This is a genomic window from Lujinxingia litoralis (assembly GCF_003260125.1).
GTDB lineage: Bacteria > Myxococcota_A > Bradymonadia > Bradymonadales > Bradymonadaceae > Lujinxingia > Lujinxingia litoralis.
Map to the genome: position 1 here is coordinate 1 of NZ_QHKO01000012.1, position 57671 is coordinate 57671.

Annotated in this window: 42 protein-coding genes and 1 tRNA gene; 25 read left to right on the top strand and 18 right to left on the bottom strand. The window is 63.9% G+C overall.

Translation table 11 applies throughout. The annotated features are described in order from the left end of the window. Window positions 1-63: 63 nt before the first annotated feature. The 3 genes from DL240_RS17660 to rpmB all read right to left on the bottom strand — a co-directional run bounded on the left by DL240_RS17660 (window position 64) and on the right by rpmB (window position 3462). Complete coding sequence (locus tag DL240_RS17660) at window positions 64-1041, bottom strand: HEAT repeat domain-containing protein (RefSeq protein ID WP_111731229.1); 978 nt, start codon at window positions 1039-1041, stop codon at window positions 64-66. Then, window positions 1041-2993 (bottom strand): GAF domain-containing protein, encoded by a 1953-nt coding sequence (locus tag DL240_RS17665; protein WP_111731230.1) that lies wholly within the window; start codon window positions 2991-2993, stop codon window positions 1041-1043. The genes DL240_RS17660 and DL240_RS17665 overlap by 1 nt, the downstream gene beginning before the upstream one ends. Before the next feature lie 226 nt (window positions 2994-3219). Next, window positions 3220-3462 carry a 50S ribosomal protein L28 gene (gene rpmB / locus DL240_RS17670; RefSeq protein ID WP_111731231.1) on the bottom strand — a complete coding sequence of 81 codons (243 nt, stop codon included), beginning with the start codon at window positions 3460-3462 and terminating at the stop codon, window positions 3220-3222. Window positions 3463-3770: 308 nt separating this feature from the next. On the opposite strand from rpmB, the gene DL240_RS17675 reads away from it, so the two are divergent. Then, window positions 3771-5045: an FHA domain-containing protein gene (locus DL240_RS17675; RefSeq protein ID WP_111731232.1), complete on the top strand. Its 1275-nt coding sequence runs from the start codon at window positions 3771-3773 to the stop codon at window positions 5043-5045. A 239-nt stretch (window positions 5046-5284) separates the two neighbouring features. Beyond that, the gene (locus DL240_RS17680; protein ID WP_111731233.1) at window positions 5285-5569 is read left to right on the top strand and encodes an HU family DNA-binding protein; all 285 of its coding nucleotides are present in this window, start codon (window positions 5285-5287) and stop codon (window positions 5567-5569) included. A 117-nt stretch (window positions 5570-5686) separates the two neighbouring features. On the opposite strand, the gene DL240_RS17685 is transcribed toward DL240_RS17680, so the two are convergent. Further along, complete coding sequence (locus DL240_RS17685; RefSeq protein ID WP_111731234.1) at window positions 5687-6388, bottom strand: radical SAM protein; 702 nt, start codon at window positions 6386-6388, stop codon at window positions 5687-5689. A 137-nt stretch (window positions 6389-6525) separates the two neighbouring features. Next, window positions 6526-9999: a DUF7107 domain-containing protein gene (locus DL240_RS17690; protein ID WP_146618391.1), complete on the bottom strand. Its 3474-nt coding sequence runs from the start codon at window positions 9997-9999 to the stop codon at window positions 6526-6528. Between the two features lie 327 nt (window positions 10000-10326). Here DL240_RS17690 and DL240_RS20340 point away from each other — a divergent pair, with 327 nt between their 5' ends. Further along, window positions 10327-10557, top strand: a complete 231-nt coding sequence (locus DL240_RS20340; RefSeq protein ID WP_199589858.1) for a hypothetical protein — start codon at window positions 10327-10329, stop codon at window positions 10555-10557. Window positions 10558-10593: 36 nt separating this feature from the next. Here the strand turns inward: DL240_RS20340 and DL240_RS17700 are convergent, their stop codons facing one another. Beyond that, window positions 10594-11187, bottom strand: coding sequence for a TetR/AcrR family transcriptional regulator (locus tag DL240_RS17700; RefSeq protein WP_111731236.1), 594 nt, complete (start codon window positions 11185-11187; stop codon window positions 10594-10596). Window positions 11188-11622: 435 nt separating this feature from the next. Between DL240_RS17700 and DL240_RS17705 the strand changes: the two genes are divergently transcribed. Further along, a complete protein-coding gene (locus tag DL240_RS17705; protein ID WP_111731237.1) occupies window positions 11623-14097 on the top strand; it encodes a protein kinase domain-containing protein in 2475 nt (824 codons plus the stop codon). A 69-nt stretch (window positions 14098-14166) separates the two neighbouring features. On the opposite strand, the gene murJ is transcribed toward DL240_RS17705, so the two are convergent. Beyond that, window positions 14167-15771, bottom strand: coding sequence for a murein biosynthesis integral membrane protein MurJ (gene murJ / locus DL240_RS17710; RefSeq protein ID WP_111731238.1), 1605 nt, complete (start codon window positions 15769-15771; stop codon window positions 14167-14169). A 134-nt stretch (window positions 15772-15905) separates the two neighbouring features. Here murJ and thiS point away from each other — a divergent pair, with 134 nt between their 5' ends. From thiS to DL240_RS17725, 3 genes are read left to right on the top strand one after another with little or no spacing between them, the layout of a single operon-like run. Beyond that, the gene (thiS, locus tag DL240_RS17715; protein WP_111731239.1) at window positions 15906-16115 is read left to right on the top strand and encodes a sulfur carrier protein ThiS; all 210 of its coding nucleotides are present in this window, start codon (window positions 15906-15908) and stop codon (window positions 16113-16115) included. Window positions 16116-16144: 29 nt separating this feature from the next. Further along, the gene (gene thiG, locus DL240_RS17720; protein WP_146618407.1) at window positions 16145-16942 is read left to right on the top strand and encodes a thiazole synthase; all 798 of its coding nucleotides are present in this window, start codon (window positions 16145-16147) and stop codon (window positions 16940-16942) included. A gap of 3 nt (window positions 16943-16945) precedes the next feature. Then, entirely contained in the window at window positions 16946-17635 is a 690-nt protein-coding gene (locus tag DL240_RS17725; protein WP_111731241.1) for a thiamine phosphate synthase, read from the top strand. On the opposite strand, the gene DL240_RS17730 is transcribed toward DL240_RS17725, so the two are convergent. Next, a complete protein-coding gene (locus DL240_RS17730; protein WP_111731242.1) occupies window positions 17572-19107 on the bottom strand; it encodes a cellulose synthase family protein in 1536 nt (511 codons plus the stop codon). The two genes, DL240_RS17725 and DL240_RS17730, sit on opposite strands and share 64 nt — an antisense overlap. 129 nt (window positions 19108-19236) lie before the next feature. On the opposite strand from DL240_RS17730, the gene DL240_RS17735 reads away from it, so the two are divergent. Beyond that, window positions 19237-20196: a decaprenyl-phosphate phosphoribosyltransferase gene (locus DL240_RS17735; RefSeq protein ID WP_158542721.1), complete on the top strand. Its 960-nt coding sequence runs from the start codon at window positions 19237-19239 to the stop codon at window positions 20194-20196. A gap of 236 nt (window positions 20197-20432) precedes the next feature. Here the strand turns inward: DL240_RS17735 and DL240_RS17740 are convergent, their stop codons facing one another. From DL240_RS17740 to DL240_RS17760, 5 genes are all read right to left on the bottom strand, one after another. Next, window positions 20433-20726 carry an HU family DNA-binding protein gene (locus tag DL240_RS17740; protein WP_111731244.1) on the bottom strand — a complete coding sequence of 98 codons (294 nt, stop codon included), beginning with the start codon at window positions 20724-20726 and terminating at the stop codon, window positions 20433-20435. A 237-nt stretch (window positions 20727-20963) separates the two neighbouring features. Next, window positions 20964-21800 (bottom strand): 3-keto-5-aminohexanoate cleavage enzyme, encoded by an 837-nt coding sequence (gene kce / locus DL240_RS17745; RefSeq protein WP_111731245.1) that lies wholly within the window; start codon window positions 21798-21800, stop codon window positions 20964-20966. 23 nt (window positions 21801-21823) lie between these two features. Further along, a complete protein-coding gene (gene kal / locus DL240_RS17750; protein ID WP_111731246.1) occupies window positions 21824-22216 on the bottom strand; it encodes a 3-aminobutyryl-CoA ammonia lyase in 393 nt (130 codons plus the stop codon). Between the two features lie 131 nt (window positions 22217-22347). Next, a complete protein-coding gene (locus DL240_RS17755; protein ID WP_158542723.1) occupies window positions 22348-24300 on the bottom strand; it encodes a choice-of-anchor D domain-containing protein in 1953 nt (650 codons plus the stop codon). 320 nt (window positions 24301-24620) lie between these two features. Then, entirely contained in the window at window positions 24621-26579 is a 1959-nt protein-coding gene (locus DL240_RS17760; RefSeq protein ID WP_111731248.1) for a choice-of-anchor D domain-containing protein, read from the bottom strand. A gap of 370 nt (window positions 26580-26949) precedes the next feature. Here DL240_RS17760 and DL240_RS17765 point away from each other — a divergent pair, with 370 nt between their 5' ends. Then, a complete protein-coding gene (locus tag DL240_RS17765; RefSeq protein WP_146618392.1) occupies window positions 26950-28251 on the top strand; it encodes a hypothetical protein in 1302 nt (433 codons plus the stop codon). 142 nt (window positions 28252-28393) lie between these two features. On the opposite strand, the gene DL240_RS17770 is transcribed toward DL240_RS17765, so the two are convergent. After that, complete coding sequence (locus DL240_RS17770; RefSeq protein WP_111731250.1) at window positions 28394-28987, bottom strand: hypothetical protein; 594 nt, start codon at window positions 28985-28987, stop codon at window positions 28394-28396. After that, the gene (locus DL240_RS17775; protein WP_111731251.1) at window positions 28984-31803 is read right to left on the bottom strand and encodes a neutral/alkaline non-lysosomal ceramidase N-terminal domain-containing protein; all 2820 of its coding nucleotides are present in this window, start codon (window positions 31801-31803) and stop codon (window positions 28984-28986) included. Before DL240_RS17775 ends, DL240_RS17770 begins: the two co-directional genes overlap by 4 nt. 207 nt (window positions 31804-32010) lie before the next feature. On the opposite strand from DL240_RS17775, the gene DL240_RS17780 reads away from it, so the two are divergent. From DL240_RS17780 to DL240_RS20120, 10 genes are all read left to right on the top strand, one after another. Then, window positions 32011-32096, top strand: a tRNA-Leu gene (locus DL240_RS17780). Window positions 32097-32376: 280 nt separating this feature from the next. Further along, window positions 32377-33648, top strand: coding sequence for a mechanosensitive ion channel family protein (locus tag DL240_RS17785; protein WP_158542725.1), 1272 nt, complete (start codon window positions 32377-32379; stop codon window positions 33646-33648). Between the two features lie 154 nt (window positions 33649-33802). Then, the gene (locus tag DL240_RS17790; protein WP_111731253.1) at window positions 33803-35023 is read left to right on the top strand and encodes a baeRF3 domain-containing protein; all 1221 of its coding nucleotides are present in this window, start codon (window positions 33803-33805) and stop codon (window positions 35021-35023) included. A 189-nt stretch (window positions 35024-35212) separates the two neighbouring features. Then, window positions 35213-36400: a serine/threonine-protein kinase gene (locus DL240_RS17795; RefSeq protein WP_111731254.1), complete on the top strand. Its 1188-nt coding sequence runs from the start codon at window positions 35213-35215 to the stop codon at window positions 36398-36400. A gap of 163 nt (window positions 36401-36563) precedes the next feature. After that, window positions 36564-38315 carry an acyl-CoA dehydrogenase family protein gene (locus DL240_RS17800; protein ID WP_111731255.1) on the top strand — a complete coding sequence of 584 codons (1752 nt, stop codon included), beginning with the start codon at window positions 36564-36566 and terminating at the stop codon, window positions 38313-38315. Between the two features lie 121 nt (window positions 38316-38436). Beyond that, the gene (locus tag DL240_RS17805) at window positions 38437-39675 is read left to right on the top strand and encodes a M20/M25/M40 family metallo-hydrolase (RefSeq protein ID WP_111731256.1); all 1239 of its coding nucleotides are present in this window, start codon (window positions 38437-38439) and stop codon (window positions 39673-39675) included. Window positions 39676-39820: 145 nt separating this feature from the next. After that, window positions 39821-40864: a lysine 5,6-aminomutase reactivase subunit KamB gene (gene kamB, locus DL240_RS17810; protein ID WP_146618393.1), complete on the top strand. Its 1044-nt coding sequence runs from the start codon at window positions 39821-39823 to the stop codon at window positions 40862-40864. Window positions 40865-40927: 63 nt separating this feature from the next. Beyond that, a complete protein-coding gene (locus tag DL240_RS17815) occupies window positions 40928-42721 on the top strand; it encodes an RCC1 domain-containing protein (RefSeq protein WP_158542727.1) in 1794 nt (597 codons plus the stop codon). A 172-nt stretch (window positions 42722-42893) separates the two neighbouring features. Next, window positions 42894-44702, top strand: a complete 1809-nt coding sequence (locus DL240_RS20115; protein WP_158542729.1) for a hypothetical protein — start codon at window positions 42894-42896, stop codon at window positions 44700-44702. A 35-nt stretch (window positions 44703-44737) separates the two neighbouring features. After that, window positions 44738-45157 carry a group I truncated hemoglobin gene (locus tag DL240_RS20120; RefSeq protein ID WP_158542731.1) on the top strand — a complete coding sequence of 140 codons (420 nt, stop codon included), beginning with the start codon at window positions 44738-44740 and terminating at the stop codon, window positions 45155-45157. Window positions 45158-45286: 129 nt separating this feature from the next. Here DL240_RS20120 and lpdA read toward each other — a convergent pair whose 3' ends face one another. The 3 genes from lpdA to DL240_RS17840 all read right to left on the bottom strand — a co-directional run bounded on the left by lpdA (window position 45287) and on the right by DL240_RS17840 (window position 51101). Further along, complete coding sequence (gene lpdA, locus DL240_RS17830; protein ID WP_111731261.1) at window positions 45287-46681, bottom strand: dihydrolipoyl dehydrogenase; 1395 nt, start codon at window positions 46679-46681, stop codon at window positions 45287-45289. 139 nt (window positions 46682-46820) lie between these two features. Beyond that, window positions 46821-48047, bottom strand: coding sequence for a 2-oxoglutarate dehydrogenase complex dihydrolipoyllysine-residue succinyltransferase (gene odhB / locus DL240_RS17835; protein WP_111731262.1), 1227 nt, complete (start codon window positions 48045-48047; stop codon window positions 46821-46823). Window positions 48048-48206: 159 nt separating this feature from the next. Then, window positions 48207-51101, bottom strand: a complete 2895-nt coding sequence (locus DL240_RS17840) for a 2-oxoglutarate dehydrogenase E1 component (RefSeq protein WP_199589859.1) — start codon at window positions 51099-51101, stop codon at window positions 48207-48209. Between the two features lie 482 nt (window positions 51102-51583). Between DL240_RS17840 and DL240_RS17845 the strand changes: the two genes are divergently transcribed. The 6 genes from DL240_RS17845 (at window position 51584) to atpD (ending at window position 57653) form a co-directional block, all read left to right on the top strand. Further along, window positions 51584-52054, top strand: coding sequence for a F0F1 ATP synthase subunit B (locus DL240_RS17845; RefSeq protein WP_111731264.1), 471 nt, complete (start codon window positions 51584-51586; stop codon window positions 52052-52054). Between the two features lie 65 nt (window positions 52055-52119). Beyond that, window positions 52120-52731 carry a F0F1 ATP synthase subunit B gene (locus DL240_RS17850; protein WP_111731265.1) on the top strand — a complete coding sequence of 204 codons (612 nt, stop codon included), beginning with the start codon at window positions 52120-52122 and terminating at the stop codon, window positions 52729-52731. A 58-nt stretch (window positions 52732-52789) separates the two neighbouring features. Next, a complete protein-coding gene (atpH, locus tag DL240_RS17855; protein WP_111731266.1) occupies window positions 52790-53335 on the top strand; it encodes an ATP synthase F1 subunit delta in 546 nt (181 codons plus the stop codon). Between the two features lie 109 nt (window positions 53336-53444). After that, window positions 53445-55001: a F0F1 ATP synthase subunit alpha gene (gene atpA / locus DL240_RS17860; RefSeq protein WP_111731267.1), complete on the top strand. Its 1557-nt coding sequence runs from the start codon at window positions 53445-53447 to the stop codon at window positions 54999-55001. A gap of 99 nt (window positions 55002-55100) precedes the next feature. Next, window positions 55101-55973 (top strand): ATP synthase F1 subunit gamma, encoded by an 873-nt coding sequence (gene atpG, locus DL240_RS17865; protein WP_111731268.1) that lies wholly within the window; start codon window positions 55101-55103, stop codon window positions 55971-55973. Window positions 55974-56027: 54 nt separating this feature from the next. Beyond that, window positions 56028-57653 carry a F0F1 ATP synthase subunit beta gene (gene atpD / locus DL240_RS17875; protein WP_199589860.1) on the top strand — a complete coding sequence of 542 codons (1626 nt, stop codon included), beginning with the start codon at window positions 56028-56030 and terminating at the stop codon, window positions 57651-57653. The last annotated feature ends 18 nt before the right edge of the window (window positions 57654-57671 follow it).

Below are 57671 nucleotides of genomic sequence, written 5' to 3' on the forward strand. Positions count from 1 at the left end.
CCGGGGCACGGTGTGTTGGTGGCCGAGTGCCTGGCAAGGCGCCCCGGGGCCGCTCGCCAGGGGTTAGCCCTCTTCGTTGATCAGACGCAGGGCCTGACGAGCGGCCATGCGCACCTCGGTGGCGTCGTCTTCGATGGCCACCCGCTGCAGGAGGTTGCGGGCATCATCCAGGCGCACCTCCCCCAGGGTGGTCGCCGCGGCGCGGCGGATCTGGGGGTAGGGATCGTCCAGCGCGTGCATCAACGCGCGGTAGGCGCGATCGTCGTCCACAAAGCCAAACACGTCGACCAGGTAGAGGCGATCCTCGGCCGGAGCGCTGTGGTCTTCGAGGCGGTTGGCCAGTGTGTGCACGCGTTGCTCGTAGGTGTAGAGGAGCTCCGAGGCGCGCTCTTTGCGGCCCTGCTCCAGGTGGAGCTGCGCCAGCTCGGTGAGCAAAAAGATGTAGTCGGGCTGGCCTTCAAGCGCCTGTTCATAGGTGGCGATCGCCTCCTCGGGGCGATTCATGTCGGCCAGGGTCCTGGCGAGCACCAGAAGGACCTCGGGGAGCCCGGCGACGCGCTCGCGCAGATTGGTGTAGAGCGTAAGCGCCTGCTGCTGGCGGCCGGTCTCGGTGTAGATCTGTCCCAGGGCAATGGCCGCTGAGACGCTCTCCCCACTGACGGGCTCGGATTCGGCGATGGCCTTGAAGCGATCTTCGGCCTCGACCAGGCGCTCTTGGACAAAGGCCAGCTTGGCCTCCATCAGCGCTTCTTTTTGCTCGGGAGTGCCCCCGGGGAGCTGGCCGGAGGGGCGGGCCGGGGCCGGGGCGTCCGGGTTGGCGCTCGGGGCGTTGCCGTCGGCGGCCCCAGCGTTCGGGGCGCTCGGGGCGCTTGGGTCCGTCGGGGCTTCGGCGGCCTCAGCGGCGCTCGGAGCGGAGTCGCGGGCGGCGCCCCCCATGGTGATGGGCGGGGAGTCGTTGGCGGCGTCGGGCTTATCGCAGGCGCTCAGCAGGCCGGCCAGGGCCAGCGCCAGGAGGATCGGGGTAGGAGCGTTTGAACCCATCAGGTCGACTCTTCGGCGGGGGTCAGCGGAAGGCGGATTTCAAAGGTCGTGCCTTGTCCCGGTGCGCTCTCCACGTCGATGGAGCCACCGTGATCCGAGACGATTTTTTTGACGACCGCCAGGCCCAGCCCGGTGCCGTCGGCTTTGCCCTGGGTGACAAAGGACTCAAAGAGGTGATCGCGGATCTCGGGCGGGATGCCCGTGCCGGTGTCGCTGAAGCGCCACAGGGTGTGGTCGTCCTGGCGATCCACCGCGATGGTAAAACGTCCTCCCCGGGGCATGGCGTCGGCGGCGTTGCGGGCCAGGTTCAAAATCGCCCGCTTCATCTTGACCACATCCATGCGCACCTCGCCGCGGTACTTCAGGTCGATGACCAGCTCCACGCCGCGATCGCCCAGCTCGGTATCGAGGAGCTCGCGGGTCTCCTGGATGAAGGTGTTCACGAAGATCTTGCGCCAGAGGATCTTGGAGTCGCCCCGGGCAAATTTGAGGAGCTCCCGGGTCATCTGGTTGAGCTGCTGGATCTGGTGGAGGACCCGCTCGGCAAAATCCTCGCGCTCGGCGGCATCATCGGTGTCGGCCATCAGCTGCACGTAGCCGGAGATCACCGAGAAGGGGGTCTTAAAGTCGTGGAGGATCCCGGAGATCATCTGACCGATGGAGGCCAGGCGATGCTCCTTCTCCTGGGCCTCGCGGTGGCGGCGAGAGGCCACGGTGCCGGCGATCTGGGAGGCGATCAGGGTGATGATCTTGACGTCATCCTCGGTAAAGCCCAGGGAGCGGGGCTCATGAGGCAGCACCAGGTTAAAGACCTCCAGGGCGCCGATGCAGGTCTCGTCGTCGAAGAGGGGCACGGCGATGATGTTCTCAACGTGCAGCCCGTCGGCTTCGCTGGTCGGACCGGGCAGGTGCTGGCAGGCCTGGCTGTGGCAGACAAAGGGCTGGCCGCGGGCGATGACCGCCTGGCCGATGGTGTTCTCGTCGGTGACCGCCCGGGTGTAGAAGTCCCAGGCCCGGGAGTAGTCTTCGCTGCGGTCGATGAGCACGTGCACCCGGTGGTAGCCCTCCTCGCGCAGGGTCAGGGCGCAGGCCTTGCCGTTGACCAGCTCCAGGGTCTGCTGGGTGATGGTCTGGATCAGGCTCTCCAGATCGCTGTGTTGGCTGAGCTTGCTCTGGATGTTGTAGAGCAGATCGAGCTCGGCGAACTTGTGCTCCAGGCGCTCCTTGGTGCGCAAAAGCTGCTGATTTTTATCGACCAGCGAGTGGTAGAGCGCGCTGTTTTCCAGGGCGATCGAGATCTGGCCGCCGATGGCGCTGAGCAGGTTCTCGTCCTCCTCCGAGAAGTTGCCCTGGGTGCTGTTGAGCACCTGGACCACGGCGATGATCTGGCCATCGGTGTTGCGGATGGGCTGGCAGAGCATGGAGCGGGTCTGGAACCCGGAGCGCGAGTCGATGTCGGCGTGAAAGCGCGGATCGTTGTAGGCGTCGCGGATGTTGATGCTCTGACCGCTCTGGGCGACCCAGCCGGCGACGCCCTGGCCGGGCTCCAGCACGATCTGGGTGTTGGAGCCCTGGGCGATCTTGCCATGGAGGCGCCCGGAGGGCTGCTCGACCAGATAGAGGGTGGAGCGCTCGGCGCGCATCAACTCGGTGAGCTGCTCCAGGGTGATCTCGAGAAACTCGTTGCGATCCAGGGTCGCGCCCAGCGCGCTGCTGATCTGCAAGAGGGAGCTGTAGCGGCGCTGCTGCTGCTGGAGCTGGCAGCGAAAGGCCAGCAGGAGCTCGACCTTCTGATCGTCGCTGAGCTGGCGCAGGCTCTGATCGGTGAGGCGCCCGGGCTCGCGTAGCATCGGCGGCGAGTCAGGGGCCGTGGCCGGGATCGCCGCCAGCGCGCCGGTGATCTGGCGTACGCGGCGGGCGCGCAGCGGGGTGTGTAGGGTCTTCTCGGACATCGCGATCGCCTGCAGCACAAAAAGAGGGCGGTCAGCGCGGCAGGTCCACAGCGACCGGCCTGAGCATGGACCCGAGCCTAGCACAGCGCTGCGCCCGGTGCATGCTCAGGCCACAGGGCGCGGGGCGCCCGGCGCATAAAAAAACCGCCACCCCGAGTTGAGATCGGAGCGGCGGTTTTACTAGGAGCGCTGCAAAGAGGCCCCGGCTCGGTCAAACGACTGAGCTTCAGGCGACCACGTCTTTGAGCGTGAGGCCTTCGGACTTCAGGAAGGACAGCAGGCCCTTCTTGGTCACGCTGCGCAGGGCGCGGGCCGAGAGGCGCACGCGGACCCAGCGATCTTCTTCGGGGATGTAGATGCGCTTGTTCTGCAGGTTGGGCAGCTGGCGCATTTTGGTCTTGTTGTTGGCGTGCGAGACGCGGTTACCAACAAGCGGCTTCTTACCGGTGAGTTTGCATTTGCGAGCCATGGGATTCTCCTATCATTCAACGGTCAGACGCGACGTCGTGTCGTGACTTGAGTTTGACGTACCTATTTGGCCGGCACGCCCGGCAAGGGGGCGCGCTTCGGAGGCGGGAGACTGGCAGCGAGGTGGACCGATGTCAAGCCGATCGTCCAAAAAGGGGGGTAAACCCCACTGCGATCGCGCTTTTAGCGGCCTTTGGGCGCGCGGGCGCGCCTTGAAATGGTGGGGGGGCTCTTGTAGATTGCGGACGACCCAATCGCGGGCGGTGTGGCTTGAAATGCTCGCGAAACATCGACCTCCGGAGGCAATCGGTGAGCGACGGAAAGTTGTCGTCGAAGTTGCAAGACGAACAGGCGCAGACGGCACAGGGCGAGGGCGCAGAAGGGCTCTCGTTTCGGCTTGGCGGGCGGATTCGCGCGCCGCGCTCCAGTGGCCTGGATCTGCCGGCCTATCAACCCGAAGAGGATGAGGCGGTGGCCGCCGTCGCCAAGCGCTTTCGCAGCGGCCCGGGCTTTGGCGGGGCGGCGCTTAAAAACGCGCCCACGCTCGATGGCGATGATGCCGGGGCGGGCGACGTCGACGCTGGATTCTTACTGGATGCGCTGGAGGCCACCGCTGAGCCGGTGACGCTGGCGCCGCTGGAGGATCTGGGGGAGGTGTCGATCACCGGGCGCGATCTCAGCCAGAGCAGCGAGAATCTTCCCCTGGTCGAGGTGGAGCCGCTGGAGGAGAGCCGCCGGCCGGCGGTCTGCCCCTCCTGCCATGCGGAGAACCCGGCCTCGATGAAGTTCTGCGTGGAGTGTGGCGGGGCGCTGGCGGCTCCGCAGAAGGCGGGGGGCCAAAAGGTGAGTCTGCGCAGCCGGGTGGGCTCCGCACTGGTGGAGAAGCGCCGGGAGCCGCCGCCTGCCTCGGAGGCCGCGCGCCAGAAGAATCCCTGGCCGATCCAGTTGATCTCGATCAACGAGGATGGCAGCGACGGCACCGCGATCGCCCTGGAGTTTCTGGAGACCACGGTGGGGCGCGAGGGCGATCAGCGTTTTCCCACCGACGGCTTCTTAAGTCCGCGGCACGCCCGCTTTCACGTACTCGATGGCCAGCTCTTCATCGAAGATCTCTACAGCCTCAACGGCACCTTCATTAAGCTGCGGGACGAGACTCGGCTCACCGCCGGCGACACGATCTTGATGGGGCGCCAGGTGCTGCGCTTTGAGCGCTTCGAGCAGTCGATCACGCCCAAAACCAAGAGCAGTGACGGCACACGCTACATGGGGAGCCCGGCGCCCGGGGGCACGTTTAAGATCCTGCAGATCGGCATCGGCGGGATCATCCAGAACGTGTACTGCCTGCCCGAAGCCGGCGCCGTGCTCGGTCGGGAGAAGGGCGACATTGTGTTCCCGCACGACAAGTTCATGAGCGGGCGCCACGCCCAGATTTACGCCGGCGATGACAACCAGTGCTACCTGGTCGATCTGAACTCGTCGAACGGCACCTGGATCAAGATCTGGGAGAAGACCGCGCTGAAGCATCGCGACTATATTTTTATGGGGCAGCAACTCTTTCGCGTGCATCAGGAGCAGCAGGGCTAAGGAGCTCCTTGCCACGCTAAGTCCGCACAGGCCCTCCGGTAAAAGCCGGAGGGCTTTTTTTGCGCGGCGTCCGGGGGTTCATTCCCATGGGGTATCTGTGGTTGACATCATCGGGGCCTCATGGCACATCAACGCGCGGTGTGGATAACCTGCCGTGGAAGTTAAGGATTTTACACTTCGATAAGAATGTGTGCGCTATTCTTAATGACCCTTTGAACTGCATACGAACGAGTAGTGGAATGACGAAGTCGGAACTCATTGAGCTGGTCTCGCAACGTATCGATGTCCCCAAAAATCACGCCGAAGAGATTGTGAACGCGGTGTTCGACGCGATGAGCGACGCGCTGATGGAGGATGAGCGCATCGAAGTGCGGGGCTTTGGCAGCTTCTCCATCCGCAAGTACCGCGCCCGCAAGGGACGCAACCCGCGTACCGGAGATGAGGTGCAGGTGGCGGCCAAGAAGTCGGTTCATTTCAAGGTGGGAAAAGAGCTGCGTGAGCGTGTCGATACGCTGGAGGCCTGAGGGGCGTTGCAGACGTGAGTGGAGAGGGGTTCGGGGGAACCCCAAACACAAGAGCCGACCGCGCGTAACGCGGTCGGCTCTTGTGTTTGGAGAGGCCTACGGGGATGAGCGCCGGGCCTACTCCACGTCGAGGAATTTATGGATCTGGAGTCCCAGGCGGATCTGCTGGCCGCTCTCCAGGATCCAGTTGGCCAGCTCGTGGCTGTTGAGCTCGCCATGGACTGGCGAGAAGATCACGTGGGCGTGGTTCAGGACGTCGTGCTCTTCGAGGGTGGCGATCGCCCAGTCGAAGTCGGCGCGATCCTGGAGCACGATCTTCACCTCATCGCTGGCCTTAAGATGGGCGATGTTGGCGTAGAGGTTTTTGTCGACCTCGCCACTGCCCGGAGCCTTGAGATCCATGATCACATGCACCCGCGGGTCGATGGGGGAGATGTCCAGCGAGCCGGAGGTCTCAATGAGCACGGTGTAGCCCAGGTCGCAGAGCCGGGTCATCAGCGTGTGGACCGGGCGCTGGAGCAGGGGCTCACCACCGGTGATCTCGACGACCTTGCAGCCGATCTCATCGAGGCGAGCGATGATCGCGTCGATTTCGGTGCGCTCACCACCTTTGAAGGAGTAGGTGGTATCGCACCAGGTGCAACGCAGGTTGCAGCGGGAGAGGCGCACGAAGGTGCAGGGCAGGCCGGCAAAGCTGGATTCGCCCTGGATGCTAAAGAAGATCTCGGTCAGGCGCAGCCAGCTGCGCTCTTCGCGTTCGGGGCGGCCGCGTTCGATCGCGTGATCGGCGGCGCGCTCGGCGGGCGTGGTGGAAGCCATGAGAGGTACCTATGGAGACAGACGTGAGGGAGCTAGCCACCGTCTGTGGTGGCCAGGGCCTGGTAAACGCGATGCAGCGCAGGCGATCTTCCTCATACGTGCAATGAGGCGGGGGGAGACCCGGCCGACGGCCGGGCTCAGGAGCACTGACCCATAATACAGGCCCGGCCCTCGGTGCAATCGCTGTCGGTGGAGCAGGAGCCGGGAAGGACGCATTGCTGATTCTGGCAGACTTCGGGGAAGGAGCAATCCTGGTCGGCGTCGCACTCGGTCCCGCCCAGGCATACCCCGCTGATGCAGAGCTCATTGGCGGCGCAGTCGGCGTTGATGCGGCAGCTGGGAGCCGGGCTGGTGTCTTCGCACACCCCGAAGTTGCATTCGGTGCCCTGTGCGCAGTCGGTGTCGCGATCGCATTGCGCCGGAGGGAAGCTGAAGCAGGCCCCGGCGTAGCAGACCTGGCCCGTGGGGCACTGACTGTCGGCGGTGCAGCCCCCGGGGTTGTCGCAGACGAAGTTGATGCAGCTGGTCGGGCTGGGGCAGTCGGCATCGGAGCTGCAGGCCGGCTCCTGCACGCAGCGCTCGGCGACGCAGATCAGGCCGCTGGAGCACTCCTGGTCGCTCTGGCACCGGGTGGGCTGGCAGTAGCCGGCGTCGCAGCGCTGGTTGTCGGGGCAGTCGGCATCCGCTGAGCAGTTGGCGCTGACGCGGCAGATCCCGTCCTGGCAGGACGTCCCGGAGGGGCAGTCCACGTCGGCCTGGCAGCTGCGCACCAGACGGCAGGTGTCGCCGATGCACGTCTGACCCTGGGGGCAGTCGTTGCTGGAGGAGCAGGAGGTCGGCTCGATGCAACGACCGCTGAGGGTGTCGCAGCTGCGGCCGTCGGGGCATTCGGCGTCGGTGCGGCAGGGGGGCGCGGTGCGGCACTCCCCGGCGACACATTCCTGGCCGGGACCGCAGTCGGCGTGGATGGAGCACTCCGGGGGGAGATCGACGCAGACGCCCTGCTCACACTGCTGGTTGGGCGCGCACTGGTTGTCGTTGGAGCACTCGGAGATCAGCGGGCGGCAGTTGCCGCCGCGGCACTCAAAGCCCCCGGGGCAGTCGATATCGTCGGTGCACTGGGGCGCTGTCGGCACGCAGGCGCCGTTGTCGCAGACTCGCCCCGGGCCGCAGTCGCCATCGGCGGCGCACTGCGCCGCGACACAGGTTTCATCGATGCACCGGGCATCCGTGGGGCACTGATCGTCACGCACGCATTCGCGCACCTGCTGGCACTGGTAGTTGAGGCAGCGCTCGGTGGCCGCGCAGTCGCGGTCATTGGTGCATTCGGGGCGCGGCGCGCAGATGCCGAATTCGCAGATCTCCGAGGGGCGGCAGTCGCTGTCGCCGCTGCACTGGGGCGGAGGCAGCGGCAGGCAGACGCCGGCCACGCAGCTGGCACCGGGGAAGCAGTCGCCGTCGGACTGGCAGCCGCTCGGGTCGACGCAGACGTTGTTGATGCACTGCAGGTTGGGCAGCGGGCAGTCCTGATCGCCGGTGCAGGCCAGGGGCGGGATGCAGCGCTGGGCAACGCACTGCCAGGCCGGCGGGCATTGAGCTTCATTCTGGCAGCGGCTGGCCACGCAATTGCCCAGGTCGCAACGCTCACCGGTTTCACAGTCGTTATCCGCGCTGCACTCGGGGCGCGGCTGGCAGAAGAAGCCGTTGCAGATGGTGCCGCCGGGGCATTCGCTGTCGACGGTGCACTGACGGATGTCCACGCAGCGATCGTCGAGGCAGGTGAACCCGTCGGGGCAGTCGTTGGCGCTGGAGCACTCCACCGCCGGCTGGCATTGACGCGTCAGCGCTTCACATTCCTGACCCGGGGGGCAGTCGGCGTCGCGACGGCACTGCTCCGGCGTGGTGCAGAAGTTGTTCTCGCAGATCTCGTCCACGCGGCAGTCGGCATCGGACTGGCAATCGCCCTGGGGCAAACACTGACCGTTCTGGCAGAACTCATCGGCGCGGCAGTCGGCATCGGAGTGGCATTGATTCGGGTTGATGCAGGCGCCCTGCTCACAGATCTCGCCAGGGGCGCACTCATCATCGACGGTGCAGGCGTCGACGGGCACGCAGTCGCCACGTTCGCAGACGTGGCCCGGCGAACAGGTGACCGCCTGGCAGGGGTCGGTGAACTCACAGCGGAAGTCGATGCATTGCTCGTCGCGGCGGCAGTCGGTATCGGCGCGGCAATCCCCGATGAAGTAGCAGTCGCCGCTCAGGCAGATCTCGGCCTGGCCGCAGTCGCTGTCCACCTGACAGCCCTGGGTGGTGACACATTGGCCGGCGCGGCAGATCTCGGTGGGCAGGCAGTCCTGATCGCTCTGGCACTGGGGACCACCGAAGCATTGCCCGTCGATGCAGCTCTGTCCCAGTCCGCAGTCAAAGTCGTCGATGCACTCCGGGGGGCGCGGCAGGCACTGGCCGTTGGTGCAGACCTCGCCGGCGGCGCAGTCGCGGTTGATCTGGCACTGATCCTGGGTGGGCTGGCAGATGCCCTCCTGGCAGGACTGGCCCTGCGGGCACTGATCATCGAACTGGCAGGATGTGAACACGCAGGAGCCTGCGATGCACTGGCCTCCCGGGCCACATTGGGCGTCGCGCTCGCACTGGGGCGCGACACACTGGGCATCCTGGCAGACCTGTCCAAAGGCGCATTCGTCGTCGCGAAGGCACTCGCCATCGAAGACGCAGAAGCGATCGAGGCAGGCGAAATGCTCCGGGCATTGGTCGTCGTTCTGGCATTCGCCGTCGATGGGTACGCACATCTGATCGAGGCAGATGGCCTCTGAGCCACAGTCGTCATCGAAGAAGCATTCCGGGGGGAGCACCTGGCAGATGCCGTCGAGGCAGCTGGCCTGACCGGGGCAGTCTTCGTCAATGAAGCACTCCTGGGCCGGGACGCAGACGTTGGCTTCGCAGCGCCCGTCGGCCGGGCAGTCGTTGTCGTTGAAGCACTCCAGCTGGGGGTGGACGCAGATCTGATCCATGCAGAACTGGTCGCCTTCGCAATCCTCGTCGGACTGGCATGCGGGGACATCCTCGCACTGACAGGTGTCGCTGCAGCTCAGCTCCACGGGGCAGTCGCTATCGTCGCTACATTCGCAGGTCTGGGTGCAGACGCCATCGACGCAGAGCTCGCCGGCGTCGCACTCGTCGTTCTCCTGGCAGGCGGGCAGGCAGCTGCCCTCCAGGCAGATTTCGCCGGTGTTGCAGTCGGTGTCCACCGCGCACTGGGGCCCGGGCGGCTGGCAGGCGCCTTCGATGCAGAGGTTGCCTTCGGGGCAGTCCTCATCGCGTTCGCAGGCCGGAATCGGCGCGCAGAAGCGGCCCAGGCAGGTGGCATTCTCCGGGCAGTCGGCCTCGCTCTGGCAGCGCAGGGGCTCGGAGCACACCGAGCCCAGGCATTGCGAGCCCGCCGGGCACTCGCCATCGTCCACGCAGCGATCCATAAGAACGGTACGGCCGCAGCCGGCTAACCCCAGCGAGCCAAGCAGGGTCAGGGTCATCACCAGGCGTACAAACATGCGTAGAGAAAACGAGGAGGCAGCCATATTAAGTCCGCAGGTCATGCGTGATCCGATCACCGGTGGTGCCCTCGCTTAAAGCGAGCGTCAACGCGTGCCGGCGCGCGTGTATCTAAGGGGACGCAGATGTAACACAGCGTTAGCAGCACAGCAAATTCACCGGTGTCAGGGGCGCCGAAAGGGCATTGCCAGCGCCGCGCGATTCTATTAGACCTTTGCCAGCCGTGCGGTTTGCCGCGGAGAGCACGCTCCGCGGCAGCCGATCAATGATGTTACGTGACGAGCACGCCGGCGCACCGATGATGCGGTGGCGCCTCCCCGGATAAGAGCGTAGAGCCCGGCGACGTCCACAGACTCAGGTAAGCCCAGGTTATGGCTAAAGAAATTACGCAGGGATTGATTGGTGGCTTTGTGATGGTCGTGATCGTCGCATTCCTGGGCTCCCAGGTAGGCTTCGGTTGCTCGCACTACGAGCCCAGCGGGGCCGGTGGTGAGCAGGGCGCGGAGGCCCCGGCGGAAGCGGCCCCGGCCGAGGAAGCTCCGGCGGAAGAAGCGGCTCCGGCCGAGGAAGCTCCGGCTGAAGAAGCGGCCCCGGCCGAATAAGCAGCTAAATCCTGAGAGGGGACTGTGCGCGGCGATTCACTGTGCGGCCAGCCCCTCGGCAACCAGCGCGTAGGTTGCTTCCAGCAGGCGATCGCGGTCGGGCTCGTAGCCCACCGCGTAGGCGGCCTGAACGCCGTCGACCAGCGACTTGAGCGCGATGGCCGTGGCCCGGGTATCGATCGGGCGCAGGTGCCCGCGCTCGACCGCGTCTTCCAGGATCGCGGAGAGCCGATCGATGTAGGACTCCTGCAATTCCAGGAGCATCTGCCGGATCGCGTCGTCGCGCAGGGCCATCTCGGCGGCGATCAACATAAAGCGGGGCATGGATGCGTCGGCGGCGAAGGCTTCGATGAAGTGATCGCCCAGGCGAGCCAGTTGGGCCAGGAGATCGCTCTCCTGAGTCATGACATCGTCCATAAAGCCGGTCGAGCGGTCGAACTCTGCCTGCACCAGGGCGCGAAAGATCTCGCGCTTTGACGGAAAGTGAAAATACACTCCGCCTTTGGAGAGGCTGGCCGCGCGGGCGATATCGTCCATTTTGGTGGCGAAATAACCCCGTTCCAAAAAGCAGCTTCGGGCCGCCGCCAGGATCTGGTCGGCGCGTTCATCGGGGCTCTTGTGTTTGGTCACGCTCAGGCTCCTTGACGCAGGTCACCGCGAGCGGAGACGCCCGCGATCGCGCTCCCTTGTATGCGGGGCGGGCCGCAGGGCGCAACCACCATATGTGCAGACCTAAGGCGCCGTCTCGGAGGGGGCCGGGCGCCCCGCGGGAGAGTGGACTGGAAGGGCGAAACCCGGCTAGCCTGCCACTTTGACTCTGTGTTAGGCTCAAAAGGTCTAGACGACACGATCTTACAATCCACACGTCTGTCACCGATGGCGCCCACCGGCGCATCGCGTATGGCGCAACGCTCAACTCAGAAGGGGTTTTCGTGAGTCAGCGGACCGAGGCGTCGACCTGCTACGGTTATATCGGGGACCACTCCGGGCCCGCGCTCAGAGGCCACGTACTTTTCGTTGAGATTGCGAGGCAGCGAACCCTCCCTGTGCGCGTAGGCATCTGCAGTGGCTGAGAGCAACCGCGAGTGGACGAAGTTCGGGCGCTACGCCCTCCTGCAGAAGATCGGGGCCGGGGGCATGGCCGAGATTTTTCGCGCCAAGACCTTTGGGGCCGCGGGCTTTGAGAAAGAGTTCGCCATCAAGTTGATCTTGCCCTCGCTGGTCGACGATACCGAATTTGTCGACATGTTCATCAACGAGGCCAAGATCGCGGTGAGCCTGTACCACGCCAATGTGGTGCAGGTGTTTGATCTGGGGGAGATCGACCACCAGTACTACATCGCCATGGAGTTTGTGCATGGCAAAGATCTGCTCGATGTGCTCGCGCGCTGCGCGGAGCTCAACATCAAGATCCCGCTTAATCTCGTGCTCTTTATCGTCATGGAGATGCTCAAAGGGCTGGATTTTGCCCACCGAGCCAAAGATCCCTATGGCGACGATCTCAACATCATCCATCGCGATGTCAGCCCCTCCAATATCCTGATCAGCTACGCCGGCGATGTGAAAGTCGGTGATTTCGGGGTGGCTAAGGCGGCGATTCAACGCACGCTCACCGAGAGCGGTACGCTCAAGGGTAAGGTCGGCTACATGAGCCCCGAGCAGGTGATGGGCGAGGAGATCGACTCGCGCAGTGACATCTTCTCGGCGTGCATTGTGTTTGTGGAGGCGCTGAGCATGAATCGCCTCTTTGTGGGCAGCTCCGATCTTGATGTGATGCTCAAGGTGCGGGACGCCAACATCGATGCGAGTCTCAAGAAGATGGGGCCCCTGCCCGCGGATCTGGTGAAGATCATTCGCACCGGGTTGGCCAGACATCGCGAAGATCGCTACCAGAGCGCCGGTGAGTTCTATCAGGCGTTGATGGATTTTTGTTTTCACCACGGCATCAAAGTTAGCGGGAACGATCTTTCTAACCTGATGCGTCGGCTCTTCGCGCGAGAGATCGAAGAGGAGAAGAGCCAGCGCCGGAGTGAGCCGGGGGGGCCGGCGGCCCGACGTCCTCTTCCGAAGCCCCGGGGGGCTGTGGCCAGGGAGCCGGCTGGCGCCCGGGCGGACTCGGAGGTCGAGGCCAATGTAGCGTCGCGCTCGGTGGAGAGCGCGCAGCTTCTGGCCATGGGAGAGACCGCGGCGGTGCACGAGCCCCGGGAGAGTAATACCGGGCGGATGCCTGCCGGGGAGCTGGCCGGGCAGATCGCCCGTACTCGTGAGTCGGAAGACGAGGGCGACGAGCGCCGATATCGCTATCGGGATGGGAGCGGGCTGGTGTTCGGGCCGATGGGGCCTCAGACCCTGGTGGATCTTTTGCGGGTGCGTCGCCCGCGGGCCGAAGATCGGGTCTCGGTCGGGGAGGGGCCCTGGGTTCAACTCGATGAGATCAGCGGTATTGAGGTACCGGCGGGGCGCGCGAGTGGTCGTCGGGCCCGACCGGTGGCCGTGGAGGCTGCGCATGATGCGGTGGTCGCGGGCGCGGACACCGATGTGGTGCGCGATGTGCGTCGGGCCGTCGGGCAGATGGAAGAGGAAAGCGCGGCGTCTGGCGATACCGAGGTGGTGGTCGAGACGCGGGAGGCGCGGAGCGTCCCGGGCCTGGCGGTCGCGCCGGTGGAGCCCCCAGGGGTCACGGAGGCCGAGCTTGGCGGTCAGTCCTCGCCGGTCTCGCAGTCGCTGCCTTCTATGGTTGTGGCGACGAGTGCGGGGGCGTTGGGCTCGACCTTCCAGGAACTCAAAAATCTCTACGCAAGCTATGAGGGGGATCTGGCCGAGGTCTCGTTTGCCCGCATTCTGGGGCGTCTGCACCGCGCCGGAGAGACCGGGCGCCTTTTTGTGAGCAACGGCCAGGTGGAGAAGTCGATCTTCATTCGCGATGGGGAGCCGATCTACGTCGATTCCAACCGGCAAGAGGAGTTGTTGGGACACTTCTTGCGAACGCGCGACCTCATCACCGAAGCCGAGCTTCAGGAGGGGTTGGCCCGTCTTAACGAGTGGGGCGGTCGACTGGGGGATGCGCTGGTGGCCGTGGGGGCGATTCCGGCGCACGCGATCTTCACTCATCTTTCGAGTCAGATGCGCGAGAAGCTCCTGGATATCTTCACCTGGACCGAGGGCTACTACGGCTACTACGAGAATCAGGAGCCCGATACCCAGGGCTACTCGCTGGGGCTGGACACCTACGAGATGATTGTCGAGGGCAGCCGCGAGCGGGTGGCGCTTGCGCGGATACAAGAGCTCTATAGCAATCGCAATTTCGTGAGCATTTACCCGAACGAGCCCGCGCCCTTTAGTGTGGATCGGCTGCGGCTGCGAGCTCGGGAGTTACGGGTGCTCAATCAGCTGAGCCCGGGCGATCATCTGCGGGCGCTGCTGGCGAAGTTCGGTCCGGAGCAGCACGAGATGGTCTATCGCACGGTGTACCTGCTGCATCAGGTGGAGATTCTGTTGTTCGAAGTGACCGAGCGCGTGGAGCTGCCTCCGGTGGACTGATATGGTGGCCGGTTCGGAGCCGCGCCGGGTTGGCCGGCCTTCTTGAGAAAACGTATGGAAATCAGGGGATTAGGCGGATCGTCGGAGGCGGCGCTTCACGCGCTCCAGGACCACATCGAGCTCCGGCGGGTTGAAGAGCCATCCGCTGAGGGCCAGGGCGCCGAAGAAGGCGGTGCCCATGGCGATGAGAAGCACGACCAGCCCCATCAGTCCTAGATCGGCCGGGGCGTGGCCGGCCAAATAAAACACCCCGTAGGCGGCACCGGCCGCCCAGGCTCCGTGGAGTGCACCGCGGAGGGTGCCCCGGGCGATGGGCATCAGCGGCAGCCGGCCCACGCGCAGGCGGTAGTACCCCAGGGTCACCAGGGCATTGAGCGTCATCCCCAGCGAAGTCGCCGCGGCCAGCCCCCGGACCCCGAACTCGGCGCCCAGCAGGGCGTAGAAGGGGGCGGCCAACGCCACCGTGACCGAGCCGAGAATCATGGGGGTGAGTGTGTTTTTACGCGCGTAAAATCCGCGTACCGCCAGGGTTTGTACCGCCCAGGACCACAGGCCGCCGGCGAAGACGATCAGGAGGCCGGCCATGGTATCGGCATCGCTGGCCTGGAAGTGTCCGTGGCGGAAGATCGCGTGGACCAGGGGGTAGGCGGCCACCATCAGCCCGGCCGCCCCCACCATCGCCAGAAAGCCCACGCGTTGGAGGCTGCGCGCGAGCATCCGTCCCATCTCCTCTTCTTTGCCCTCGTGGAAGAGGCGAGTGAGGAAGGGGAGCGCGGCCTGGCCGGCGGCCTGGCCGATGATGGCGAAGATGACCATCATCAGCTTGCGGGCGTTGGCCAGCCAGGTGATGGCGCCATCTCCCTGGAGCGAGCCGAAGTACTTTAAGAACCACTCATCGACGGTGACCAGGCTGACGCCCACCATCAAGGGGAGTGTCAGCAGCAGGAAGGCCCGGAAGTCAGCATCGAAGGGGGCAAAGCGCGGGGTGAATTTTACCTCGTGCCTGGCCGCCCACATGGGGACGGCCAGGGGGCCCAGCAGGGCGCCCACGACCACGCCGATGGCGAATCCCTTGATGCCAAACCAGGGATCGAGGAGCACGCCGCCCAGGATGATGCAGAGGTTGTAGATCAGCGGGGCAATGGCGCTGGGCCAGAAGATCTCGCGGACAAAGAGCGAGCCCTGCAGCAGTCCGCCGATGTAAAAGGCCATCGGCGCTAGCAGCACGATACGGGTCATGCTCACCGCCAGCTCGAGCTGCTCGGGATCGTTAAATCCGGGATTGAGCACCGGTACGATCTGCGGGGCGAGCACGTAGCCCAGGGCGATGAACACCGCCAGCACCGAGCCCATGGTGGTGGCGATGGTCGAGAAGAGTCGCCAGGCCCCCTCCTCGTCTTGAGAGGCGACATAGGAGGAGAAGAGCGGTATGAAGGTGATTGAGAGGGTGCCACCGGCCAGCACGTAGTTCATCATATCCGGCATGGTGAAGGCGGCCTGATAGGCGTCGGTGGTGGCGCTGGCTCCGTGGTTGTAGACGATGACCGCTTCGCGCAGAAACCCCAGGATGCGGCTCAACAGGGTGCTGACCGCCAGGATGATGGCGGCGATGCCCATGCGGCGGCCGATCGAAGGGGCGGGTTTTTGAGCTTTGTCGGGGGCGTCGGTTGCCATGGTGCCAGGTGCTCGCGCGAAGGTATGAATCAGATCCTCTTCCCCGGGTGCTTGTATCGCGATCGGGGGCGGAGGCGAAGTTTTTCGGTGGGCCCTGCTGACGAGGGCCGCGCCCACAGCGGAGGATGAAGGCGATGGAGATCCGGGTCAACGGCAAGGCGCATACCCTGAAAGAGGCGCGTCCCTGGTCAGTTGAAGAGCTGCTCTCGGAGCTGGGCATTGAGGCGATTCGCGGGGTGGCGGTGGCGGTGGGCGACCAGGTTGTTCCGCGCAGCGCCTGGTCGGAGCCGAGGATTGAGGCCGGTACCAGCGTGGAGATCATTCGCGCCACCCAGGGTGGTTAACCCCGAAGTTCGAGCCGAGGAGTAAGATGATGAGCGACCCGAAGCCGTCGACCTGGAAGGTCGGCCCCTATGAATTTACCAGCCGACTTCTGGTAGGAACGGCCCGTTACGCCAACTACCAGGTGATGCTCGACGCGTTGGAGGCCAGCGGCACTGAGCTGGTGACGGTGGGCATTCGCCGGCTCGATATCGAGGCCTCGCGGGAGGCGGGGATCCTGGAGATTCTGACCGAGCGCTACACGCTGCTGCCCAATACCGCCGGTTGCTACACCGCGCGCGACGCTGTGCTCACCGCGCAGCTGGCACGTGAGGCGCTGGAGACCGACCTGATCAAGTTGGAGGTGATCGCCGACGATCAGACCCTGCTTCCGGACAGCGAGGAGCTGCTTAAGGCGGCACGCACGCTGGTGGCCGATGGCTTTGTGGTGATGGCCTACACCAACGACGATCCGGTTCTAGCCCGCAAACTTCAGGATATCGGGTGCGCTGCGGTCATGCCGCTGGGCTCGCCGATCGGCAGCGGGATGGGGATTCGGAACCCCTATAATTTCCAGATCATCCGCGAGTTTATGGAGGTGCCGATGCTGGTGGATGCCGGGATTGGCACGGCTTCGGATGCCGCGTTGGCGATGGAGCTGGGCTGTGACGGGGTGCTTCTGAACACGGCGATCAGTGGGGCGGAGAAGCCAGTGGTCATGGCACGGGCCTTTCGCGATGCGGTGCGTGCGGGGCGCTGGGCGCGGGAGGCCGGGCGGATTCCCCGGCGTTTTTACGCCCAGGCGTCCACGCCCCTGGAGGGCGCGGTGGGCTCCGAGTCGTCGAGTTAAGGTATGGATGGCGGGGAACTCTCGCGTCTGTACCTGATCGCCGATGCAGGCTTCTGCGTGGCCCGAGGACGGTCTCTGAGGTCGGTGGTGCATGCGGCGGTGGGGGCAGGCGTGCGTCGGGTGTCGCTGCGGGTCAAAGGCGACTGGTCGCCTCAGCGAAGCGAGGCGTTGTGGGCCGATGCGGCGCGGGCCGCCGAGGTGGCTCAGGCGGCCGGTGCGCAGGTGCTGGTTCATGCCGAGGTGGCGCGTGGTCGGGCGCTCCACGTTTCCGGGGTGCACCTGGGGGCGGCGCAGGTCGCGTGGGTGCAGGAGGCTCGCCAGCGTCTGGAGGGGGAGGGGCTGGTGGGGGTGTCTTGCCATAATCAGCGTGAGGCGCAGCGCGCGCAGCAGCGCGGCGCCGATTTTGTGACGCTGAGCCCGGTGTTTGAGAGCGTGTCCAAGCCGGGCTACGGCGGGCGGCTCACGCTGGAGCACTGGGGAGAGCTCGCACGTGGGTTGAGCGTGCCGGCGTACGCGCTGGGCGGCGTGGGGCCCCGGGAGGTCCGCGCCTGTCTGGATGCGGGGTTTTACGGGGTGGCCGTCGTCGGCGGGATCTGCGGGGCCGCCGACGTGGCGCAGGCTGCCCGGCGTTATCTCGAAGCGCTCTGTTCCGAGGGGGACGCCGGAGGTTCGGGGCGGCTTCCCAGGGTTTGAGAGACGCTTAAGAAGGCCACGTAGAAGAATCCAAACTGAAAGAGCATCAGAAAGGGCAGGCTTCCGAAGGGGTGGCGAGGGTCGGCAAGCACCTCGTAGATGGCGTAGCTAAACCAGATGCCCAGGGCGAACTCGATGGCCGGCATGGCGTTGAGACCTCCCCGATACAGTCGAGAACTCCAGGATTCGCCGGCGCGTTGGATGGCGTACTTCGGCGTGCGGACAAAGGGGGTCTTGTGGCCCAGAAGAACCTCGATGACCCCTTTGGCGTTATTGACCGAGACGCCAATACCTAAGGCGAGTACGGCCGGCATCAGCCTTAAGATCTCCCACCGTGGGCGCCCCAGCTCGCGCTGGGAGACCCAGTAGAAGTAGCAGACGGAGAACGTGGCGCTTAAAAAGATCGGGAGGTCGAAGAGGAGCACCTCGTACCAGCCCTGTTGCACGCGGACGAGCGTGGCCAGAGGCATGATCAAGGCCAGGATCACCATCAAGAGGTAGGCCAGGTTGCCGGTGAGGTGATGGATGGCCTCAAGTTTGACGGCCCGGGGCTGTGGAGAGCGCAGCACCCGGGGAAGCACCTTAAAGGCTGTCTGAAGCGCACCCTTGGACCAGCGGTGCTGCTGACTTTTGAAGGCATTCATCTCCACCGGGAGTTCGCTCATGACGGTGACGTCGCGCAAGAATCGAAAGCGCCATCCGGCGAGCTGCGCTCGGTAGGAGAGGTCGAGATCTTCGGTCAGGGTGTGGTGTTCCCATCCACCGGCATCTTCGATGGCCTGACGGCGCCAGATGCCGGCGGTGCCGTTGAAGTTAAAGAAGCGCCCGGAGCGGTTGCGGGCGGTGTGCTCCAGCACGAAGTGTCCGTCCAGAAGCACGGCTTGAGCACGCGTGAGCAGGCTGTAGTCGCGGTTGATGTAGTCCCAGCGAGCCTGCACCATGCCGATATCGGGTTCGGTGAAGTGATCGATGGTCTGGCGCAGAAACTCCGGCTGAGGAATGAAGTCGGCGTCCAGGACGGCGACGAGCTCGCCGCGGGCCTGTTCGAGGCCGGCCTGCAGGGCGCCGGCTTTGAATCCCTGTCGGTCTGTGCGGTGCAGCAGGGAGATGTTGATGCCCCGGTCGCGCCAGTGGGCCACCCGGTCGCGGATCAGCGCGGTGGTATCGTCGGTGGAATCGTCCAGGACCTGGATTTCGAGGCGATCGCGCGGGTAGTCGAGTTGGCAGGTCGCGTCGATGAGGCGCTCAATGACGTAGCGCTCGTTGAACGAGGGGAGCTGCACGGTGACGACCGGGAGGGTCTCCGGTGTGAAACGAGCCGCGGGCTCGGGGTCCGGACCGCTGGCGTACTTGCGGTAGAGGTGCACGATGGCGTAACGATGCGATCCATAAAAGGAGAGCATCAGCAGCACCGCGAAGTAGGTCAGCAGAATAGCGAGCTGCCAGAGGTTGTAGTCCTGAAAGTGTGACATGGTGGGGCCAGATGGCAGGGCGATCGCGTCGGGGAGGAAGTCGGGGAGGGATCTGTGGTAAAGATGTGCCGGTGAGGGCCGGCGCGCGAGCGCAACAACAAGAGTGACTTAGCAGACCTGGACGGGATTGTGCCAGAGCAGAACCCATCGGCGGCCGCTGTCGCCCAACATGTGAATGAGGCTGTAGAGCCGCGCCCCTGGCGCGGGCTCTGGAAGAGTTTGCGCCCGCATCAGTGGGTCAAAAATGCCTTTGTTTTGGCGCCGCTCTTTTTTGCCAAGGCGTATACCGACCCGCTTCTTGCCGGGAAGGCCCTGGCCGCGGCGCTGCTCTATTCACTGGCGGCGGGCACGGTCTATGTGCTCAACGACCTGATGGATGTGGAGCGGGACCGGGAGCACCCGATCAAGCGTCATCGACCCATTGCTTCCGGGGAGTTGCCGGAGGCCACGGCCTGGCGGGCACTGGTGGTCATTGGTGGGAGCGCGTCGATCGCGTCGTACCTGCTCTCGCCATTGTTTGCAGCGGTGGTGGGCACCTATCTGGTGATGAACCTGGCGTACTCGATCAGGCTTAAGCACTACGCCTTTGTTGATGTAGCCATCATCGCCACCGGCTTTGTGCTGCGGGTCCTCGCCGGAGCGGCGGCCGTCTCGGTGATGGTTTCGGAGTGGTTGATCGCCTGCACCTTTTTGCTGGCGCTATACCTGGGGCTGGGCAAGCGCCGCCATGAACTGGCGCTATACCTCAGTGGCACGGTGGAGCGTACGCGTCGGGTGCTGGATAGCTATCGCCTGGAGAATGTCGACTTCGGCATGCTGGTGACCTCGGGTCTGACCACGGCGGCGTACACCATTTATACATTGACGGCGTCGCTCCCGGACCAGCCCCTGCGCACGGTGAGCACCCCCTTTGCGAGCATATGGCTTCCGGTGACCATTCCGATGGTGGTTGTGGGGCTGGCGCGCTTCTTTCAGATCGTGCGCCGCGATGATGCCCGCAGTCCCACGGAGATGATGCTTCGTGACAAGCCCTTTGTGCTCAACATTGCGCTGTGGGGTGTGGTGATGCTGGTGTTGAGCGTGCTCTGAAGTCGGGGGATGGGGGGCCGGGTCGAGCGCGGAGATTCGCCGTGCTCGCCAGGGGCAGAGAGTAGACGCCGCCGGCTAAGATGCCAGAGCAGGTAGCGGGATGGGGGGGCGGGATTTAAGGAGTGCATTCCATAAAAAAAGCCTCCACCGACGAGGATGGAGGCTTTAACGAGCTTTATTGACGCCACGAGAGCACCGTTTCCGGTGAGCCTGACGCCTGGCTCAAGAGGCTGGTCTTACTTGTCGTTGACCAGGTCCTTGAGGTGCGGCGCCGGCTTGAAGCCCACCGAGTAGGAGGCGGGGATCTCAATGGTCTTGCCGGTGCGCGGGTTGCGACCTTCGCGCGCCTTGCGGTGCTTGACGGAGAAGGTGCCGAAGTTGGGGTAGGAGAAGCGCTCTTCTTCTTTGACGGTCATGGAGACGGTTTCGAAGAGGATGTCGATGATCTCACCGGTGTCCTTCTTGGTGAGTTCAATGCCTTTTTCGGCGGCGACGGCGTTAACGGCGTTGATCAGATCGGACTTCGTCATGGTGATCCCCTTAAAACAGAAATTAAGGTGAGAACGTGGCTAAAACCATTCCAACCCAGGTTCAACCAACGCAGTATCAGGGAGTCGGCTGAGTGAGTATCCATGGACTTCGGACTGCGAATCGTGGCCGAGGATAGGGGTGGCCAGATCGCGTGTCAATTCTTATTTACGCGCTATCCGGCAATTTGCAAGGCGCTTTTAGCGCGAAAACTCGGGCGAAGGGGCACTTCGGCCAGCTCAGGTTGTAGCGAAACGATCGAGGTTCAAGAGCTGGCGAGCCTGCTGTGGAGTGGCCAGCGGGCGACCAGCGCTGGCAGCTAATTCGGCGACGCGTTCGACGAGTTCGTAGGAGCCTTTGGCGAGTACGCCACGTGCCAAATAGATGTTGTCTTCGAGGCCCACGCGCACGTGCCCGCCCATGTCAATGGCGAGCTCGGCCAGGGGAAGTTGGTGTCGGCCGATACCGGCCACCGACCAGGTGGCGTCGTCGGGGAGCATGTCGACCAGGAAGCGCAGATTTTCGGGGCGCGCGCCCATGGCGCCGGGGACTCCCAGCACGAAGTCGAAGTGCAGAGGGGCAGTGACCACGCCTTCTTTGAGCAGGTTGAGGGCGGTGTCGACCATGCCGGTGTCGAAGACTTCGATTTCGGGGACGATGCCCAGTTCGCGTTGGCGGGAGGCGATCTGGCGGATCATTGGCAACGAGTTCATGAAGACGTCATCGCCGAAGTTGACCGTGCCCGTGGTCAGGGTGGCCATGTCCGGGCGAAGCTCCAGACCTTCGATGCGCTCGTCGACGCTCATCCAGACGGCTCCACCGGTGGAGAACTGGATCAGGGTGTCGGTGCGTTGGCGAGTTTCGTTGAGAATCTGCTCAAAGGTGTCACGGTCCTGAGTGGGGGTGCCGTCGTCGAGGCGACCGTGTACATGCACCATGGCCGCGCCGGCCTGACGGCAGCGGGCGGCCTCTTCGGCGATCTCCACCGGGGTGTAGGGCACATGTGGGGTGTGCTCACGCATGACCTCGGCGCCGACCACGGCGGCGGTGATGATCAGGGGCTTGGCCTGGCTCATTGGAGGCTCCTTGGGATGAGGTGTTAAGCGCGCTGACGTTCGACGGGGACCACGCAAGTACCGCTGGCTCGACAGACGATGATGGGCTCGTCCAGGACTTCGGCTTCGGCCGGATTGTCCGGGTTGCCGGTGAGTCGAATGACTTTTTTGGCGACAAACTCCATCTTGCGGCTGGAGCGCCCGACGTGGGTGATGGTGCCGGTGGCCTCGATGTAGTCGCCGGCCTGCACCGGTGCCAGAAACTCCACCGAGTCGTAGGCGCGGAAGAGGCCTTCATCACCATCGTGGCGAATCAGGAGTTCGGTGGCCACATCGCCAAAGAGTTTGAGCATCATGGCGCCGTCAACCAGGTCGCCGGCGTAGTGGACCTGTTCCATGCCAATGCGCATGCGAATCATCGCTTCGGGGGCATTCATCGGGGGGGCTCCGCTATCGAAGGGGCTATTCAGTGGGTTGCAGCAAGAAAAGAATCGGGCGCCCTCCCCAAAGGAGAGGGCGCCCGAATCATGGCCAGCGAGCCTGTCAAAGGCAAGCGTGCTCAGGCATGTTAGCGGATCGTCACCGGGATAAATTGATCCATGGTAAAGACCGTTGAATTTGCCTGGGAATTCCAGGAGATGCCGCCCACGTACCAGAACGTGCCCATTGAGGGCAGGCGCTTATCGAGCTTCTCGTAAACCAGTTGCTGGCTGATGTAGAAGCGGACCGTGGCCAGGGAAGCGCCGTTGCCATAGTCGTTATAGTAGTGCACGCCTACCGCGTAGTTCAGTCCGTCGACCGGGCCATTGTGGTTGATGTTTTCGGGAGCGACGCCCCAGAGGTCGTCGATATCCAGTGATGCCCCCCAGGATGTTGCGTGTCGGGCAGCCCACCAGACGGCATTGCCGGTGCGATCTCCCCAGCTGCCGTTTGGATGCATATAGTGAAGGTCGAGATCTGTACCACGGACGTTTTTGACGGGATTGGGTACGTTGGGGATGGTCCAGGTCAGCTGAATGTGGATGTCATCATCGGGCACCGCGGTTACGCGCACGATGGCCGATTCGCAGGAGGCCATGCCGAACTCGTCGTAGACGACCAGCTCAAATTCGTACTCACCGGCAAGATCGAGCCAGAAGGTGGGCTGGGCACTGGCCGAGTTGGGTTGAAGCTGGGCCAGCGAGCCGACCGGGCGGGTGATGACACTCCATTCATAGGTGAGGTTGGTGCCATCGGGATCTTCGGAGTCGGTGGCGTTTAACTGAATGGTCTCCAGGGGGCTGGCGCTGAGCTCGGGCTGGAAGCGGTTGGAGCCCTGGATGGCGGCGGTAGCCACGGCGGTGGGGCAGATCGAGTCGGTACCCTGACCGGCAAGCGGAATATTGAGCACGCCCTTGGCCGGATCGTTGGAAGTGATGCGCAGCTCGCCGCTGTTGGTGACCACATCATCCGGGGTGTAGGTGAGCACGAAGTTGGCGGACTCCCGGGCAAGCAGGGTCAGCGGCAACTCAGGCATGCTTTCCGGACGAAGGCTAAAGGTGCCCTGACCGTCGTTGCTCAGCTCGATCTCGTTGACGATGAGTTCGGAGCCCGGGGAGCAGTTGCTTACGGTGATGGTGCGATTGGAGGCGCGGTCGATGGTTGCGACGTTGAAGTCAATGCCGTCTTCGTCGGTCACGCTGATGCAGGCCGAACCGCTGTTGCCGGAGAGATCGATGCGAAACTCTTCGCGAGCCGGATCGTTGCTGTAGATGGTGATTTCGCCGGTTGTGGGGTCGTCGGTGACGGGCTCAAACCATACGCGCATCTCGAAGGACTCGTCAGGAGCGAGTTCGGAGGGGAAGGTGCTGGTATCCTGCTCTGGAGGAGGCAAGACGCCTTCGCTGTCGCGGGGGCCGGGGAAGCTGATTGAGAATTCCGTGTTGCCGCCGGCCAGGATGTCGTCGATGCGCAGGGGAGCCTGACCGATGTTAGAGATCTGAGTCAGAGTCCAGTCTTGGCTGCCCGCGGGCACTCGTGGGAAGGACAGGCGCTGCTGGGTGAAGAGCTCCGGCTGAAGCGACTGGGTGGTGATATTGACATTGACGACGCCGCTGGTGCCCGCGTCCATGACGTTGGTCTTAAGGCGAAGCACACCACCGTAGCTGATGGTCTGTTCGGGGCGGTAAATAAGTTCGAAGGAATAGGACTCGCTGGCGGGAATCTCCAACACGCCCTCGGGCCAGTCTGCCCCGGGATGGAAGGCCTCGGCCGAAGCGTTGCCGCTGTCCAGGAGCTCGATTTCGGAGATGCGCAGGGTGCCATCACCGTTATTGGAGATGGTGATGAACTCGCTGATCTCTTCGCCCAGGGAGATCTGTTGGAAGGAGATCGGATTGGGCGTGAGTTCAAAGCCTGCAGATTCGCTGCTGGCGATGTCTTCATCGCCACAGGCGCTGGCGAGGAGGGCAAAGAGCAGGGTCATTGCAAGCAGCAGCACATGTTTGCCGTCGCGCAGATAGGATGGGGAGGATCGGGTCATGGGGGGGCATCCTTCGTTCGTGGTGATGCGGCGTCTCCGCCAGCAAAAGTGCGCCGGTGCTTTAACATTCCAAGAGCGCCGGAGCATATCGCAGCCAGTCAAGCCTGAGTCAGAGACGAAACTATAGGCGGAGCCTGAGCTTACGTCAATAATTCGGTGGGGGTTCGGAGTCACCGCACCCGGGGCGTTGGTAACGCGGGGGGGGAGGTTGCTTGGGTGGGGGCTGCTCAGAGCACGCGAGGCCGAAGCACATGTGCTTCGGCCTCGGACTGGTTACCCGGAGGTCATACGCGCCGGTTCGAACAGCGCTTATGTCGGATTTAGAGCGAAGGGTAGCCGTCGGTCAGCTGGTCGACGACCGTAATCCCGTAGTCGGGGACGGAGACTTCGGCGATGTACCAGAACTCGCTCCGGTTGTTCATGCGGCGGTAGAACTCCTGGGCCAGCGAGCCCCCCAGGTAGACACGAACGTCAACGTCGACAGGGTTGTCGCCAGCGGATGTGCTCGGGTAGTAGTACGCGCCAAAGGCATACGTTCCCGCGGCCGCATCATCATGATTGAGGTTTTCCGGACCGCCACAGCAGGTGTCATCAATGTCGAGCGATACGGTGCTGCCATCGTTCCAGGAAGGTCTTTTGTTGGCAAAGTACACGTCCCAGGGGGAGCTGTTCCATTGATCTGCGTGGTTCAGGTTGACGTAGTGCAAGTCAATATCTGTGCGGGCTCCGACAGGACTATTCCAAGAAGACTCCACCCAGATGTCGCCACCTGGGATGACGTCAATGAAGAACTCGGAGGGTTCACAGGAGGCCAGGCCGGCGCCGTCGTACACGGTCAACTCAACCACATAACGCCCGGCGTAAGGCAACCACAGGGTGGGGCTCTCGGTGGTGATGCTGGGGGAGAGCTGGGTCTGTGCGCTGAGTGGCTTGTCGCGAAGGGCCCACTCGTAGGTGACCTGGGTGCCGTCGGGATCGTTGGAGAGGCTGCCGTCAAACTCGATCGTGGCCAGCGGGCTGGCGATCAGGCCTTCCTGGGCGGTGAACCAGCGGGAGGTGCCGTCGACGCGGGCGCGGGCGATGGCTTCGGGGCAGGTCAGCAGTGAGCCTTGTCCGATGACGTTGGCGTAGGCGTAGCGGCGAGCCGCGTCGTTGCTGCTGATCTTTAGTACGCCTTCGTCCAGGCGTTCTTCGATGGGGTTGTAGGTGAGCACGAAGTTAACGCTCTCACGGGGGCCAAGGATGGCGACGTCGCCGTCGGCGAGTCCGCCAGGGAGGGTGGACTCGACAATACCGAAGACTCCACCGGCGTCGTCCTCAAATTCCATGGAGCCGATGGCCAGTTCGGCGATGCTGCTGCAGTTGGTCAGAGCGACGGTGCGGCGAGCGACCCGGTCGATGGAGGCCTGGCCGAAGTTGATTTCTTCGCTCTCCAGCTCCAGGCAGGGGGCGTCGCTGTTGGCCGAGATCAGGACTTTGGTGCGCGGTGTAGCCGGGTCGTTGCTTTCGATCGTGATTTCGGCGGTGCGGAACTCGGAGCTGGTCGGGAGGAAGATCACGCGGACCATGGCCGACTCCCCGGGTTGCAGTACCTGGGGAGCGACATCGGAGTCGTCTTCACGGGGGGCGGCGGCGAGTCCTTCTTCAATTTCTTCCGGCGTGAGCGCGCGGGGGAATTTCATGGAGAAGTCGGAATGGCCGTCGAGCGAGATGGAGTCGATTTCGAGCGGAGCATAGCCGATGTTGGTGATCTCGGTGACGCGCCAGTCTTCGCTGCCCTCGGGGGTGCGGGCAAAAGTCACGATTTCGGGGGTGAAGATCTGAGGTTCGGGGGCGGCGGCGGTGAGCGGCACTGAGAAGACTTCCGAGGCCGGGTCATTGGAGCGCATGAAAAGCTCGCTGCTGGCCGGGGCAATCTGCGTCGGGGCATACTCGACGTAGATCTCAGCGAACTCATTGGGCTCCAGGTTCAACGCGGCGGGGGTGTCATCGGCCAGGCTGAAGACCGAGGACTGCTCGCCGAGGATTTCAAAACTGTGGACAGTAAGCGCGCCTTCACCGGTGTTGGTGATCGTGATCATCTCGGCGATGGAGTCTCCCAGGGCGACCTGCTCGAAGTTGAGGCTGGTCGGAGAGACCGTCAGCGTTCCGGTGTTAATGGTGTCGAAATTGCCGTCACCGGGATCGTCGGAGCAGGCGATGAGACCCAGGGCAAAAAAGACGCTTAGGAGCAGCGCGATGCCGGAGGGACGACGAGTAAGTGAGAATGTCTCGATCATGTTAGAAACCGTCGGAAATCGTGGGCCAGTGGAACGTGAGCACCGGTAAGCGAGCAGGGGATCGGGAACCGAAGTTCGTGACAAAGGGCGATCACTGGCGCGCTCACAATTGGCTCAGGGTAGCGAAGAGTGACAGAGGCGTCAAAAGATACGTGAATAATGCTGTGAGGGCGTGCTATCTGGTGGCCACAATGAGGGCTGAAGGCGTGATGTATGGGAGCGTAACTGGAGGTTGGAGATCTCGCGGAAGATCGGATTGAATAAAGCAAATTCGGGCCCCGTCGATGTAGGTGTCGATGATGTAAGGTCGTGTCCCGTGTGAGCAACCTGGCCAGCCGGCCACCCGCCAAAAGCGAAGAGGAGAGAGAAGATGAACGCCGATGCGATGTGGAGAATGTTAGCGACGCTGGTGGTTGCGGCGCTGACTTTGCCGGGGTGTTTGATTGTCTCGGAGACGGACTATCACGACGATGACTGCCAGGTGGACTGCTACGATTACGAGATGGTGCAGACCTACTGCGACGCCTGGGAGTGCTGGGACGAGTACTGGGTGGAGACCACCTGCACGACGACCTGTGATGAGACGTATTATCCGGATGACCCCTACACCGACCCGTGGGAGTCGGCGGAGTGCTACAGCGATGTGGAGTGCGATCGGGGTCAGATCTGCGTGAGTAATCGCTGTGTGGCCGGGGATACCGAGTTGAGTGGTGACTCGGGACTCTGTCAGGCGTGTGAGTCGGCGGCGGACTGTGTGGAGGAGGGGGCGTTGTGCATCCGCCTCAATTATGATCAGGCGACGAACACCGGTGAAAAGGTGTGCGGGCGAGGCTGCGAGTACAATCACGAATGCCCTGCGGGCTTCTCGTGCGTGAACATTAGCGGCGAGACTGGCGTTTCTGCGCAGTGCCTGCCGGACATCGGGCTTGATGGGCTGCGGACCTGTAATCCGTCGCCGGAGTTGGAGTGTGTGCGGGCCAACGATTGCGAGCTGGGCGAGAGCTGTGTGAACAACACCTGCGTCGGACCGGAGACGGCGGAGTGTGGCACCAACAATCCCTGCCCCAGTGGTCAGGAGTGCCGTAATCTGCGCTGTGTGGCGGTGAATCAGCCCGAGTGCGTGGATCGCAATGACTGCTCGGCCAGCGAGATTTGCATCGATGGGGAGTGCGTGTCCCAGAACAACAGCTGCATCTTCAATGAAGAGTGCGACTCCGATGCGCGCTGTGTTGACGGGCAGTGTGTGGCGACGTGCTCGGCAAATGATGATTGCGGCGGTAACGAGCGCTGCCGTCAGGGGCTCTGCGAAGTTGTGGAGTGTCGCCGCAGTGGTGATTGCGCGGCGGGCAACATCTGCGTGGAGGCCAGCTGTGAGCCGGCCTGTCAGAGCAATGCGGAGTGTGGAGATGGGTTCATTTGCTCGAGTCTGAACTACTGCGTCAAAGATCCCAACGTGGAGTGCCGGGCAACCGCCGAGTGTGCTCGCAGTGAGATCTGTGTCGACGGCAGCTGCGAGACGCCGTGCAGCTGCAACCAGAACTGTGACAGTGGTGAAGTGTGCAACCTCAACAGTGGCATGTGTGAAGATCCCTCGAGTAGCATCGGTGAGTGCGACGATGATTGCGATTGCCCCAGTGGGTTGAGCTGCTCGGCCAGCGGTCAGTGTGTGTGAGGTGGTTCTTTTCAAGGCTGCGGGCTGGCTGAAGGCAGCCCGAACCTCGCGCGAATTGAGATTGCGATAGAGACGAAAAAGGCCCCCGGAAGCTCAGCTTCCGGGGGCCTTTTTTGCAAGGTCAGCGGCGATGCGTTCGGGGCTATTCCGAAGCCGCGCGAGCCGACGGAGGGGTATAGGGAACCAGCTCAAAGACCTCGGAGCGCACGCAGGGGGTATCTTCTCCCAGCTCGTCGGCCAGCGCTGGCGCACATTCCAGATCGCCTTCCATCGCGATGAGCGCCTCGTAGTGCTGACGAGTGTGGTGGAGCCGAGGGCCATCAAGGCGCAACTCCGAGTCCACGCGGCCGACCTTGCACCAACTCTCAATCTCCCCTTCGGTGGCCGGGGACGCGTAGGTATAGGCGCCCCGGGCCAGGGCCTGGTCGTCCCGCCAGATCAGGCGATCTTCAGGGCGTACCTGGGGGGCGCACGCCTCAAACGAGGTGCAATCGGCGATCTCAATGGCCTGGAGTTCGCCTTCGGCGCGCCGCACTTCCAGCCCCACCAGGGGGCTGTGGGCCGGCTTCGGGGCGCAGCCCTGCTCGTCCACCAGGTAGGCGTCGAGCGTCCATCGACCCAGCGCGTCTTCGAGCGTGGGTTTGGGGGCCGGCCCCGAGGCGGTGGGAATTTTGCAGCCGCAGGCCAGCGCCAGGGCAAGCCCCAGCGTGACTGGCGAGACGAGCGAAGGGGTCATGGTACATCCACAGTCTGGGTGGTTTGGAGTTGGCCGGAGTTGCCGAAGGCGTCGGTGACGCTCAGGTCGAGTTCGACGTCGCCGTCGGTGATGGGGGGCGTGATGCGCAGCTGGGCCCGGGTGACTGGCACGTCGCTGCGGCCCTCTACTGTCTCAAGGGTAGTCTCTACAGAGTCAATGCTCACCGTGCGGGTGTTGCCGTTCTGGGTTACCTGGCCCGAGAGCTGGTCGAAGTGCTCTTCCAGCGGGATCGGGAGACCGGTGGCGACCGCGGGGTGGTGCATGCGGTAGGAGCCCTGGAGGGCGGCGATGTCGTTGGTGGGGCCGTTGGTCAAGAGTCTATCGGCGGAAGGGTAGCTGAGGCGAACCTCCATGGTGGTGCCGTCGAGCATCTGCACCTGGTCGATGTTGAGCGCGGTCGAAGGCACCAGCTCAAAGGTGTCGGTGGTGCTGCTGTAGGGGGTGCGTTCGCCGGTATCCGGGTGAAGGTAGTGACCTTCGATGCGGAAGCGATAGGTGCCCGGTTCAAAGTCGTGGGTTTCTTCCCAGTAGGCGCCCCATTCCCAGGCGCCGTCGTCGCCATTGCGTACGCGGGTCATGAACACGGGCTCGCGGTTATCGTAGACCGCGCGGCTGGGGCGGATCACCGGGGCAAAGGCGTCGTTTTCGTCGGCGCGCTCCAGGATGATGCGGGGGGCCTGCGGCATTTCTGCGCCGGGGTCTCCGCCGCGCCAGGTGATGTCGATCGCCTGGCGGCGTTCGACCTGCGTCGGAGGCTGGTTGAGGATCGTGCCCACGTCCTGCGGATCGCTGGGGTCGATGGGGAAGTCCGGTTGGCCGGTGGGCTTGAACTCGTCGGGAAGCGGCGTCGGGACCGCCACGCTGACCTCTTCACCACGCATGATGCCCACGGCTTCCACCGCGCGCTCGACCAGGTAGTCTCCGAAGCGGAAGCCCCAGGGGCCCATCTGGGCCTCATAGCCGCCTTGAAGGTAGCTGAAGGTGTAGTCGGGATAGTCGTCGAGATCGCCCTCCAGGGAATGACCCGGGAAGGGGGGCTTTTCGCCACGGACGTTGGTCGGGGTCAGGTAGAGCAGGTGATCCTGAGCATAGCCCCAGGTAAAGGACTTGAAGGGATCGATGTCCCAGGCGTCACGCAGCGCCCGCTGGATATCCCAGCCCAGTTCCATGGCCAGCTCTCCGGGCATGGTGACGATGGTCAGGTCATTGAGCTGCAGCGCGGTGAGCTGGCTCTTTCCGAAGAGGGTGACCGGTCGGTGGAAGGCGATCTGATGGATGCCCTGGCAGCCGAATTCTCCCGGGACGGCGTGGGTGGTCGGATCGTTATCTTCGGGCAGCGCGCATTGAAACCCGCCCATGTAGAAAGTGTCGTCGATGGTGCTGATGCCGTCCTGACTAAACTCGCCGGGAGCGTAGTTCAGGTCGTCGTATTGAATGGAGAAGCGCTGGGTATGGCCCTTGAAGTTCCACTCGGTGGTGGTTTCCATCTGGGTCAGGGGCTCAAAGACGCGATCGACGATGTGGGCGCCTAAACGCTCAAAGATCTGGGGTCCGCGGTGTCCGAAGCTATCGCCCCGGGGCGACATCGTGCCGCCGTTTTGATTGAAGTACATCACCGGCACGAAGCGGTCGTACTCCTGGCCCAGGGCCTGTTCCAGGCCCCGTTCAATGCCCAGCGGGGCGTCGCCGGTGAGGTAGTCCCCGGAGTTGTGGGTGCCGTGGGTGCCAAAGCTCAGGAGGACTCCGCGGGGGTTGCCCTCCAGGTCGTCGACGCGCAGCATCAGCACGCGGTTATCGTCAAACGCCGGCGTGGCACCCCAGCGGTCGCTGGAGATGACGTCGTCGACATCGAAGCTTTCGACGACTTCCCAGCCCATGCGGGCCGGGGCCAGGTCGTCGAGTGCGGCCAGCGCGGCTTCGGAGACCGAATCGGTGAGCCAGTCGAAGACCTGCTGGTGGAACTCATCGGTGCCGAGCGCGCCCAGTGGGAGGGCGGCTTCGTCGCCGGCGGGCAGGTGCCAGTGGCGTCCGGGGCCGGAGTGGGTATGGGTGCCGCTGATTACCAGGCTGGAGCGCCAGTCCCGACCGGTCTCCTCCTGGAGCCGGCGAGCGACGGCTTCGTGCAGCGCACCGGAGGGGAAGATGATGGGCAGGCGCAAGAGGATCAGCTGGCGGGTTCCGTCGTCGAGTGCCAGGCCGCGGGCGTAGAGGCCGTGCATCTGACCGCGGCTGGGTTTGATCGACTCCACGTAGCGTCCGGCGTTAAACGCAGCCCGCGAGCCATATCCGCCCATGGAGAGGCCGATGGGGAAGTTCATCAGCACGTTGGAGACGCCGGCCTGCAGGGGCGCCGCCTCGTCACCGCCGGGGTGTTCGCCAGTGAGCTCTCCGCCAAAGGGGAGGCACTCGCCGTTGTTGGTGCAGACGTTGCCTTCGGGACAGTGGGTGTCGAGCGCGCAGTGGACCACGCAGCTGCGGTCGATGCAGGTGACGCGACGGGCCAGGTCTTCGTCGATCTCTTTGAAAGCGTCCACGCATACCGCCCACTGCTGGCGCGTGCCACAGGAGGGGGAGGGCACGCAGTGACCGGCCTCGGTGTCGCAGTAGGTGCCGTGAGCACATTCGGACTGGAACTGGCAGCTCTGCGGGCCCGTGTCGGTGTCTTGTTCACCACCGTCGGCATCCTCGCCGCCGGCATCGGGGGTATCGGCGGGGCCGGCGGGTTCCGAGCAGGCCGTCAGACTTAAGAGCGCCACCAGAAGCGCACCAAAAAGAGATAAGCGTTGAGATCGCACTGGAAACTCCGGGCATCGAGCGGAGAACACCGCTGAGAAAAGGACCTGGGAAAAGTGGGCAAATCCTATCGGGTTGCGGCCTGGCAAACAACGCCGGGTTGCCAGGGAGTACTTTTTAAAGGCTCGATGCGTTTTTTGGATTGACAGCTTCTGCGCGTCTGCTTATACACCTTCAAGCTCGCTGAGGGGGAAACCCCGAGACGGCAAGCGGAAGTGGCGGAATTGGTAGACGCGCTGGACTAAGGATCCAGTGGGCGTAAAAGCCCGTGGGGGTTCGACTCCCCCCTTCCGCATCATCGAAACCCCTTAACCAACAAAAGGTTAAGGGGTTTTTTCGTCTCTGTACCCTGGCAAGGTGCTCTGTTGCGCGGTGGGACGAGTGGTCCCTGTTAGGGGGCGAGCGGCGCTATTCGGGAGGTGGGGGCTTCTTCTGTACAAGAGGACCTCTTTTTCTTGCCTGCGATAAGCGTGTTACGGGGCAGTGCGTTTGTTGGCCGGGGGCGGTGCGGGGAAAGATCACGGGTGGAACACACACGCCAGGAGAGCGATCGGATGTCACACGTCAAAGGTCTTATGCATCTGCTGCTGTTTGTGGTGGGTTGGAGCGTCGGCCTGGGGCTGAACCGGGGGCTGGTTTGGGCACAGTCATCTACGCCATCGGACCCGGGAGGGGGGACGCACGCTCCCTTGCCGGCGTACGAGGCGGTGCTTGCGGATGTGCTCTCGTTGGATCTTTTGGAGATCGCATTGTGGCGCGTGGGAGCGGCCTGTCTGGTACTGATGGCGGGCATTCTCATGCGCACCACCCTTCTGGATCGCCTGCTGCGGCCGCTGGAAAAACTTGCCGCGCGGACGAAGAACGATGTTGATGATCGTCTGATTCAGGCGATTCGCCGGCCCCTGGGGTGGCTTATCAATCTGATCGCGATCTACGTCGCGGTGCTCATAGTGCAGGTGCCTCAGGCGCTCCATCAGGTGGTGGTGCTGGTGCTGCAGACGTTGGGCACGGGCTTTGTGGCCTGGATGGTCTTCAACGTGGTTGACGCGGTGGGGGCCTATCTGGAGGGGCTAGCCCGGCGCAGTGATACGGCGGTCGATGATCATCTGGTGCCCCTGGTCAAGCGGGTCATGCGTCTGCTGGTGATCGTGGTGATGGTGATCACGATCATTCAGCAGTGGGGCTACGATGTGACGAGTCTCATCGCCGGGCTGGGACTGGGCGGGCTGGCCTTTGCGCTGGCCGCGCAATCGACGCTCTCAAACTGGTTTGGCTCGGTGATGATTTTAACCGATCGTCCCTTCAAAATCGGGGATCTGGTGCAGTCGGAGCACGGCTGTGGTGTGGTCACCGAGATCGGGCTTCGCTCCACGAAGTTGATGACTTTTGAGCGTTCGATCATCACGGTGCCCAACTCCGATCTGGCCACCACGGCGGTGGAGAATCTCAATAAGGACGAGGTTCTGGCGATTTCGACGACGTTGACGATGACCTATGGGACCTCCCGGGCGACGCTGGAGCGGATCATCGATCAGGTGCGGAGGCTGTTGGCCCGGGCCGAGGGCATCGACAACGCTCGTTATCTGGTGAGTTTTTCGGGGTTTGGGGCCAGTTCGCTCGATATTGATGTGCAGTGCTACGCGCAGACGCGTGATCGCTACGAGTGGTATGCGATCCGCGAGCGGATCTTCTTTCAGATCATGGACATCGTTGAGGAGGCCGGAGGGTCCTTTGCCTTTCCCAGCCAGTCGCTCTATCTGGAGACACCGGTGCGTCTGCAGCGAATGGGAGCACGCGTGGGCGCGGGCGAAGACGTAAGGGGGTTGAGTTCGGAGGGGTTGGGTTGATTGGGTAATGGGTTGAAAATAAAGGGGAAGTCCTTGTTGGGTTTCTTGCCGTAGGGGGGGGCGGTCTTATTACTTCGAGTGCGCCAGGGAGGCGTCGGAGGCGAGTGGGGAGGCCTTCGAGAGCAGAGCAATCCAACGGATGTAAGGAGAAGGTATGGACCGCTTTGGGACGACAGAGTTTCGCGAGCTGGTGGGTGTGCACGAAGCCCCGGCGATCTCGATCTACATGCCCGTGGAGCGCCGGGAGATGACGGGGAAGGTCAACCGTTTGAAGTTGCGCGGGCATATCGACGAGGTGGAAGGGCGGCTCAGAGCGGCAGATCTACTCAACGAGGAGGAGCGTCGCAGGTTGTTGGAGTCGTTGTACGCGATGGCCGAGGAGCGGGACTTCTGGAACCACAGCGGTGAAGGGGTGGCGATTTTTGCGTCTCCCAGCTTTCAAAAGGTTTATCGGCTGCCCCGCAGCTTTGAGGACGAGGTGGTGGTCGGTGATAACTTTCACACCCGTCCCTTGCTGGGGATGTTGGCGATGCCGGAGAGCTACTGGGTGCTGGCCGTCGGGGAGGAAGAGGTCAATCTCTGGGAGGGTAGCGCCTCGGGTGCGCGGCCGGTGGAGGTGGAGAACCTGCCGCATAGCCTGCGCGATGCGCTGATGCTGGAGGAAGAGAAGGGGCAGGACGGCATGAAGTTGCGTTCGGCCCAGGGGCCCCGGGGACGCGGCGGGGGCTTTATGTCGCCGATGGTGCATGGTCATGGGGGCGGTCGGGAGCAGCATAAGGCCTACCTCAAGCAGTATTTCTCACAGGTCGCTGAGGCGATTGCCGAGTATCTGGGCGACGCCCGCGGACCGCTGATTTTGGCGGCGGTCGACTACTGTCATCCGCTCTTTCATGAGGCCGCCCGTCATAGCGGACTTACCCAGCTGGTGAACGAGGGGATCGAGGGCAACGTGCATTACTGGAGCGATGCCGAGATTCATCAGCGAGCCTGGCCGATGGTGGAGGCGCAGGCCTCGGAGAGGGTGGATCGGGCGCTGGCGCTCTGGGAGCGAAACTTCGGCAAAGGGGCCGTGGAGATCGATCTGGCGCAGATCGCCCGCATGGTAGTGGAGGGGCGGGTGCATATGCTGCTCCTTGATGAGGAGGCGCATCTTTTGGGGGACTTCGATCGTGAGCTCGGTCAGGTGCACGAGGTCAATGGCGATTCCGATGAGGTGGATCAGGCCATGGCCAAAGACGTGTACGACGAGTTAGCCGAAGCGGTCATTGAGATGGGTGGGGAGGTTGTGGTGCTGCCCCGGGAGCGCATGCCCAGCCAGACCGGGCTGGGGGCGATCTTAAGGGGCGGGGATACCCCGATACCACCGCGGGCCTGAGAGGACGCGCGGCTGTACACGAGCTTGAGAGTGCCGGGAATGGAGTGCGCCGCCGACGACCGTCGGGGGCGCTTTTTTTGGCGGGTTGGGCTGCCGGAGCTTTGTCGGTGGGACTGTTAGGGGCTATGGTGAAACGCTGATTGAAGATGGAATCTGGATGAAGGCTGGCAGCCCAGTGAGCGTCTCCGTATGACCACGCAGCCCACCGATAAAACGCCCCCGAAGAGGCGAGCCTCGACGCGTCCGATCGACGCGCCGCAGCTGCTGGTGGGGCGTGTGCTTGATGGGCGCTACCGTCTGGATCGGGTGCTCAACGCCGGAGGCATGGGCATTATCTTTGAGGCCTGCCAGCTCAGCGTGAACCGCACTGTAGCGGTGAAGGTGCTCAAGCCCACACTCACTCGGGATCCCTCGCTGGTGGAGCGTTTTCAGCTTGAGGTGGAGTTGGTGGCCAGTATGGCGCACCCCCACGTGGTGCAACTTATCGACAGTGGCACCGACGCCGGGGGGCTGACCTACCTGGTGATGGAGTACGTCGACGGGGTGACGTTTCGCCAGGCGTTGCGGCGCGGGCATTTGCGGCTGGCCGATATTTTGGAGGTCTTCGCCCAGGTCTGTGAGGCGCTTATTGAGGCTCACGGTCAGCAGATCATTCATCGCGATTTGAAGTTCGATAACATCATGCTCTCGCGGCATCGTGACGGACAGATCCACGTGAAGCTGCTGGATTTCGGGGTGGCCAAGTTGCTCTCGCGTAAACGGGAGCTGACCCAGGGAGGGCAGGTTGCCGGGACGCCGGGGATCATTGCGCCGGAGCTGGTGGATGGAAAGCCGCCTTCGGCGCGCAGCGACTTATACAGCCTGGGGGTGCTCCTCTTTACAGCGCTGGCAGGGGAGGCGCCTTTTCGGGGGGAGAATGACCTGGCGTTGATGCGGGCACATAAGACAGAGCCGCTGCCGAATCTGCGACTGCGGGTGGGGCAGGCCGTCCCCGAAGAGGTCATTGAGTTGACCTTTGAGCTGCTGGAAAAAGAAGTGGAGCGTCGTCCGCGCGACGCCGCCCAGGTGCGGGATCGGCTGCGCCGGATGCGCGATGCGCAGCGTGGTCGGGATCCGGATGCGGCGATCTACATTCCCCCGCAGGGCGACGCGCTGGAAGAGACCGGTGAGCGCAGTCCGCTGCCGCTGCATCTCTTTGAGTTGGAGGCTGAAGGCGGCGAGCGACCCGTGCGCCGGGAGGGATGGATTCGCTTTATCTTCCCTCAGCCGCTGGTGGCTCCGATGACGGTGGTCACGATGATGAGCCTGATCTTGATCCTGCTCATCGTGACCCTGATGTACATGCTCTACCAGCAGTTTGGTCCGCCGCCGGGGTGAGCTGCCGGCGGCCAAGCGATCACCAGCGGCGGGGGGGGGCGCACGCTTTGCGAAGGTCCGGGGCGATGTGTAGGTTTGGCGCGTTGAGATAGAGCGCGTTGCCTGCGCGCGTCTGCCCCTGTGACCGCCCTCGCCATGGCGAGGGGCCTGAAGGAGTGAAGCGATGAGCGAGTCGATCGAGCCGAGCTTTGAAATTCCGCAACCCAATGCCCGTGGTCGCCAGGCGCTTCAGGGCTTTGGTGAGGCGATGCGCCACAACGCCTTTGAGGGCGACGGGCATTTTCGGCGAGTGATCAGGCGCTACGCCAGGCCGGAGCGTCGCCCGGCGTTGGAGGCCGCGCTGGCTGCGTTTGGTCAGGTGGTGTTGGGGCCGCTGGATGAGGTGGTGCGCAAGAATAACGAGCCGGGCAACCTTCCGCAGCTCCAGCGCTACACCGGTTTTGGGGAGCGTATCGAGGCCATCGATCATCACCCGAGCTATCATGAGGCCGGGCGCATGATTTATGGCTCCGGGGTGATGGCGGCCTACGCCGAGCATCCGAACACCCTGGGGGCGCTGAGTCGCTTTTACCTCTCGAGCCTCAATGGGGAGGCCGGGCATAATTGTCCGCTGGCCTGTACCGCCGGGGTGATCCGGGTACTGCAGGAGCTGGGCAGCGAGGAGCTCAAAGCGAGGTATCTGCCGGGGTTTCTCGACGCCGAGTATGACAACCACCTGGAGGGCGCCCAGTTTCTGACCGAGGTTCAGGGCGGGAGTGATGTGGGGGCCAATGCGACCCGGGCGTTGCGGGCCGAAGACGGGAGTTTTCGGATCTACGGGGAGAAGTGGTTCTGCTCAAATATCGATGCGGACGTCTTTCTGATGACGGCGCGGGTCGAGGAGCTGGGGCAGGAGGGCACCCGTGGGCTGGGGCTCTTTTTGGTGCCGCGCCTTCTGGAAGACGGCTCGGTCAACGAGTTCTACGTGCGTCGTCTCAAGGATAAGCTGGGCACGCGCTCGATGGCCTCGGGGGAGTGCGACTTTCGCGGGGCACAGGCGTTTCATATGGGGGAGCTCGGCCAGGGCTTCAAGCATATGATGAACCTGGTGATCAACACCTCGCGTCTCTACAACGCGGTGGGGTGTTGCGGGGTGATGCGTCGGGCTTACCTCAGCGCCCGGCTCTACGCGGAGCACCGCGAGGCCTTTGGGCAGCCGATTCTCAACTACCCGCTGGTGCAGGAGACGCTGGGCGATATGCGCGCGGAGTTGGAGGCGATGGTTTCGGCGAATTTTCATCTCTGCGCGCTTCAGGATCGGCTGGATGAGGGGGAGGCCAGCGAGCAGGAGGCGGCGTTTTTGCGCATGGCCATCAACATCAACAAGTCGCGTACGGCGATCTCGGCCCGCCAGGCCTGCGTGCAGGGCATTGAGGTGCTGGGCGGCAATGGCGCCATCGAGAGTTTTTCGGTGCTGCCGCGTTTGTTGCGCGATGCGATCGTCTACGAGAACTGGGAGGGGACGCATAACACCCTTTACATGCAGGTGCTGCGCGACATGCACCGCTACCGGGTGCACGCGGGCTTTTTTGCGTACTTAAGCGGGCTGCTCGATCAGGTGCAGGGCGCCGAGTATGAGCGGGCCGAGGAGTTGTCGCGGGCGTTGGGCGAGCTTTCGGCACAGGTCGACCGGGTGTTGAGTCTGAATCAGGCCAGCGCCAGTCTGGCGATGCGAGAGCTGGTCGATCAGCTGGCCACGCTGTTTTACGGCGTGGTGAGGGTCTGGGAGCGCGATGGCGGCGCGCTCGACGGGGAAGATGAAGCCGTGGATCGAGCCTCGGTGGAGCATTTTTTGGATCGCGGGGTGCGCGAACCGCGCGGTGTGGATGAATCGGGTTACCTCAGGCGTTTACAGACACTGGCGATGCGCCGCTGAGGGCGCAAATTTTACGCCACTTACGGGTGGCGCGCCGCGTCATAAACGATCGTTGCCAGCGCCTCTGCCGGTTACTAGGTTGGCCGCCGGTAGTTCACGTAACCCTGAAATGAGTGAGATTATGAGCGAGACGAAGCAGCCCTGGAATGAGTCGATGCCTGAGGCGCAATTCAACTTCATGCGTGAGGTCCTCGCTGCGCCGAGCCCGATCGGGCTGGAGGCGGCAATGAGCTACGGAGTGCTCAAGCCGCGGTTCGACGAAGTGAAGTTGGAGGGCTGGGCGGTACATCAGTTCCGCGGCAACGCGGGCCTGGTGCTCGATACCCATCCGGGGGAAGACGAGCGCCTGACGGTGATGATCATCGGCCACGCCGATAAGATCCGCATGCAGGTGCGCAGCATTTCCGACGATGGCAAGATCTGGATTAACAGCGACTCCTTTTTGCCGCTGACCCTGATCGGTAACGAAGTCATTCTGTTCAGCGAAGATCCCGAGAAGCCGGGAAGCTACCGCGAGCTTCGCGGCGGGACCATTGAGGCGCTGGGAGCGATTCACTTCGCGGACAGCTCGGTGCGCACCGGCGACAAGGGCTTGAAGCCCGAGCAGCTCTACCTGGAGCTGGGGCTTCATGGCGAGGATCGCAAGAAGCAGGTTGAGAAGCTGGGGATTCGCGCCGGCGATCCGATCCTGCTCGACCGTCCGATTCGTCGTGGGTTCGGGCCCGACAGCTTCACCGGCGCGTACCTGGACAACGGGCTGGGCTGTTTTGTGAGCGCGGAGTGTGCTCGCATTCTGGCGGAAGAGGGCGGGCTGAAGAACGTGCGCGTGCTCTTTGCCATCGCCACCCACGAGGAGATCGGTCGCTTTGGCAGCCGGGTGCTCGCTGGCGAGTTGAAGCCTGATGTGGTCATTGGCGTGGATGTGAACCACGACCTGGAGGCGGCGCCGGGTGTGGGCGACAAGCGCTTCACCCCGCTGAAGATGGGCAAGGGTTACACGTTGAGCGTGGGCGCGGTGGCCAGCGAGTTTCTCAACCGTCTCTTTGAAGAGACGGCGCTGGCCAACGAGATTCCCGTGCAGCGGGATGTGTGTGGTCGCGACACCGGAACCGACGCGATGGCGGCGGTGCTGGCGAGCGTGGATGCGGCGGCGACCTCGATCGGTTTCCCGATTCGCAACATGCACACGGTATCGGAGCTGGGACATACCGGCGATGTGCTGGCCTCGATCTACGGGTTGGTGCGCACACTTCAGCACATGGACCAGGCCAACGATGGCAAGGGATTGACGGCGGATGATTTCCGCAACGGTCACCCGCGCCTGGATCAGGTTGAGACGCTCAGTCACCGCGGCGCCTGAGTCACGGTGATGTTTGAGGCGCCCCTGTGGGGCGCCTGAAGAGCCAGCGGCGGGACGTCCCGTCGCTGGCTTTTTTTGAGGGTATGGCAGCCAGGTTGCGTCAGTCGATGCCGAGGCGATGGTGAGTGAGACTTCCGAGCGTGAGATGGACCCGTTGGTAAAGCCCTGGTGGAAGGTCGGGCGACTGGCCGTGGTGGGGGTGGCCAAGAACTGTGGCAAAACGACCACGTTAAACGCGATGATTGCGCGGCGTCGGCCGGAGCCGCTGGGGCTGGTGTCGGTGGGCATTGATGGGGAGCAGGCCGACGTGCTTCTGGGCACCGAAAAGCCGGCTATCGCGGTGGATGAAGGGCACTGGGTGGTGAGTGCCGAGCAGGCGCTGGGGCGATCGACGGTGCCGCTGGAGTATGTTGCGCCGCTGGGGGTGAGTTCGCCGATGGGGCCGGTGATGGTGGCCCGGGCGCTGGGGCCTGGCGAGGTGATTCTGGCCGGGCTTCGCCACCGGGGGGATGTGGTGAAGGCGCTGGAGGCGTTGCTGGCCCGGGGGGCCGGGCCGGTGTTGGTGGATGGGGCCTACGGGCGGGTGGTGGGCGCGCATCCGGAGGTGGCGCCGGCGATCGTGATGTCGACCGGGGCCGTGGTGGGGAGCGTGGAGGATGTGATTCGGCGTACTCACGACGTGGTCGATCGTCTCACGTTGCCGGTGGTCGAGAGTGAGATGTGGCGGGAGGCGCTGGCGGCAGCCAGACGCGATAAGCGGGCCTACCTTGTGGAAGACGACGGGGAGCTTCGCGAGCTGCCCCACGCCTCGGGTCTGCTGGGGCTGAGTCAGGGGCGCCGGCTCTGGCAGAAGTCCACGGCCGGGGTGGTGGTGCCGGGGCTGGTGAGTGATCGGGTGATCGAGGAGTTGTTGGCGGTGGGAGGGCCGCGCACACGCACGCTGGTGGTGGGTGATGGTACAGCGCTGCACCCCGGTGGCCGGTTGTGGCGGCGCTTCAGGCGGAGCTGGGAGGTGCGTGTGGGGCATTCCTCGCGCCTGCTGGCGATCAGTTTCAATCCGACGTCCATCACCGGCGCGCGGCTGGACGAGGGGGCGCTTCGCGAAGCGCTGGAGGCCCGGTGGCCCGACGTGCCCGTGTTTAATCCTGTTGACCCGGGGGATGAGGCGCGCATCATTCAGGGGACTTAAGCAATGATAACCGGGGGGGCGTGGGGATGTTGCACGCGCTCACTGCGTGGCGAGGGGGCGAGTATGAGACGTTGGCTGCCGTGGGCTCTGGTGCTGATCACGATGACAGGATTGGGCTGCAATGGTGACGACTCGCCAGAGGATCGCGATGCTGGCCCAACGGATACGGAGCGTCCTGATGGGGAGGAGCCCGATGGCGATGTGCCCGATGGGGAGGAGCCCGATGGCGATGTGCCCGGGGACGAGCTTCGGTTGAGCGTCGAAGCGGTCGACGACCCGGTCTTCATCGATGGCGAGGAGGGGGAGGTTACGCTGAACTTTAGCTGTGCGCCGGCCGGGTGCACGACCACTTGTCAGCTCAACGAGTTGGACGCGGAGGCCTGCGCGCAGAGCTACACGGTGCGGGTCAATGAGGGCCGCCACGATGTGGCGATTCGCGCGAGCTATCAGGGCGAGGAGGTCGAAGAGCGGGTGAGTTTCCGGGTGGTGGGGGCGTTTGAGTTGAGCGTGAGTGCGCCGCCGGCCGGGGATGTGTTTGTGGTGGACCAGGGGCAGGTGAGCGCGACGTGTGAGGGGCGTCCGGAATGTGTGCTGAGTTGCGAGATCTGCACCGAGGGCAGTTGTCAAGCGCTGGAGGGGTGCGAGACGGGAGCGTCTCTGGTGCTGAATGCGGAGGAGACGGAGCTGGTGGTGCGCGCCTGTGTGGATGTGGATGGGGAGGATTTCTGCCAGGAAGAGCGCCGGGATTACGTGTTGGTGGCGCCGCGTTGGGAGCAGCTCTCGCTTGGCGAGACGCACGGATGCGCAGTTCTGGCCGATGACACGCTGTGGTGCTGGGGGAACAACGGCGACCGGCAGCTGGGGAGCGCGTCGCCGGAGCGCTCGATTTTCCCCCTGCAGGTTCCCGGAGCGTGGGCCTCGGTGAGCGCGGGGCGCGCGCATACCTGCGCGTTGAAACCGGAGGGCACGTTGTGGTGCTGGGGCCAGCAGCGCTTTGGTCGTCTGGGGAACGGAGAGGTCGGGGCGGGGACCCTTGTGGAGCCCGTGCAGGTCACTCAGGAGAGCGACTGGGATGAGGTCAGCTCCGGTGATGCCCATACCTGCGGGAGACGCGGTACTGAGATCTACTGCTGGGGCTACAATCCGGGAGGGCGTCTGGGCGTGGGGTTGACCAGTGGGACGGTTCCAGATCCGACGCTGGTTGTTGGCGGTCATTCCTGGAAGCAGGTGAGCTCGGGGCATGAGCACATCTGCGGACTGACCGAGGACGATCAGGCCTATTGTTGGGGGCGCGGAGATGACGGGCGGCTGGGCAATGGAGCGCTGGGCAATCTGGATGTGCCTACCGCTGTGATTCAGCCCGAGGGGGCGACCTTTGTCCGGCTGGAGGGCGGGTTTCAGCATACCTGCGCGGTGATGGAGACATCTCGTGGTCGTCGAGTCTTCTGCTGGGGTACCGGCTCGACCGGTCGCCTGGGCACCGGAGCCTCCGGACCGGACCTGGTGCTGGCGCCGGAGGAGGTAGGCGGGGATGTGCCTCTGGTGTCCGTGAGCAGCGGCAATGTCCATAGTTGTGGACTCAATTCCGATGGGGAGGCCTGGTGCTGGGGGTACAACGATCACGGCCAACTCGGGGTTGTGCAGACCGGTAATGAGCTTGTGCCGGTGGAGGTCGATGTGGACGAGACCTTCTTGCAGATCGAAGCCGGAAAAATTCATACCTGCGCCATCACGACAGCCGGCGTGATCTTGTGCTGGGGAGAGAATGGCGACAGTGAGCTAGGTCGGGAGATCGAGGGGAGTGAGACCCATATCCCGGGACCGCTTAGCTGGCCCTACGGGCTCGAAGCTCTTTGAGAAAGGCCGGTGGATGCTGTGCAGGTGCGCCTCTTGCCGGGATCCCGAGAAGTTCGCGCTTGGCCCTTCATTATTCGTCGGGCTCTGCCTAAGATGCCGGAGACAAACCCCGAGGATCGAAGTGTGAGCGCTGTGCCCCACCGGGAGCCTGGCGCGGGCGTGAGGAGCAGGTGTGAAACAGAGTGCGGTGGTCCAGGCGGCGGGCGCAGATCTGAAGGTAGCCGAGCGCCGGGTCCGGCGCGTGGCTGTGGAGGTGCTCGAAGGGTACCTTCCCGCGCTGATCGGTGCGCTCGCTGAAAAGGGCCTGGGGGCTGAGGAGCAGGCCAGATGTGTGGAGCGCCTGGTGGCGGCTTTTGAAGGGGGGAGAATCGCCGAGACCCTGGAGGAGCAAGGACGTCCGGTGCTTGCTCTGCTCCACAAAGAGCGGGCCGGGATTAGGGTCAACGCGTCGCTTCTCTCGACGCTTGCTGACGACGCGCTGACCGAGGCCTTCGCTCCCATACTGGCCGATGCGCTGGGGCTCTCGCCAACGCTGGTCAGCCTGATAGTGAGGCTGCGTGACGACAAGGAGGTGCGTGCCCTGGCCGGTCAGGCGGCCCGCCACGCCTCCGCTCCGCCTGTCTCTCCAACGCGAATCCCGGGGCTGGTGAGCTGGCGTCTGGACCGTTTTGAGGCCCGCCACGCTGCGCTGATCTCCGCGCTTGGTGCCGAACTGGAGCCGCCGGAGCAGGTCTTGCGCGAGCCGCTGCGGCGAGCGCTGGCCTCGGAGGTGCGGTGGCCGGAGTGGTTTGATGTGAGCGAGGTGCCCTATCTGGTCGACGCCGTGGATCGCGCTGCCACGGCACTGCGGAGCACGCCCTGGGCCGGCCACGCCTCCGCGCTTACCGAGGTGATCTGGGACTGCGGTGGGGTGTCGCCTCAAAGCGCGCTGCGGCAGGCCGCGCACACGCTGCGAAACATCAACGGCGTCAACCACCGCGGCGCGCTGCCCGTGATCGCCTGTGGGCTTGCCGAAGGCCATGCGCCGCTGGTTGGGAGACTGGGAGCCTGGCCTGATTTCGCCGAGCTTGCCCGCGCCTGGGAGGAGCTTCGACGTCAGGAGGCTTGTGTGCTCGGGAGCTGGCGCGGAGCCACGGAGCTCTCCGAGGAGTTCGGCGTGTACGATGCCCCCGGGGTAAGCATCGGGCTTAGCGAGCCGGTGAACCTCCCCTGGTCCATGCCTCTTCTTTGCTGGTCGACCCGGGAGCGGGATGCCCTGCGTGATCTCCTGCGTGGGATGGCGCGCGCACTCGAAAGCAACGCCTCGGCGGTGCGGGCCGGTAGGCTGCGCGCGCCGGCCTGGGATTCCGCTGCCCCGCTGGGCAATGGCGAGCGGGTTCGCTGGCGAGTGGGTCTGCCGCGCCGCGTACCCGCACCGCCGGTCGACTTCGAACACGCGCTCGATCGGGCCTTTGCCTCGGCGCGGGCCTCGATGAACGCGCGTTTCGAGCGGCTGAATGATGACGAGCGCCAGCGCGCGATCGCGCTGGCTCAGGGGGCCTACAGCGGTTACCTCACGCGGACCCGCAGCGTTTGGCGTCGGCGTCTGTCGCCGGTGCGTGGCATGAAATCTTCTCAGGCGTTTGATGCGTTGATCTCGGAGCTGGCTCGCGCACTCGGTTTGCCGCTTTTGATCGACGTGTTTGATAGCCCGGCTCCCAATGCGTCGCTCGCCGCGATGCCCGCCTTCTGTGCCATCACGGCTTGGAATGACGAAGGGGATTTCGCCCCGCTATGGCTACCGGCCGACGTGATGGGAGAGTCCTTTGGAAATGCTCCGATTCGAGCTCGCGTCGTGCATTGGGCCGAGGGGAGAGCCCGCTGGATGGGCGATCACGTGTTGCAGGGCCAGGAGCTGCGTCAGCTCCCCGGCGATCGTCTCATGGGCTCGCTCTACGAGGGCACGCTGATGATGACGCTGCACCGGCGCGACGCAACCTGACCGGAACGCCCGCACGATCGGGCTGGAGGAGCCTTATGAGCACGCCATGGGATGTGATCGAAGAGGTCGGCGGCGCCGAGCGGATGGAGGCCATGATGCGCGCCTTCTACGATCGGCTCTTTGACGATCTGATGATCGGCTTTTTCTTTATGAAGAGCGACAAAGAGGCGCTGATTGCCTCCCAGATCGCGTTTGTCCATGCGCACCTGGGGAGCAGGCAGGGCGATTATGCGGGGCCTCCGATTCGGCGAGCTCATCAGCAGATGCCGATTCTGGTCGGGCATTTTGATCGCCGCCACCAGATCTTGCGGGAGGTGCTCGACGCGTTCAGCGTGCCGGAGCATGTGAAAGAGGCCTGGCTGGGTCTTGATCGGGCCATGCGCGACATGGTGATCCGCCAGGGCGATCAGGCGCGCGAGGAGCTCGGCTACGCGAAGTTTCGGCCGGACCGTTAGATCGTCCTGAACGCCGGGGGCATACAGACGTCTCGTAAAACAAAAAAGCCCCCCGCTTGCGTCAGTTCGCGAGCGGGGGGCGATGTGTACGCCCGGGCCCGGGCGTACACGTGAAACGTCGAGGTCGGCTCAGAGGTTGAGCGTGCGCCCGTCCACATCAAGCGCGGCTTCTTTGATAACCTCGGCCAGGGTGGGGTGGGCGTGGGTCGAGCGCGCGATATCTTCGGCGCTGGAACCAAACTCCACGGCCACCGCCAGCTCGGCGATCAGATCGCCGGCGCGCGGGCCGATGATATGGGCGCCCAGAATGCGGTCGGTCTCGGCGTCGGCCAGGATCTTGACGAACCCTTCGGTGTCGTTGAGCGCGCGGGCGCGGCCGTTGGCCTTAAAGGGGAACTTGCCGGTTTTATACTTGATGCCGGCTTCCTTGAGCGCCTGCTCTGTCTTGCCCACCGAGGCCACCTCGGGATGGGTGTACACCACGTCGGGGATAGCGTCGTAGTTGACGTGGCCGGCGATGCCCTTGATGCGTTCCACACAGGTCACGCCCTCGTGCTCGGCCAGGTGGGCGAGCATCGGCCCGGGGATCACATCACCGATGGCGTAGACGCCTTTGATCGACGTCTCGTAGTGCTTGTTGACCTCGATGAACCCGCGCGCGGTCGTCTCCAGCCCGATGTTCTCCAGGCCCAATCCCTCGGTGTAGGGCTTGCGGCCCACGCCCACCAGGAGACGGTCGCAGTCGATGGTTTTGGTCTCACCATCCTGCTCGTAGGTCACGGTGACCTTGCCCTTGTTGACGCTGGCGCCGGTCACCGCGGCGTTGAGCGCAAACTCAATGCCCTGCTTCTTGAAGACGCGCTGAGCCTGGCGGGTGACATCTTTGTCGGCGCGGCCGCCGAAGATCTCGCCGAGGTATTCGATCACGGTGACTTTGGCGCCGAGGCGGCGCCACACCGAACCCAGCTCCAGGCCGATGACGCCGGCGCCGATGACCACCAGGTGCTCGGGCACTTCCTGGAAGTTGAGCGCGCCGGTGGAGTCGACGATGTGCTCCTTGTCGATCTCCACGCCCGGCAGGCTGATGGGCTTGGAACCGGTGGCGATCAGGATGCGTTCGGTCTGCAGCGTTTCGACCGAACCGTCGTCCTTTTTCACATCGACACGTTTGGTGTCCACGATGGAGCCGTGGCCGTGAAAGGTGTCGATGTTGTTCTTTTTGAAGAGCCCGGCCACGCCGCCGACCAGGCTGGAGACGACCTCATCTTTGCGTGCCAGCATCTTCTTGAGGTCAAAGCTCACGTCGCCGACCGTAATACCGTGGTCGCCGAAGTGCTCCCGGGCTTCTTCGTAGCGCTCGCTCGATTCGAGCAGCGCTTTTGACGGAATGCAGCCCACGTTGAGGCAGGTGCCACCGAAGGTGGGGTAGCGCTCCACCACGGCGACCTTCATGTCGAGCTGAGCGGCGCGAATCGCAGCGATGTAGCCGCCAGGTCCAGAACCGATGACAACGAGATCGTACATAACAACAGCCTTTGTTCAGGGGCGTTGAAGTGTGTGGCGGGCCGGCGATGGAGGTTGCCGGGGCCCCGATCGACGAAGAGGCCGAGGCGCGTGGCCCCGACCTCTCGCTGAGCAGCCTCGTGGGAGGCCCGCCCTGGGATCAGACTTCGAGCAGCATGCGCTCGGGATTCTCCAGGCATTCCTTGATGCGCACCAGGAAGCTGACGGCCTCGCGACCATCAATGATGCGGTGGTCGTAGGAGAGTGCCAGGTACATCACCGGGCGAATCTCAACCTTGCCGTTTACCGCCACCGGGCGCTCCACGATGTTGTGCATGCCCAGGATGCCCGACTGCGGCGGGTTGAGGATGGGCGTGGAGAGCATCGAACCGTAGATGCCGCCGTTGGAGATGGTGAACGTGCCACCTTGCAGCTCGGGCAGGGTCAGCTTGTTGTTGACGGCCTTGTCGACCAGCTTGCCCAGCTCCTGCTCGGTCTGAGCGAAGCTGTACTGGTCGGCGTTCTTAAGCACGGGCACCACCAGACCACGTCCGCCACCGACGGCCACGCCGATGTTGTAGTAGTTCTTGTAGACGATGTCGGTGCCATCGATCTCGGCGTTGACCGAGGGGAAGGCCTTCAGGGCTTCGATGGACGCTTTGATGAAGAAGCTCATGAAGCCCAGCTTAAAGCCGTACTTCTTGACGAAGCGATCCTGGTACTGCTTGCGCAGCGCCATGATCGCCGTCATGTCGACCTCGTTGAAGGTCGTGAGCATCGCGGCGTTGTGCTGAGCTTCGACCAGGCGGCGGGCCACGGTCTGGCGCAGCTTGCTCATGGCAACACGCTCTTCGAGCGCGCCCTGGTCGACGGTCGGGCGCGGCGCTTCGGCGCTAGCCGCGGCGGGCTTGCTCTTCTTGGCGGCGCCGCTCTTCACGTGCTCGAGCACATCGCCCTTGGTCACACGACCGCCGGGGCCGGTGCCGCGGATGTCGGCCAGCTCCAGGTTGTTCTCTTCGACCAGACGTCGGACGGCCGGGCCGACCTTGTCGTGGGCGTCACCGCCCTGGTCTTCGCCCTGGTCCGCGGCAGCAGGCTGCTTGGGCGCCGCTTCGCTCGTGGCACCGCCGGCGTCGCCGCCTTTGGATTCACCGGGCTCAATGTCGGCGATGATGTCGCCGGGGTTCACGGAGTCGTCGATCGCGAAGCGCAGCTTCTTGATCGTGCCCGAGACCGGAGCGGGCACCTCAACGGTGATTTTGTCGGTCTCAAGCTCGGCAATGATCTCGTCTTCCTCAACGAAATCGCCCTCTTTTTTCAACCATTCAGCGATGATCGCCTCGGTGACAGACTCACCAAGGGTGGGGACCTCAACGGGTACGCTCATGTAAGGCCTCGTAGGCGTGCAACGTAGTTACTTAAAAGGTCAGGGGCTTAACATCACATCGTGTAGGTCGCGCGGGCCGTGAAACCCGCACGCTGCCCTACCGGGGGTATCAGAGATAGGCGTCGAATCCAAGCCCGCGTGGCCCGGAACGCCACCTGTTCAGTCCAGCTTTTTGGCAAAGGCCTGCGAGACCAGTGAGCGCTGTTCGAGCTCGTGGCTCTCGTAGGCACCTGTGGCCGGGCTCGCGCTGGCGATGCGACCGACGTAGGCGGGCAGGGGGTTGGCGCCGAAGATCTCGATGAGGCGCGGGAAGATATAGTGCCAGGCGCCCATGTTTTTAGGTTCTTCCTGAACCCAGACCAGCTCGCTGGCGTTTTTGAAGGGAGCGACCGCTTCTTTGAGAAGCTTGCCATCAAGCGGATAGAGCTGCTCGACGCGCACGATGGCCACATCGTCGATGCCCTGCTCGGCGGCGTGGTCGCAGAGATCGTAGTAGACCTTGCCCGAGCAGAGCAGCACGCGGCGCACCTTGTCGGCTTTGATCTCCGGACGGGACTCCTTGAGGATCGGCTGGAAGCCGGCCTGGGTGAAGTCTTCCATGGGGCTGACCGCGTCTTTGTGGCGCAGCAGGCTCTTGGGGCTCATGACGATCAGCGGCTTGCGGGCGCTGTGGAGCACCTGGCGGCGCAGCGCGTGGAAGTACTGCGCGGGCGTCGTCAGGTTGCAGACGTACATGTTGTCGCCGGCGCAGAGCTGGAGGAAACGCTCGGGGCGAGCCGAGGAGTGCTCCGGGCCCTGGCCCTCGTAGCCGTGGGGAAGGAGCATGGTCAGGCCGCTGAGGCGCTTCCACTTATCTTCGCCGGAGTTGATGAACTGGTCGATGATGACCTGTGCGCCGTTGACGAAGTCGCCGAACTGCGCCTCCCAGAGCACCAGGGCGTCAGGGGAGTCCAGGCTAAAGCCATACTCAAAGCCCAGCACCGCGTTCTCGGAGAGGGTGGAGTTGTAGATCTCCAGCGATCCCTGATCTTCGCCTAAGTGTCGCAGCGGCCAGTAGCCCTCGCCGGTCTTGGTATCAAAGAGTGCGGCGTGGCGATGGCTGAAGGTGCCGCGGATCACGTCCTGGCCGCTCATGCGGATGCGCGTGCCCTGGACGAGCAGCGATGCGAAGGCCAGCGCTTCGCCCATGCCCCAGTCGGCCGGGCTCTCGCCGGTGGCGACCTTTTCGCGTCCCTTAAGGAAGCGGCGCAGAGTGCGGTGGACGTTGTGGCTCTCGGGGACGTCGACCAGCTTGTGCGCGAGCTCTTTGAAGAGCTCTTCGCTGATGGGGGCGTTGTTGCCGTCGCCGGACTTCAGCGGTCCGCCGTGGTAAGGGGTCCACACCCCGTCGAGGGTGCTGATGGATTTGGGCAGCGGCGTCTTGCGGATCTCTTTGAAGACCTCGCCATAGGCGTCCATCTGCGTGTTCCAGACCTTGTCGGTCTGCGCGGGCGTCATGATCTGGCGGGAGATCAGGCTGTCGACGTACTTCTCACGCACCGGCTTGGCGGCGTCGATGGAGCCGTACATCTCCGGCTGGGTGAAGCGGGGCTCGTCGCCTTCGTTGTGGCCGTAGCGTCGGTAGCAGACCAGGTCGACGATGACGTCTTCGCCGAAGCGCTGGCGGTAGCGCATCGCGAGCTTCATCACCCGCACACAGGCTTCGGGATCGTCGCCGTTGACGTGGAAGATCGGGACTTCGAGCATCTTGGCCACGTCGGTGGCGTAGGTCGTGGAGCGGCTGTCTTCGGGGTTGGTGGTGAACCCGATCTGGTTGTTGATCACCACGTGAATGGTGCCGCCGACGTTGTAGCCCTTGACCCGTGCCAGGTTCAGCGACTCGGTGACGATGCCCTGCCCGCTGAAGGCGGCGTCGCCGTGGAGTTGGAGGGGGAGGAGCTTCTGGCGAGCGCCTTCGGTGCCCAGGCGATCCTGCTTGGCGCGGACTCGACCCAGGACCACCGGGTTGACGAACTCCAGGTGGCTGGGGTTGAAGCAGAGCGAGAGGTGCACCGAGGCGCCGCTGCGGGTGGTGCGGTCGCTGGAGAAGCCCATGTGGTACTTGACGTCGCTGCTGCCGATGTAGTCTTCGGGCGTCTGGACCTTCTCAAACTCGGAGAACATCGCCTCGGCGGGCTTGTTCATGATGTTGTGCAGCACGTTGAGGCGACCGCGGTGGGCCATGCCGACCACGACCTCTTCGACTCCGAGCCCGGCGGCTTCCTCGAGCATGAAGTCGAGCATCGGGATCAGCGACTCCCCGCCGGAGAGCGAGAAGCGCTTGGCGCCGACGTACTTTTTGTGCAGGAAGGTCTCAAACGCGTCGGCTTCGACCAACGAGTCGAGGATGTGGGGGCCGTCCTCGGTTGGGTTGAGTTCAGCGTAGTCGTTGCGCTCGATCTGATCGCGCAGCCAGGTACGCGACTGGCTTCCCGGCATGTTCTGGTATTCGACGGCGATGTGGCCGCAGTAGATGTCACGCAGGCGCTGCAGCAGCTCACCCAGGGTGACTTCCCGGGAGCCAAAGAGAGGCTCGTAGTGGACCCGGGCTTTGAGATCGCCCGAGGTAAACCCGTAGAGCGAGGGCTCCAGCTCCGGCGGGGAGGTGTGGCGCGGGCGATCCAGCGGGTCGATCCCGGCGATCAGGTGTCCGTGCAGACGGAAGGCCCGGACGATCGCCTCGACCCGGGCGGCAAAGCCCTCGGTACGCCCCGGCGCGCGCACCGTGATGCCCTCAAGTTTATCCACCCAGACCGCGTCGCCGCCCGGGGCCTGCCCGGGGATGTAAGCCGGCTCGAAGATCGAGCGGGGCTTGAAGTGCGGCGCGCCCCCGTTAAGCGGTGCCTGCGGGCCGAAGTACTCCTCGAAGATCGGCTCCCAGCTGGTGTCCACGGAGCCCGGATCCTCGAGGTACTGACGGTAGAGGTCCTCAATGAAGGCCAGGTTCTCCCCGGTGAATTGAGTGTCAGCCAGGGACTGGGGCGAATGGGATGCTTGCTCGGTTGATTCTTTCACGGTCATCAACTTCTGGAGGACATTGGGTGCAAGAGGGGCGTCCGGGTCGTGTCCTATAACGACCCGGTCGCAGCGCTATTTCGCGAGGTGCGCATCTTCAGGGCCGACAGGCCCCGCACACGCGGAGATTGAGGAGGGAATGGCGAGAGCCCAACAAGGCACGGCCTCAGAAGGGTCGGGACAGGCCCACCGCAGGAAACTACGGAGTTGGAGTGTGGAATGCACATCAGAGTCTGGGCATCATCGCGTTAAAAAAAAACGCCCCGGGGGCGCCTGTGCCTTACAATAACGATGGGGCTCGGCGGGTCAAGAAAGAACGGGTGTGCGGCCGGTGGTGGGCCCTGCGCGCTCGCCCGAAGACGCCTTCCTTGACACTCTTGAAAACCCCATGTTAAAGCCGCGACGGTTTTCCCGCAAAACCGCCCAGGCGGCCTAAATTAAAGCGGGAAGCGCAATTTTCTGCTGACTTAGAAGGCGCCACGATGTTCGACATTCTTTCCCCCACGAGCCCGCTGCTGATCGCAGCCGTCGCGATCGACATTGACGGCACGATCTTCGTGCAGATGGGTGCATTTCTGCTGGTGTTTGTGATTCTCAACTTCGTGCTGATCAAGCCCTACCTCAAGACGCTTGAGGCGCGCGAAGACAGCGTGGAGGGCTCCACCGAAGAGGCCGGAGAGATGGATGCGCAGGCCGCCGTGCTGCGCGCCAGCTACGATGACAAGCTCTCCGCGGCGCGTCGCGACGCGCAGGATGTGCGCGAGTCGTTGCGCAACCAGGGACTGGCCGAGCAGGACGATATCCTGGAAGAGGTCCGCGCGGAGCTTCATGCCAAGCTGGACGAGGAGCGCGCCCAGATCGATGCGCGCGTGGAGTCGGCCCGGGCCGAGATCAACGATCGCGCGCAGGCGCTGGCCGACGCGATGGTTCAGAAGGTGCTCCCGCAGGCGTAACCGGATGGGGCGCCTGAGAGCTTTAATTCCAGGCGCCGCCCCCTTTAAGCGAGTTAGGACAGATAATGGCTTCGAAACTTCTTCGTGCGGCGGGCTCCCGGCGGGCGATCTTTGTGCAGGTGCTCGTCGCTCTGCTTGTGGTGAGCGCGCCGGCGTTTGCGGCGTCGGCTGATGGCCACGGCTTCCCCTGGGGGGCCTGGGTCACGGGCATGATCAATCTGGCGATCTTCCTGGGGATCATCATCAAGTTCGGCGGTCCGGCGATTCGCGATTTCTTCGCCAGCCGTCGTGAGAGCTTCTTGGCGGAGATGAACGCCGCCAAGCTGGCCCGCGAAGAGGCCGAGGCCCGGCTGGCCGAGCTCAACGCCCGGCTGGAGGCGCTGGAGCGCGACCGGCAGTCGATGCTCGATGAGTACCACGCCCAGGGTGAGCGCGAGAAACAGCGCCTGATCGACGCGGCCAAGAAGAGCGTGGAAAAGATGCGCGTCGACGCCGAGCAGACCATTGCTCAAGAGGTCAAGCGGGCGGTGGCCATGCTCGAAGAGCAGGCCGTCAACACCGCGCTGGACATGGCTCAGCGCGTGGCGCGCGAGCGCGTGGATGCCGGCGTGCAGGGCAAGCTGGTCGAGAGCTACGTCGCCGAGCTGGGCAACACGGCCAACACGGCCAAGAACTGAATGGTTTTCGAGCGCGCGCGGCCCGCAAAGCGGCCGCGGCGCTCACTGAGGAGTAGAGATGGCAAAGGTACCTGTAGCCCGGCGCTACGCCCGGGCGCTGCTCGAGCTGGCCACCGAAGCCGGAAAGGTCGATGTGCTGAACACCTCGCTGAGCTGGCTCGGCGAGGCGTTTGCGCAGAGTGAAGAGCTGCGCCAGGCGCTGCTTAACCCCGGAGTCACGCTCGCGGAGCGCCGCCGGGTGATCGAGGCTCTGGCCGCAGCGCGGGGCTGGGACGGTCTGATGCGCAACTTCGTGATGCTGCTGCTCGATCGCGATCGTCTGCGTTATATCGAGGCGATCGCCGAGGACTTCAGCGCCGGCGTCGACATGCAGGCCGGACGGGTTCGCGCACGGGTGACCAGCGCCTCGCCGCTGGACGAGGGCCAGATCGCCGAGATCAAGGCCGCGCTCGCCAGAAAAACCGGCAAAGAGGTGCTGGTGGAAACCTCGGTCGATGAGTCTCTCATCGGCGGGGTGGTCGCCCGAGTGGGCGGTTCCATCTATGACGGTTCGGTGCGTACCCGGCTCAAGCGGATGCGCGAAGCGATTCTCAACGAAGTCTAATTACGGATCACCGAGGGCGCCGTTGCCCCGTAGCCCCTTGTGCCTGGCCCCGAGAGGTCAGCAGGGTTGGCGGGATATGAGCGACCCCCGAGCTTAAGGGTAAGTTAAGATGGACATTAACATCGCAGAGATCAGCTCCATCATTAAGAAGCAGATCGAGAACTACGACTCGCGCATGGAGACCAGCGAGACCGGTACGGTCATCTCGATTGGTGACGGTATCGCGCGCGTTTACGGTCTGGAGTCGGCGATGGCCGGCGAATTGTTGGAGTTCCCGGGCGAAGTCTACGGGATGGTCCTCAACCTGGAAGAGGACAACGTCGGTGTGGCGCTCCTCGGTAGTGACCGCGGCATCGTCGAAGGCGATGAGGTCAAGCTCACCGGTCGCATCGTGGACGTTCCGGTGGGTCCGGCGCTGGAAGGCCGCGTGGTCAACGCGCTGGGGATGCCCATCGACGGCAAGGGCCCGATCGACTCGGAGCTGCGCAGCCGTATTGAAGTCAAGGCGCCGGGCATCATCCCGCGGCAGAGCGTCGGCGAGCCGATGCAGACCGGGCTTAAAGCCATCGACTCGATGGTGCCGATCGGCCGTGGCCAGCGTGAGCTGATCATTGGTGACCGCCAGACCGGTAAGACCGCGGTGGCCATCGACACGATCATCAACCAGAAAGACACCGGCGTAAAATGCATCTACGTCGCCATCGGTCAGAAGGAGTCGACCGTTGCGCAGACCGTGGAGAAGCTCAAGCGCTTCGGGGCGATGGAGTACACCACGGTGGTCTCGGCAACCGCCTCGCAGGCCGCGCCGCTGCAGTACCTGGCTCCCTACGCCGGTGTGGCCATGGGCGAGTACTACCGCGACAACGGTCAGCACGCGCTGATCGTGTACGATGACCTCTCCAAGCAGGCCGTCGCGTACCGCGAGCTCTCGCTGCTGCTTCGTCGTCCGCCCGGACGTGAAGCCTACCCCGGGGACGTGTTCTACATTCACAGCCGTCTGCTGGAACGCGCCGCCAAGATGAGCGACGCCGAAGGTGGTGGTAGCCTCACCGCGCTGCCGATCATTGAGACGCAGGCCGGCGACGTCTCGGCGTACATCCCGACCAACGTCATCTCGATCACCGACGGTCAGATCTTCCTGGAGACCGACCTCTTCCACAGTGGCGTGCGCCCGGCGATTAACGTCGGTATCTCGGTGAGCCGCGTTGGTGGTGCCGCGCAGATCCCGGCGATGAAGAACGTCGCCGGTACCATCCGCGTGGACCTGGCGCAGTACCGTGAGCTGGAAGCGTTCAGCCAGTTTGCCTCGGACCTCGACAAGACCACCCAGGCCCAGCTGGCCAAGGGGGCGCGTCTGGTGGAGATCCTCAAGCAGACCCAGTACTCCCCGCTGGAGGTGGCCCGCCAGGTGCTGATCATCTTCGCGGCCAACGAGGGGCTGTTGACCTCGCTGGACCTGAGCGATCTCAAGGCCTACGAAGACGGACTCTACAGCTTTGCGGAGAGCAAGGACGCGTCCATCTGGGAGGCGATCCGCGGCGACAAGAAGTTCGGGAAGAAGGCGGGCACCGACGCCCAGAGCGAGACGACGGCCCGCGCGCTGGCGATCCTCGAAGAGTACACCGAGAACTTCAAAGCCAAACATCAAGAGGCCGCCGCCGAGTAAGGCCGCAGCTACCCTGGCTTGAAGTTACGGGGTGGCCTGCCCTCGCCCGAAGAAGGACGGGGACAGGTCGCCCTCACTACCACCTGAGAAGACGTCGACATGCCAAATCTCAAGGACATCCGCAAGCGGATCGGGTCGGTTAAAAACACCCAGAAGATCACGCGAGCGATGAAGATGGTCGCAGCCGCCAAGCTGCGCCGCGCGCAGGAGCGTATGGAGGCCTCGCGGCCCTATGCGGTCAAGATGGGCGAGGTGATCGAGAGCCTGGCCTCGCGCGTGGATTCGGAGACCCACCCGCTTTTAGCGCAGCGCGAGCTGCGGGAGAGAGCGCTGGTGATCGTGGTCTCCAGTAACCGCGGTCTGTGCGGGGGCTTCAATACCAACCTCTTTCGGCGCGTCGATCGCTTCCTCAAGGAGCTGACCACCGCCGGGGAAGAGGTTGATGTGGTCACCGTGGGTCGCAAGTCTGCCAGCCATTACGGTCGCAGCGACTACACGATCGTCGAGAGCTACGATGAGGTGATCGGAGCGATCGATTACGCCAGCGCCAAAGAGATCGCCCAGCAGGCGATGAACACCTACCTCAACGGCGACTACCAGGCGGTGTACATCTGCTACAACCGCTTCGTCTCGGCGATCGCGGTGGATCAGACGATTCACACGCTGCTGCCCTTTGCGGTGGAAGGGGAGGCCGAAGACGCCTTTGCCAGCGCCGAGTACATCTATGAGCCCGACGTCGACACGCTGCTCGGCCGGCTGTTGCCCGGGCATATCGAGGTGCAGGTGCTCCAGGCGCTGCTCGAGAGTGAGGCCAGTGAGCAGGCCTCGCGGATGACGGCGATGGATAATGCGACCAACAACGCCACCGACATGATCGCGTCGTTGACCCTGCAGTACAACCGCGCACGTCAGGCCTACATCACCAAAGAGATCGTCGAGATCGTCAGCGGTGCCGAGTCGCTCAACAGCTAACGCCCCGGCGGGGCGAACACTCATAAGCAATCCGATTTTTTCAGGAGTTTCGATATGGCGGCAGAACCGGTGAACACGCAAGAGGGCCAGCAGGCCACCAAGAATGGGACCATCACCCAGGTCCTGGGTCCGGTTGTGGACGTGGCCTTTGCCACCGACGCGGTGCCCGATCTGATGACGGCGCTGGCGGTGTCCAACCCGGGCATCTCCGATGAGGCGGACAACCTGGTGCTGGAGGTCGCGCTTCACCTGGGTGAGGGGATGGTGCGTACCATCGCCATGGACACCACCGATGGTCTGGTGCGTGGGATGGAGGTGCGCAGCACCGGGGCGCCGATCAACGTGCCGGTAGGGCGCGAGGTGCTCGGTCGTATCCTCAACGTGACCGGTAAGCCGATCGACAGCGTCAGCGTGCTGCGTCTGAACGACGGCAAGGTCGTGCGCGGGATCATCTCGGAGGAAGGCGACACCTCGTACACGGTGAAGGTGCGCGACGCCAAGGATGTGCACAACATCCAGGACGTGACCGTCTCCAAGACCAACGTCAAAGAGATCGTGGGCCTGGAAGCGACGCAGACGCTGCCGATCCACCGTCCGGCGCCGGCGTTCGAGGAGCAGTCGACGGCCAGCGAGATGTTCGAGACCGGGATCAAGGTTGTCGACCTGCTCGCTCCCTACTCCCGCGGTGGTAAGGTCGGTCTCTTCGGCGGCGCCGGCGTGGGTAAGACGGTTCTGATTCAGGAACTGATCAATAACGTGGCGCTGGCCCACGGTGGTTTCTCGGTCTTCGGCGGCGTCGGGGAGCGTACCCGTGAGGGGAACGACCTGTACTTCGAAATGATGGAGTCGGGGATCATGGGCGCCAACGGCACCTGGGAAGACTCCAAGGTTGCGCTGGTGTTCGGTCAGATGAACGAGCCGCCCGGAGCGCGTGCCCGCGTGGCGCTTTCGGCGCTGACGATCGCCGAGTACTTCCGCGACTCCGAAGGGCAGGACGTGCTCCTGTTCATCGACAACATCTTCCGCTTCACCCAGGCCGGCTCGGAGGTCTCCGCGCTGCTCGGTCGTATCCCGTCGGCGGTCGGTTACCAGCCGACGCTTTCCACCGAGATGGGGGCGCTCCAGGAGCGCATCACCTCGACGACCAAGGGCTCGATTACCTCGGTTCAGGCTGTGTACGTGCCCGCCGATGACCTTACGGACCCGGCGCCGGCCACGGCCTTTGCCCACCTTGATGCGACCACGGTTCTCTCGCGTCAGCTGGCCTCTCTGGGGATTTACCCGGCGGTTGACCCGCTGGACTCCACCAGCCAGATCCTCACCCCGGAGATCGTGGGTGATGAGCACTACCAGGTGGCGCGTAAGGTGCAGTCGGTGCTCCAGCGTTATAAGGAGCTCCAGGACATCATTGCGATTCTCGGCATGGACGAGCTGGCCGAGGAAGACAAGCTGGTGGTGGCGCGTGCCCGCAAGATCCAGCGCTTCCTCTCGCAGCCCTTCCACGTCGCCGAGCAGTTCACCGGCATGAAGGGCAAGTACGTTAAGCTCGAAGACACGATCGCCGGGTTCAAGGCGCTGGTGAATGGCGAGGTCGACGATCTGCCCGAGCAGGCCTTCTACCTGGTGGGTACGCTCGATGACGCCCGTGAGGCCGCCGAACGTCTGGCCGCCGAGGCCTGAGCCACCCCGGCCGCGCGT

Excerpts from the sequence above, each read along its gene's own strand:
- DL240_RS17660 (WP_111731229.1), bottom strand. The coding sequence starts at position 1,041 with ATGGGTTCAAACGCTCCTACCCCGATCCTCCTGGCGCTGGCCCTGGCC.
- DL240_RS17665 (WP_111731230.1), bottom strand. The coding sequence starts at position 2,993 with ATGTCCGAGAAGACCCTACACACCCCGCTGCGCGCCCGCCGCGTACGC.
- rpmB (WP_111731231.1), bottom strand. The coding sequence starts at position 3,462 with ATGGCTCGCAAATGCAAACTCACCGGTAAGAAGCCGCTTGTTGGTAAC.
- DL240_RS17680 (WP_111731233.1), top strand. The coding sequence starts at position 5,285 with ATGACGAAGTCGGAACTCATTGAGCTGGTCTCGCAACGTATCGATGTC.
- DL240_RS17685 (WP_111731234.1), bottom strand. The coding sequence starts at position 6,388 with ATGGCTTCCACCACGCCCGCCGAGCGCGCCGCCGATCACGCGATCGAA.
- DL240_RS17690 (WP_146618391.1), bottom strand. The coding sequence starts at position 9,999 with ATGACCTGCGGACTTAATATGGCTGCCTCCTCGTTTTCTCTACGCATG.
- DL240_RS20340 (WP_199589858.1), top strand. The coding sequence starts at position 10,327 with ATGGCTAAAGAAATTACGCAGGGATTGATTGGTGGCTTTGTGATGGTC.
- murJ (WP_111731238.1), bottom strand. The coding sequence starts at position 15,771 with ATGGCAACCGACGCCCCCGACAAAGCTCAAAAACCCGCCCCTTCGATC.
- thiS (WP_111731239.1), top strand. The coding sequence starts at position 15,906 with ATGGAGATCCGGGTCAACGGCAAGGCGCATACCCTGAAAGAGGCGCGT.
- thiG (WP_146618407.1), top strand. The coding sequence starts at position 16,145 with ATGAGCGACCCGAAGCCGTCGACCTGGAAGGTCGGCCCCTATGAATTT.
- DL240_RS17725 (WP_111731241.1), top strand. The coding sequence starts at position 16,946 with ATGGATGGCGGGGAACTCTCGCGTCTGTACCTGATCGCCGATGCAGGC.
- DL240_RS17730 (WP_111731242.1), bottom strand. The coding sequence starts at position 19,107 with ATGTCACACTTTCAGGACTACAACCTCTGGCAGCTCGCTATTCTGCTG.
- DL240_RS17740 (WP_111731244.1), bottom strand. The coding sequence starts at position 20,726 with ATGACGAAGTCCGATCTGATCAACGCCGTTAACGCCGTCGCCGCCGAA.
- kce (WP_111731245.1), bottom strand. The coding sequence starts at position 21,800 with ATGAGCCAGGCCAAGCCCCTGATCATCACCGCCGCCGTGGTCGGCGCC.
- kal (WP_111731246.1), bottom strand. The coding sequence starts at position 22,216 with ATGAATGCCCCCGAAGCGATGATTCGCATGCGCATTGGCATGGAACAG.
- DL240_RS17755 (WP_158542723.1), bottom strand. The coding sequence starts at position 24,300 with ATGACCCGATCCTCCCCATCCTATCTGCGCGACGGCAAACATGTGCTG.
- DL240_RS17760 (WP_111731248.1), bottom strand. The coding sequence starts at position 26,579 with ATGATCGAGACATTCTCACTTACTCGTCGTCCCTCCGGCATCGCGCTG.
- DL240_RS17765 (WP_146618392.1), top strand. The coding sequence starts at position 26,950 with ATGAACGCCGATGCGATGTGGAGAATGTTAGCGACGCTGGTGGTTGCG.
- DL240_RS17770 (WP_111731250.1), bottom strand. The coding sequence starts at position 28,987 with ATGACCCCTTCGCTCGTCTCGCCAGTCACGCTGGGGCTTGCCCTGGCG.
- DL240_RS17785 (WP_158542725.1), top strand. The coding sequence starts at position 32,377 with ATGCATCTGCTGCTGTTTGTGGTGGGTTGGAGCGTCGGCCTGGGGCTG.
- DL240_RS17790 (WP_111731253.1), top strand. The coding sequence starts at position 33,803 with ATGGACCGCTTTGGGACGACAGAGTTTCGCGAGCTGGTGGGTGTGCAC.
- DL240_RS17795 (WP_111731254.1), top strand. The coding sequence starts at position 35,213 with ATGACCACGCAGCCCACCGATAAAACGCCCCCGAAGAGGCGAGCCTCG.
- DL240_RS17800 (WP_111731255.1), top strand. The coding sequence starts at position 36,564 with ATGAGCGAGTCGATCGAGCCGAGCTTTGAAATTCCGCAACCCAATGCC.
- DL240_RS17805 (WP_111731256.1), top strand. The coding sequence starts at position 38,437 with ATGAGCGAGACGAAGCAGCCCTGGAATGAGTCGATGCCTGAGGCGCAA.
- kamB (WP_146618393.1), top strand. The coding sequence starts at position 39,821 with ATGGACCCGTTGGTAAAGCCCTGGTGGAAGGTCGGGCGACTGGCCGTG.
- DL240_RS17815 (WP_158542727.1), top strand. The coding sequence starts at position 40,928 with ATGAGACGTTGGCTGCCGTGGGCTCTGGTGCTGATCACGATGACAGGA.
- DL240_RS20120 (WP_158542731.1), top strand. The coding sequence starts at position 44,738 with ATGAGCACGCCATGGGATGTGATCGAAGAGGTCGGCGGCGCCGAGCGG.
- lpdA (WP_111731261.1), bottom strand. The coding sequence starts at position 46,681 with ATGTACGATCTCGTTGTCATCGGTTCTGGACCTGGCGGCTACATCGCT.
- odhB (WP_111731262.1), bottom strand. The coding sequence starts at position 48,047 with ATGAGCGTACCCGTTGAGGTCCCCACCCTTGGTGAGTCTGTCACCGAG.
- DL240_RS17845 (WP_111731264.1), top strand. The coding sequence starts at position 51,584 with ATGTTCGACATTCTTTCCCCCACGAGCCCGCTGCTGATCGCAGCCGTC.
- DL240_RS17850 (WP_111731265.1), top strand. The coding sequence starts at position 52,120 with ATGGCTTCGAAACTTCTTCGTGCGGCGGGCTCCCGGCGGGCGATCTTT.
- atpH (WP_111731266.1), top strand. The coding sequence starts at position 52,790 with ATGGCAAAGGTACCTGTAGCCCGGCGCTACGCCCGGGCGCTGCTCGAG.
- atpA (WP_111731267.1), top strand. The coding sequence starts at position 53,445 with ATGGACATTAACATCGCAGAGATCAGCTCCATCATTAAGAAGCAGATC.
- atpG (WP_111731268.1), top strand. The coding sequence starts at position 55,101 with ATGCCAAATCTCAAGGACATCCGCAAGCGGATCGGGTCGGTTAAAAAC.
- atpD (WP_199589860.1), top strand. The coding sequence starts at position 56,028 with ATGGCGGCAGAACCGGTGAACACGCAAGAGGGCCAGCAGGCCACCAAG.